This is a genomic window from Methylomonas sp. MgM2 (genome assembly GCF_054172045.1).
The window spans coordinates 1-57,671 of sequence record NZ_JBSYXO010000016.1 but is presented as its reverse complement, the minus strand read 5'-3'; the positions used below and the strand labels follow the sequence as shown (position 1 = coordinate 57,671).

The 57,671-nt window shown below is 51.7% G+C and carries 48 protein-coding genes (1 of these 48 running past the window's edge); 16 read left to right on the top strand and 32 right to left on the bottom strand.

Going from position 1 to position 57,671, the window contains the following annotated elements; all coding sequences use genetic code 11:
* The 7 genes from ACW73I_RS13200 to rpoE form a co-directional block, all read right to left on the bottom strand.
* Positions 1-373, bottom strand: partial view of a hypothetical protein gene (locus ACW73I_RS13200; RefSeq protein WP_458029851.1) — the 5' end (the start) only. 707 nt of this gene lie to the left of the window's left edge; 373 of the gene's 1,080 nt are visible here — the first part of the coding sequence; it begins with the start codon at positions 371-373; its stop codon lies beyond the left edge, outside the window.
* On the bottom strand, positions 366-1,619 hold the full coding sequence (locus ACW73I_RS13195; RefSeq protein WP_458029850.1) for a hypothetical protein: 1,254 nt from the start codon (positions 1,617-1,619) through the stop codon (positions 366-368). Before ACW73I_RS13195 ends, ACW73I_RS13200 begins: the two co-directional genes overlap by 8 nt.
* Positions 1,620-1,654: 35 nt before the next feature.
* Entirely contained in the window at positions 1,655-2,560 is a 906-nt protein-coding gene (gene cysK, locus ACW73I_RS13190; RefSeq protein ID WP_458029849.1) for a cysteine synthase A, read from the bottom strand.
* A gap of 15 nt (positions 2,561-2,575) precedes the next feature.
* Positions 2,576-3,973, bottom strand: coding sequence for a DegQ family serine endoprotease (locus ACW73I_RS13185; RefSeq protein ID WP_458029848.1), 1,398 nt, complete (start codon positions 3,971-3,973; stop codon positions 2,576-2,578).
* Positions 3,974-4,015: 42 nt separating this feature from the next.
* Positions 4,016-4,864, bottom strand: a complete 849-nt coding sequence (locus ACW73I_RS13180; protein ID WP_458029894.1) for a MucB/RseB C-terminal domain-containing protein — start codon at positions 4,862-4,864, stop codon at positions 4,016-4,018.
* A 110-nt stretch (positions 4,865-4,974) separates the two neighbouring features.
* Complete coding sequence (locus ACW73I_RS13175) at positions 4,975-5,478, bottom strand: sigma-E factor negative regulatory protein (RefSeq protein WP_458029847.1); 504 nt, start codon at positions 5,476-5,478, stop codon at positions 4,975-4,977.
* Between the two features lie 9 nt (positions 5,479-5,487).
* Positions 5,488-6,078, bottom strand: coding sequence for an RNA polymerase sigma factor RpoE (gene rpoE, locus ACW73I_RS13170; RefSeq protein ID WP_458029846.1), 591 nt, complete (start codon positions 6,076-6,078; stop codon positions 5,488-5,490).
* 134 nt (positions 6,079-6,212) lie between these two features.
* Between rpoE and nadB the strand changes: the two genes are divergently transcribed.
* The 3 genes from nadB (at position 6,213) to gpmI (ending at position 10,566) form a co-directional block, all read left to right on the top strand.
* On the top strand, positions 6,213-7,838 hold the full coding sequence (gene nadB, locus ACW73I_RS13165; protein WP_458029845.1) for an L-aspartate oxidase: 1,626 nt from the start codon (positions 6,213-6,215) through the stop codon (positions 7,836-7,838).
* A gap of 65 nt (positions 7,839-7,903) precedes the next feature.
* On the top strand, positions 7,904-8,644 hold the full coding sequence (ppgK, locus tag ACW73I_RS13160; protein ID WP_458029844.1) for a polyphosphate--glucose phosphotransferase: 741 nt from the start codon (positions 7,904-7,906) through the stop codon (positions 8,642-8,644).
* Positions 8,645-8,922: 278 nt separating this feature from the next.
* Positions 8,923-10,566 carry a 2,3-bisphosphoglycerate-independent phosphoglycerate mutase gene (gene gpmI / locus ACW73I_RS13155; protein ID WP_458029843.1) on the top strand — a complete coding sequence of 548 codons (1,644 nt, stop codon included), beginning with the start codon at positions 8,923-8,925 and terminating at the stop codon, positions 10,564-10,566.
* A 67-nt stretch (positions 10,567-10,633) separates the two neighbouring features.
* On the opposite strand, the gene ACW73I_RS13150 is transcribed toward gpmI, so the two are convergent.
* The 4 genes from ACW73I_RS13150 to ACW73I_RS13135 are packed head-to-tail and all read right to left on the bottom strand — an operon-like array spanning position 10,634 to position 14,328.
* The gene (locus tag ACW73I_RS13150; RefSeq protein WP_458029842.1) at positions 10,634-11,440 is read right to left on the bottom strand and encodes an ABC transporter permease; all 807 of its coding nucleotides are present in this window, start codon (positions 11,438-11,440) and stop codon (positions 10,634-10,636) included.
* Complete coding sequence (locus ACW73I_RS13145) at positions 11,437-12,192, bottom strand: ABC transporter ATP-binding protein (protein WP_458029841.1); 756 nt, start codon at positions 12,190-12,192, stop codon at positions 11,437-11,439. Before ACW73I_RS13145 ends, ACW73I_RS13150 begins: the two co-directional genes overlap by 4 nt.
* Complete coding sequence (locus ACW73I_RS13140; protein ID WP_458029840.1) at positions 12,189-13,154, bottom strand: PQQ-dependent catabolism-associated beta-propeller protein; 966 nt, start codon at positions 13,152-13,154, stop codon at positions 12,189-12,191. The genes ACW73I_RS13145 and ACW73I_RS13140 overlap by 4 nt, the downstream gene beginning before the upstream one ends.
* Positions 13,155-13,164: 10 nt before the next feature.
* Entirely contained in the window at positions 13,165-14,328 is a 1,164-nt protein-coding gene (locus tag ACW73I_RS13135; protein WP_458029839.1) for an ABC transporter substrate-binding protein, read from the bottom strand.
* Between the two features lie 143 nt (positions 14,329-14,471).
* Here ACW73I_RS13135 and ACW73I_RS13130 point away from each other — a divergent pair, with 143 nt between their 5' ends.
* The 8 genes from ACW73I_RS13130 to ACW73I_RS13095 all read left to right on the top strand — a co-directional run bounded on the left by ACW73I_RS13130 (position 14,472) and on the right by ACW73I_RS13095 (position 25,811).
* Positions 14,472-14,867 (top strand): PilZ domain-containing protein, encoded by a 396-nt coding sequence (locus tag ACW73I_RS13130; protein WP_458029838.1) that lies wholly within the window; start codon positions 14,472-14,474, stop codon positions 14,865-14,867.
* Positions 14,868-14,883: 16 nt separating this feature from the next.
* Complete coding sequence (locus ACW73I_RS13125; RefSeq protein ID WP_458029837.1) at positions 14,884-15,705, top strand: MOSC domain-containing protein; 822 nt, start codon at positions 14,884-14,886, stop codon at positions 15,703-15,705.
* Between the two features lie 310 nt (positions 15,706-16,015).
* Positions 16,016-16,420 carry an OmpA family protein gene (locus ACW73I_RS13120; RefSeq protein ID WP_458029836.1) on the top strand — a complete coding sequence of 135 codons (405 nt, stop codon included), beginning with the start codon at positions 16,016-16,018 and terminating at the stop codon, positions 16,418-16,420.
* A 265-nt stretch (positions 16,421-16,685) separates the two neighbouring features.
* A complete protein-coding gene (gene bcsA / locus ACW73I_RS13115; protein WP_458029835.1) occupies positions 16,686-18,872 on the top strand; it encodes a UDP-forming cellulose synthase catalytic subunit in 2,187 nt (728 codons plus the stop codon).
* A 2-nt stretch (positions 18,873-18,874) separates the two neighbouring features.
* Positions 18,875-21,091, top strand: a complete 2,217-nt coding sequence (locus ACW73I_RS13110) for a cellulose biosynthesis cyclic di-GMP-binding regulatory protein BcsB (RefSeq protein ID WP_458029834.1) — start codon at positions 18,875-18,877, stop codon at positions 21,089-21,091.
* 9 nt (positions 21,092-21,100) lie between these two features.
* Positions 21,101-22,117 carry a glycosyl hydrolase family 8 gene (locus tag ACW73I_RS13105; RefSeq protein WP_458029833.1) on the top strand — a complete coding sequence of 339 codons (1,017 nt, stop codon included), beginning with the start codon at positions 21,101-21,103 and terminating at the stop codon, positions 22,115-22,117.
* Between the two features lie 8 nt (positions 22,118-22,125).
* Entirely contained in the window at positions 22,126-24,606 is a 2,481-nt protein-coding gene (locus ACW73I_RS13100; protein WP_458029832.1) for a cellulose synthase subunit BcsC-related outer membrane protein, read from the top strand.
* 326 nt (positions 24,607-24,932) lie between these two features.
* Entirely contained in the window at positions 24,933-25,811 is an 879-nt protein-coding gene (locus ACW73I_RS13095; RefSeq protein WP_458029831.1) for an OmpA family protein, read from the top strand.
* A 148-nt stretch (positions 25,812-25,959) separates the two neighbouring features.
* Here ACW73I_RS13095 and ACW73I_RS13090 read toward each other — a convergent pair whose 3' ends face one another.
* The 6 genes from ACW73I_RS13090 to ACW73I_RS13065 form a co-directional block, all read right to left on the bottom strand.
* Complete coding sequence (locus tag ACW73I_RS13090) at positions 25,960-27,336, bottom strand: hypothetical protein (RefSeq protein ID WP_458029830.1); 1,377 nt, start codon at positions 27,334-27,336, stop codon at positions 25,960-25,962.
* A 91-nt stretch (positions 27,337-27,427) separates the two neighbouring features.
* Positions 27,428-28,450 (bottom strand): ribonuclease T2 family protein, encoded by a 1,023-nt coding sequence (locus ACW73I_RS13085; protein WP_458029829.1) that lies wholly within the window; start codon positions 28,448-28,450, stop codon positions 27,428-27,430.
* 46 nt (positions 28,451-28,496) lie between these two features.
* Positions 28,497-31,034 (bottom strand): DUF2339 domain-containing protein, encoded by a 2,538-nt coding sequence (locus ACW73I_RS13080; protein WP_458029828.1) that lies wholly within the window; start codon positions 31,032-31,034, stop codon positions 28,497-28,499.
* A 176-nt stretch (positions 31,035-31,210) separates the two neighbouring features.
* A complete protein-coding gene (locus ACW73I_RS13075; RefSeq protein WP_458029827.1) occupies positions 31,211-32,338 on the bottom strand; it encodes a sodium ion-translocating decarboxylase subunit beta in 1,128 nt (375 codons plus the stop codon).
* A gap of 60 nt (positions 32,339-32,398) precedes the next feature.
* The gene (oadA, locus tag ACW73I_RS13070) at positions 32,399-34,198 is read right to left on the bottom strand and encodes a sodium-extruding oxaloacetate decarboxylase subunit alpha (protein ID WP_458029826.1); all 1,800 of its coding nucleotides are present in this window, start codon (positions 34,196-34,198) and stop codon (positions 32,399-32,401) included.
* 91 nt (positions 34,199-34,289) lie between these two features.
* Positions 34,290-34,529 carry an OadG family protein gene (locus tag ACW73I_RS13065; protein WP_458029825.1) on the bottom strand — a complete coding sequence of 80 codons (240 nt, stop codon included), beginning with the start codon at positions 34,527-34,529 and terminating at the stop codon, positions 34,290-34,292.
* An 846-nt stretch (positions 34,530-35,375) separates the two neighbouring features.
* Between ACW73I_RS13065 and ACW73I_RS13060 the strand changes: the two genes are divergently transcribed.
* The 4 genes from ACW73I_RS13060 to ACW73I_RS13045 all read left to right on the top strand — a co-directional run bounded on the left by ACW73I_RS13060 (position 35,376) and on the right by ACW73I_RS13045 (position 39,520).
* Complete coding sequence (locus ACW73I_RS13060) at positions 35,376-36,188, top strand: formate/nitrite transporter family protein (RefSeq protein ID WP_458029824.1); 813 nt, start codon at positions 35,376-35,378, stop codon at positions 36,186-36,188.
* Positions 36,189-36,252: 64 nt separating this feature from the next.
* Positions 36,253-36,696 (top strand): cyanase, encoded by a 444-nt coding sequence (gene cynS / locus ACW73I_RS13055; protein WP_458029823.1) that lies wholly within the window; start codon positions 36,253-36,255, stop codon positions 36,694-36,696.
* A gap of 40 nt (positions 36,697-36,736) precedes the next feature.
* A complete protein-coding gene (locus tag ACW73I_RS13050) occupies positions 36,737-38,470 on the top strand; it encodes a protein kinase domain-containing protein (RefSeq protein ID WP_458029822.1) in 1,734 nt (577 codons plus the stop codon).
* A 138-nt stretch (positions 38,471-38,608) separates the two neighbouring features.
* Positions 38,609-39,520: a carbohydrate kinase family protein gene (locus ACW73I_RS13045; protein WP_458029821.1), complete on the top strand. Its 912-nt coding sequence runs from the start codon at positions 38,609-38,611 to the stop codon at positions 39,518-39,520.
* Between the two features lie 204 nt (positions 39,521-39,724).
* Here ACW73I_RS13045 and ACW73I_RS13040 read toward each other — a convergent pair whose 3' ends face one another.
* Both ACW73I_RS13040 and ACW73I_RS13035 read right to left on the bottom strand, forming a co-directional pair.
* On the bottom strand, positions 39,725-42,898 hold the full coding sequence (locus ACW73I_RS13040; RefSeq protein WP_458029820.1) for a PAS domain S-box protein: 3,174 nt from the start codon (positions 42,896-42,898) through the stop codon (positions 39,725-39,727).
* A gap of 306 nt (positions 42,899-43,204) precedes the next feature.
* The gene (locus tag ACW73I_RS13035) at positions 43,205-44,098 is read right to left on the bottom strand and encodes a LysR family transcriptional regulator (protein ID WP_458029819.1); all 894 of its coding nucleotides are present in this window, start codon (positions 44,096-44,098) and stop codon (positions 43,205-43,207) included.
* 156 nt (positions 44,099-44,254) lie between these two features.
* On the opposite strand from ACW73I_RS13035, the gene ACW73I_RS13030 reads away from it, so the two are divergent.
* Positions 44,255-44,833 (top strand): beta-class carbonic anhydrase, encoded by a 579-nt coding sequence (locus tag ACW73I_RS13030; protein WP_458029818.1) that lies wholly within the window; start codon positions 44,255-44,257, stop codon positions 44,831-44,833.
* 252 nt (positions 44,834-45,085) lie between these two features.
* Here ACW73I_RS13030 and ACW73I_RS13025 read toward each other — a convergent pair whose 3' ends face one another.
* From ACW73I_RS13025 to tolA, 13 genes are all read right to left on the bottom strand, one after another.
* Positions 45,086-47,374, bottom strand: coding sequence for a diguanylate cyclase domain-containing protein (locus ACW73I_RS13025; RefSeq protein WP_458029817.1), 2,289 nt, complete (start codon positions 47,372-47,374; stop codon positions 45,086-45,088).
* A 259-nt stretch (positions 47,375-47,633) separates the two neighbouring features.
* A complete protein-coding gene (locus ACW73I_RS13020) occupies positions 47,634-48,476 on the bottom strand; it encodes an HlyC/CorC family transporter (RefSeq protein ID WP_458029816.1) in 843 nt (280 codons plus the stop codon).
* A complete protein-coding gene (gene ybeY / locus ACW73I_RS13015; RefSeq protein ID WP_458029815.1) occupies positions 48,473-48,934 on the bottom strand; it encodes an rRNA maturation RNase YbeY in 462 nt (153 codons plus the stop codon). The genes ACW73I_RS13020 and ybeY overlap by 4 nt, the downstream gene beginning before the upstream one ends.
* Before the next feature lie 3 nt (positions 48,935-48,937).
* On the bottom strand, positions 48,938-49,927 hold the full coding sequence (locus tag ACW73I_RS13010; RefSeq protein WP_458029814.1) for a PhoH family protein: 990 nt from the start codon (positions 49,925-49,927) through the stop codon (positions 48,938-48,940).
* A complete protein-coding gene (miaB, locus tag ACW73I_RS13005; protein ID WP_458029813.1) occupies positions 49,924-51,285 on the bottom strand; it encodes a tRNA (N6-isopentenyl adenosine(37)-C2)-methylthiotransferase MiaB in 1,362 nt (453 codons plus the stop codon). The genes ACW73I_RS13010 and miaB overlap by 4 nt, the downstream gene beginning before the upstream one ends.
* 102 nt (positions 51,286-51,387) lie before the next feature.
* Positions 51,388-52,116, bottom strand: a complete 729-nt coding sequence (locus ACW73I_RS13000) for an oxygen-binding di-iron domain-containing protein (RefSeq protein ID WP_458029812.1) — start codon at positions 52,114-52,116, stop codon at positions 51,388-51,390.
* 41 nt (positions 52,117-52,157) lie between these two features.
* Positions 52,158-52,772, bottom strand: a complete 615-nt coding sequence (locus ACW73I_RS12995; RefSeq protein ID WP_458029811.1) for a chemotaxis protein — start codon at positions 52,770-52,772, stop codon at positions 52,158-52,160.
* Positions 52,773-52,861: 89 nt separating this feature from the next.
* Positions 52,862-53,572: a 7-cyano-7-deazaguanine synthase QueC gene (queC, locus tag ACW73I_RS12990; protein ID WP_458029810.1), complete on the bottom strand. Its 711-nt coding sequence runs from the start codon at positions 53,570-53,572 to the stop codon at positions 52,862-52,864.
* Positions 53,556-54,209, bottom strand: a complete 654-nt coding sequence (gene queE / locus ACW73I_RS12985) for a 7-carboxy-7-deazaguanine synthase QueE (protein WP_458029809.1) — start codon at positions 54,207-54,209, stop codon at positions 53,556-53,558. The genes queC and queE overlap by 17 nt, the downstream gene beginning before the upstream one ends.
* Complete coding sequence (gene ybgF, locus ACW73I_RS12980; protein ID WP_458029808.1) at positions 54,209-55,093, bottom strand: tol-pal system protein YbgF; 885 nt, start codon at positions 55,091-55,093, stop codon at positions 54,209-54,211. The genes queE and ybgF overlap by 1 nt, the downstream gene beginning before the upstream one ends.
* The gene (gene pal, locus ACW73I_RS12975) at positions 55,090-55,665 is read right to left on the bottom strand and encodes a peptidoglycan-associated lipoprotein Pal (protein WP_458029807.1); all 576 of its coding nucleotides are present in this window, start codon (positions 55,663-55,665) and stop codon (positions 55,090-55,092) included. The genes ybgF and pal overlap by 4 nt, the downstream gene beginning before the upstream one ends.
* Positions 55,666-55,863: 198 nt before the next feature.
* Positions 55,864-57,147 carry a Tol-Pal system beta propeller repeat protein TolB gene (gene tolB / locus ACW73I_RS12970; RefSeq protein ID WP_458029806.1) on the bottom strand — a complete coding sequence of 428 codons (1,284 nt, stop codon included), beginning with the start codon at positions 57,145-57,147 and terminating at the stop codon, positions 55,864-55,866.
* Between the two features lie 5 nt (positions 57,148-57,152).
* Positions 57,153-57,671, bottom strand: a 519-nt coding sequence (gene tolA, locus ACW73I_RS12965) for a cell envelope integrity protein TolA (RefSeq protein ID WP_458029805.1), incomplete at its 5' end; no start/stop codon positions are given.

Sequence of the window (57,671 nt, the reverse complement as noted above, 5' to 3'; positions counted from 1 at the left end):
CGATGACGCCTAAGTAAAGATTCCGGATATGCTGATTGATACCTTCAATTAACTCCGCATTCCTGCGAACGTATTCCAGCGTCGCTTGAAAACGTAAATCTAACGCTATCTCTATCGCGCAAAAGTCATCGAATAACTTAACCTGACTACGGTAAGGCCAAGACTCAATTTTTAGCGGATGAACCTTATGATAAAAACGTTTGGTAAATTTGTCCGGACGCAGAAATAAACGTTTTACCGGACCGAGTTTGAATTCGACCAACTGTCTATCGACATCGAAACCGGCAACCCAATTCTCCGGCGACAGATCGTTGGCGGCGAAAAGGTCTTCGCCGGCGAGCCATGCATCAAGTTCGTTGTTGGGTTCAGCCATGACTCACAGCGGAATTTGCCATCGCTTTAGCCTTAAGCTCGGCAATTTTATCCGACATTTTTTCTGCGACGAGCGGATAAAGGTTAGGAGCGAATTCAACTGTTCTCGCATCCACTTTTCGTAAAAACCCCCTACTCAAGAGCAATCCAACCACAAACATCCGCGACCAGTCGGAATAACGCCTGGCTTTTTCCAGCTCCGACTTTTCGATGATCATTTCCAGTTCGTCGTTCTCATTTATACGAAATTCCGTAAATTGCCTAAGACACTCAAACACCAATTCCTCTTCCTGTTTTGTCAAAGGTCCCGGCGCTGTAAATTCCAGTCGATAAGACAGCAATATGGTAAAAAAATCCACCATGGCTGCACAAGCAAAGGCAAACCAGGAAAATCCTTGCCACATTGAAAACGACGGTTTTACCTCTTCGACAAATTGTTTGTAGGTCATTAACATCGGCGCATCCGGTAACATCAAGCCTGCACTGCTGGATAATTGATTTACCAGGAGCTGCATATCTTGATAATGCTTTAACATCTGATAGTAAGCCGTTTCCGGATCTAAGGCCACATCCAAATCAGCGAGGCTGGTTTGCAACAATCGAATTTTTTTATCCAATTCCAAAAAAACTTGCTCTTGCGCTTGATAGGCCTGTTTTTTTTCTTGGTAGATCTGATTGTAATGGCGCCAAAACGGCCCTTCGCCAACTTGATTTCTGTAACCGGGAGCGATTTGCTCATGTGTGCCGAAATACGCTTGTGACACGTCGCGCGAAGCTTTTTCGAGCGCTTGCTGATGCTCTTTCATCAACCGGTTCTTGTGCAAAAGCACCGTATCGATGTACGCCTTGATATCCTGTCTAATTTCTTGAATCCGATTGATATGCAAGGTTTCTCGCTCGGATATTTCATAAAATTTGAAATACGAGAATGTCACGGAGGCCGAAACGGCAATAAAAAGTGAAATGACCACCGAGAAATAACGGAACCGGTTTGCGGTCCAATGGATACTCGCCATTTCCAACGAACAGATCACGATGATAGACTGAATCGCAACGGTAATAATCAACGCAATCCAAGGCGTAATAAAGTGTGAAAGGCCGTAATAAGTAGTAAACCCCGATGACACACTTAGCATCAACACGATGGGAATCGTCCAGATTCGCAGCATGCTGACGAATAGGGTCTGGATACGATTGATAAGGTAGCCCATCCCGGTGGAGCGGGTCTTAAGTCTCGAATCGTTCATTATCAGGAAAAACCTAAAGTCTATGGACCCGAGAGTTAGCTCATGCTCAAGTAACGTTCACCGGTATCGTGAATAATCGTCACGACGGTTTTACCGCCACCAAGACGTTCAGCCACGCGTAATGCCGCGCAAACGCTTGCGCCTGACGATATTCCGGCCATAATGCCTTCCTCTTGAATTAGGCGCATACGCACGGCGAAAGCCTCCTCTGATGAGACTTGTTCAATGCCGTCAATCAGATCCACATCCAGGTTTTTGGGTATGAAGCCGGCTCCTATGCCTTGAATTTTATGCGGACTATGGCGCCCACCCGAAATTACCGGCGATTCGGCCGGTTCAACCGCAATCGCCCTAAATTGAGGATTCCGATTTTTAATGACATCCGCCACCCCGGAGATGGTACCGCCGGTACCAACTCCACAAACAAACACATCGACCTGTCCGTCGGTCCCCGACCAAATTTCTTGGGCGGTGGTTTGTCGGTGGATATCCGGATTAGCCGGATTTTCAAATTGTTGCGGCATAAAAGCCCCTGTTTCGGCGACGATTTCTTCAGCCTTACTAATCGCTCCTTTCATGCCGTCCGGTCCGGGCGTCAGTACGAGCTCGGCACCATAAAGGGCCAGTAGCTGCCTTCGCTCTACCGACATGGTTTCGGGCATCACCAACACGCAACGATAACCACGAGCGGCCGCTATCATCGCCAGCGCTATTCCGGTATTGCCCGAGGTGGGTTCGACGATGGTTCCGCCGGATTTCAAAGTCCCTGCCTTTTCGGCGGCCTGAATCATCGCTTGTCCGATCCTGTCCTTCACCGAACCGCCCGGGTTTCTTGATTCAAGTTTCACCAAAACCGCCGCCGATTGCGAGGGAACCATACGTTGCAGTTTGACTAACGGGGTATTACCTATCAATTGAATAATGTTATTTACGTTAGCCATAGATAGAACACCCTCTTATTTGTCGAGTTTGAATGCTACGAACACCGGACTACCGTTACGCTGGATCAACATAGCTATAGACCGACCCACCGGTAATTTTGCGACAATTTTATTAAATTCCGCAACATTACGGATAGGAGTATTTTGTACGCGCAAAATCACATCCCCCGGCTGAATTCCGGCATCCAAACCCACTCCCTTGCTAACTTTTTGCACCAACACGCCGTTCTTTTCCACTTGTAGTTGTTGCCGTTCCTCTTCTGACAGGTCGGCTACAACCAGACCCACTCGGTTTACGCTAGTTTCCGGCGAGGAATTCGAACTTAGCTGCGCTACTTTATTCGCGGGTAACAAGCCGACCTTGACGCTCAAATCTTCTTCGTCACCTTGTCGAATGACTTTGACCTTGGCTTCCGTGCCGACTTCAGTCATGCCAACAATCGGCGGCAGTTCGCCGGAAGTTTCAATCGTATGACCCTCAAATTCGACGATGATATCGCCAATTTGAATACCGGCTTTTTCCGCCGGTCCGCCCGGAATTACTTTTGCGACCAACGCGCCGTGAGGCCTGTCCATGCCAAACGATTCAGCAAGCTGGCGTGTCACATCCTGAATTTGCACGCCTAGCCATCCACGAGACACCTTTCCTTTGGTTTTAATTTGCTCGGCCACGTTCATCGCAACATCGATAGGAATCGCGAACGACAAACCCATGTATCCGCCGGAACGGCTATAAATTTGCGAGTTGATACCGACTACTTCTCCCCGCATATTAAACAACGGACCTCCGGAATTTCCCGGATTAATCGCAACGTCGGTCTGTATGAACGGCACATAATTACCGTCGGGTAGACTGCGCCCCTTGGCGCTAACGATGCCCTGAGTCACGGATTGTTCGAATCCGAAAGGTGTTCCAATTGCCAAAACCCACTCTCCAACTTGCAGTTGGTCCGGCGAACCGATTTGGACCACAGGTAAATCCGACGCATCGACCTTTAGCAAAGCCACGTCGGTACTTTCATCGGAGCCGATCAATCGTGCTTCCAGCTCGCGTCGATCTTTCAATTTAACGATGATTTCCGAAGCATTGTTCACCACATGATGATTGGTCAATATGTAACCATCCTTTGAAAGGATAAAACCAGACCCTAAAGAATTTGTTTCTTTCGGCACAAAGCCACGGCCGGGCCCCTGGAAGAAATGGCGGAAAAACTCTTCCAACTCCGGCGGTATGTCTTGCGGCATTTGTTGATCCGAATCTATCTGCATATCGGGCGCTTTTTGCGTCGTACTGACGTTAACAACGGCATCTCCATTGTTCTTCACCATCGCCGTAAAATCGGGCAATTGCGCATAAGCTACTGAATTAAAGATGATGAATAGACATGCGCCACTCAAAAGCTTATTAAACATACATACTCCGTTTATATGTTGCATTCTGAAAGAAAGAAACAATTAATTACTGCGTAAAGAAACACCGTTAGCGACGAGCTCGACGGTCTGCAGGGGGACTTCGCCTAAAACAGTCACTTGCCAATCACCTATGACACGACTAAACGAGTTGACCGGCCCCAGCGTACGGATACCTTCAACGTCTTGCTCGGCCTTTTCTTCAAAATAAATTGAAATATTGGAAAATCCGTCACTGATAAGCAAATGATCGACACTTCTTTTCGATTGCTGCATCGTATTGCGTATAAAAAATACTTTCTCAAACCCCGCCGGCATTTGGTGCAACAGAAAAGGAGTGTCGTCAAACGCGTCGACTCGTGAAAAATATTGTTGACTTGCTTGATCGGTTTGCGCAGATGAAGTTTTCACCTGCGGGTTGGAATCAATCGAATCAATGTCAAATTCGGTAAACAAAACTTGCTCTAGCACATTACCTTCCGCGCCGTATACTTCCACTTTCAATGGAAGCAACGACTCGACATCGACCCAAATCTTTCTGGCATAACGTAGATCATCTTTAGGTAAGACTGCAATAATTTGTGTCGGCCGCATCGCAACCATTTCCTGCCCCGCAACCACCAGCAAATATTGATCATCAACTCGTTCCGGTGCTTTCGGCAAGTTCAGTATAAAGGATCGATCAATCGGATGCCGACTTTCAACCTTTTTTTGCGTTTCCTTATATAAGCATTTAACTTCGTTAGACTTTCGTACCAATTCGCGCAACGGAGAGTTTAATGACGTTAAACGTTCCGTCTCGACTCCGCCGTCAACCGCATGCCGGTATTTCATGGTATCAATCTGTCCGTTTTTCATGAATACTACGGTACCATGATAATTTTGAGCCCTCATGGCATCGCGGACTTTCTCAAGCCATTGTTGTCCGGTTAAAAATTGCTGCTCGTCGGCAAATACACTGGATGTAAAGACTAAAAAAAAATATAAAAATCGCATTAAGAAGATTATTTATGTTGATAACTAGCAACATGCGCATAAGATTGGACACCAACATTGTTGCTGACGTACCAAACGTTATCATGCGCCTGTAAATATTCTTTGAACCGGGCATTCATTTGTTCGGCCTCTACCGAACCTTGAGCGACAGTATTCGCGTTGTGGTAGGAGCCGGGAAATTTTTGAAATTGGCTGGCCGATAGCCAAACGACTGCCAATAATACCGACGCTGCGACTGCCAATCCCGCTTTTTTCAAATCGCCTGCCTGTTTTTTCCGTGGCAAAAAATAAATCGGCTCTTTGTCTAATTGTTGATGAATTTTTTCAACGAAATCCAGACTAGCAACCGAGCACTGTTCGCTTTTTAATGCGTGACTAATCAGCGAATAACGCTGTAACTTCGCTTGCAATTCCGTATCTTGCCGTACTGCCTTCAGTAACGAGAAAGCCTGGGCTCTGTCGAGTTGATCATCGAGCAGTAAAGAGAGTTTTTCTTTGTGTTGTTCTTGCATGACGTACCTTTAACCAAGCAGTGGGTTTAATTTTTCATCGATAGCCTCGCGGGCTCTGAAAATACGAGAGCGGACGGTTCCGATCGGACAATCCATTGCCTCGGCAATCTCTTCATAACTCATGCCTTCGAATTCCCTTAACGTAATTGCAATCCGCATTTCCTCGGGTAATCTTTCTATAGCCGATTTGATCACATGGATAATTTGATCATTCATCAGTTGATGCTCCGGCGTTTCAATATCTTTCAACTGTGGCGCATTCTCGACTTGTTCGGCATCTTGCATATCAACCTCCCGATCCGAATGCCGTCTTGAACGCGACAACAAATAATTCTTTGCGGTATTGATCGCTATTCGATATAACCAAGTGTAAAAAGCACTGTCGCCTCGAAAATCGCCTAAGGCTTTATAAGCCTTGATAAAAGTGTCTTGCGCCACATCTTGGGCTTCACTGGGGTCTTTCACGTAACGGTTCACCAGATGCACAATTTTATGCTGATACTTTATGACCAACAGATCAAACGCCGACTTGTCACCAAGTTGCACGCGCATGACCAAATCTTGATCTAAATCTTCTGAGTGCCTTGTTATTTCTTTCACTGAGTTACTTCTATGCTGGGATGGACAGAATTAAACCGCATTAGTTCTAGCAACACAAAAAAAATTACCACCGAATAAAAAAGCGTTATGATTTTCAAGACACTGTAACAAAACCTTCATTCCACCATACAACCTTGACTAGGCAACCCAATCTCCAATATGACATTCTGATCGCCGGTAGCGGCGGTGCAGGCCTCAGTTTGGCCCTGCATTTGTCCGACATCTATCGCGTTGCAGTCCTCTCTAAATTCGCTTTGACCGAATGCAGCACCTATTACGCCCAAGGTGGAATTTCCGCTGTTTACGACGATCAGCACGATTCGATCGAATCCCACATCCAGGATACCTTAATAGCGGGCGCCGGACTGTGCGACCCTGAAATCGTACGTTTAACCGTTTCTAAGGGAAGAGACAGTATCGAATGGTTGCGTATCCAAGGCGTCCATTTTACCGAAGTTGCCGGCGACAATGGCACTAAACAACTACACTTAAATCGTGAAGGCGGCCATTCCCACAGGCGGATAGTACACACCGACGACGCGACCGGCAAAGCCGTGTCGATGTCGCTAATCGAACGCGCCCAATCGCATCCGAATATCAGCCTGTTGGAATACCACAATATGGTGGAATTGATCACGACGGAAAAGCTAGGGCTATCTCCGCAACGCGTATGCGGCGCCTATGTGCTCGACATCAACGCAGGCGAAATTAAAACGCTTGCGGCAAAAGTCGTGGTACTGGCCACTGGCGGCGCCAACAAGGTCTATTTATATTCGACTAACCCGCATATTTCCAGCGGCGACGGTATTGCCTTAGCCTGGCGTGCGGGCTGCCGGGTCGCCAATATGGAATTTATGCAATTCCACCCAACTTGTTTGTACCACCCTGCCGCTCGATCATTTTTAATCAGCGAAGCGGTGCGCGGCGAAGGCGGCAAGCTGATTTTACCTAATGGCGAACGTTTCATGCGGCACTACGACGAACGAATGGAATTGGCGCCTCGGGATATCGTTGCTCGTGCCATCGATAGCGAAATAAAAAAACACGGCGTCGACTGCGTCTATTTGGACATAAGCCATAAGTCGAGAGAGTTCATTCAAAAACACTTCCCGACTATCTACATGCAATGTCTGGATCTGGATATCGACATCAGTCGACAACCCATCCCGGTCGTTCCGGCCGCGCATTACACTTGCGGCGGCGTCATGACCGACAAAAACGCCAGAACCGACATTCCCGGCCTGTATGCCATAGGCGAAGCAGCCTGCACCGGATTGCACGGCGCCAACCGCATGGCCAGCAACTCCTTGCTTGAATGTCTGGTTTTCGCCGAGCAAGCCAATCTGGATATTCGGCATCGGTTCGACAGCATCCCCAAGCCTCCGGCGTTACCGGCTTGGGATGAATCACAAGTCAGCGACTCGGACGAAGAAGTGGTCATATCGCACAACTGGGATGAATTGCGCCGCTTCATGTGGGACTATGTCGGTATCGTCAGAACCAATAAACGCCTCGAACGCGCCATGAACCGCTTGATCTTATTGAAAGATGAAATCAGTGAATACTATGGTCGATTTCGTGTAACCAGCGACTTATTGGAGTTGCGCAACTTGGTCATCGTTGCGGAACTGATCATCCGCTGCGCCCAGCGACGCAAAGAGAGCCGAGGTCTGCACTATACCAAGGATTATCCCAATTTGGACGACAGCCGGGCGCCGCAAAACACAATATTGATTCCGGAAAAAGCCGTTAAAAAATAATCGGGCAAAAATCGCCAAGCTGGCTACAATGCAGTCATTTAATTCAGTTCAGTTCCGGACGATCAATGCAGATTCTTGGCGTAGATATCGGTGGCTCGGGCATCAAGGGTGCCATAGTCGATACTTCAAGCGGCGAATTAGTCAGCGAACGTCACCGCATCGAGACACCTCAACCAGCCACCCCGGAAGCTGTTGCGTCGGTCTTGTCGCGATTAACGCATCATTTTAACTGGACCGGCCAGATCGGTTGCGGATTTCCGGCGGCGATTCAACACGGTATCGTTCGAACGGCGTCCAATATCGCACCTTCATTCATCGGCACCGACATAAACCAGCTATTTTCAGATACAAGCAGATGCCCTTGCTTCAATTTGAATGACGCAGATGCGGCAGGCATGGCGGAAATCGAATTCGGCGCAGGCAAAAATCAAACCGGCGTGGTACTTATGGTGACGATAGGAACCGGCTTGGGTACCGCGCTTTTCACCGACGGCAAATTGATTCCGAATACGGAGTTAGGTCATATCTATCTGGAAAACGGCAAGGAAGCGGAGCTTTACGCCTCCGACGCCGTTCGTAAAGCCGAAGATTTAAACTGGAAACGTTGGGGCAAGCGTTTCAGTTACTATCTCAGCAGTATGGAAAAATTATTCTGGCCCGATTTGATCATCCTCGGCGGCGGCGCGAGCAAAAAATTTGAAAAATTCAAAGACCAGCTTACCGTGGAAGCCCCGGTGACACCGGCGACGTTCTTAAATCAGGCCGGTATTGTGGGTGCCGCCATGTATGCAAAATCCAAAGCCTAGCGAACTTTCGCATTCCCTTTGAACCGGTGCGCAGTGCGATCCGACTCGGACCGGCTCTACCGACGCCGAGCTTTATCCTTCCCCCGCCAAATGATCAATATTTCGCGGAATATTTAACGGATTTAACCCCGATTCAATCGTAACAATGTCTATAGGCTTTCCAAACCGCCCACCAGCTTATTTTCCTGCTCCCTAGCCTAAACTGTTAAAATAGCGGTTATCGCCGCCGTTGCGGCACCTTTTCCCTGCTTCCGATTTTCCACCTATTCGAAAACAACATGAAATTAGAAAAATCTTCCCGTTTTTCGGCTTGCCCAGGTCCTGTCGTCACTATCGTGCTTGACGGCGTGGGTATTTCTCCACGCGAGGACGGCGATGCCGTCAAAACCGCACGCACCCCGATTCTGGATAAACTGATGGCCAATTTTCCTATGACCACGTTGCGTGCGCACGGCAAAGCGGTCGGCATGCCCAGCGACGACGACATGGGCAATAGCGAAGTCGGCCACAACGCCATAGGCGCGGGACGCGTATTCGCCCAGGGCGCCAAACTGGTCGCGGAATCCATTAGCAGCGGCCACCTGTGGGAAGGCCATGCCTGGCAAGAAATCGTGGCAAGCGCCAAACAAGGCGGCACCTTACATTTTATCGGCCTATTTTCCGACGGCAACGTCCACTCCCACATCGACCATCTGAAGGCGATGCTGGAACGAGCCAAGCAAGAAGGCGTCGGCAAGGTCAGAATTCATATCTTGCTGGACGGACGCGACGTCGGCGAAACTTCGGCGCTGGATTACGTCGATCCGTTCGAAGCCTATTTGACCGAATTGCGCGGTGCCGAATTCGACGTAGCGATTGCATCCGGCGGCGGCCGCATGACCATTACGATGGACCGTTACGAAGCGCATTGGGCCATGGTGCAACGCGGTTGGGATATCCATGTGCGCGGCGAAGGCCGTCAGTTTGCCAACGCCCACGAGGCTATCGAAACCTATCGCAACGAGCTGAACGTGATCGACCAGGATTTACCCGGCTTCGTGGTTGCCGAAGACGGCCGGCCTTTGGGGCCGATAGTCGACGGCGACGCGGTGGTGTTCTTCAATTTCCGCGGCGACCGCGCGATCGAAATATCCCGCGCCTTCACCGAGGAAAACTTCACCGCCTTCGCGCGCGGCCCGCTACCGAAAGTAACCTATGCAGGCATGATGCAATACGACGGCGACACCAAGCTGCCGCCGCGCTTTCTGGTTGAACCGCCGGCCATCGACAGAACCATGGGCGAATACCTGGCCAAGAACGGCGTTCCGCAATACGCCATCAGCGAAACCCAAAAGTACGGCCACGTCACCTATTTTTGGAACGGCAACCGCACCGGCAAATTCGACGAAGGCCAGGAAACCTACGTCGAAATTCCGAGCGACGTCGTACCGTTCGAACAACGCCCGTGGATGAAATGCGCCGAAATCACCGATGCTTTGATTGACGCGATTCGTAGCGGCAAATACCGCTATCTGAGGGTCAACTATGCCAACGGCGACATGGTAGGCCATACCGGCAATTTCGAAGCCGCCGTCACCGCGATGCAAGGCCTGGATCTACAATTAGGGCGTTTGATCCCGGTCATTTTGGCGGCAAAGGGCGTTGCAATCATCACGGCCGACCATGGCAACGCCGACGAAATGTACGAATTGGATAAAAAAGGGGAAGTCAAACGCGATGCCGAAGGCCGCACCAAAGCCAAGACTTCGCACACGCTGAACCCGGTTCCATTCGTGTTGATTTCCGGCGAAGCGGAGCCCGCTTATCGATTACGCCGGGATCCGGAAACAGCGGGACTGTCCAATATCGCCGCAACGGTACTCAATCTACTCGGGTTTGAGGCGCCTAAGGATTACGACCCCAGCCTAATCGAAGCAAACTAAAAAGGCCGCACGTTCTCGCTGCCGCATGTCACACGTTGCGGCAGCGACGATCATCTAAACGCATAGCCTAGGGTCCACCGCCCTTTCTTACCATCATCCCCCTGGACGGGTTATAACCCAATATCGCCGCGCTCATGAATACCAAAAACGATGCGACGGTAAATATCAACGCTTCTTGATTGAATTGCTCGTATAGCGCGAAACGAATCAACTCGACGGCTTGCGAAAACGGGTTGTATTGCGCCAACAGGTACAAGATTTCGCTGGACTCCTTGATCTTCCATAAGGGATACAATGCCGTGGACATGAAGAATAGCGGGAAGATCACGAAATTCATCACGCCGGCGAAGTTTTCCAGTTGCCGTATCAGCGACGACAACAGCAAACCCAAGGCTCCGAGCATCATACCCACCAGCACCAAAGCCGGCATGATCCAAAGATATCCGTATGGCGGTGCCTGAATATCGTACAACCAGGCTATCCCCAAAAACGCGTACGACTGCAACACGCCGACGGCGGTACCGGCAATCAACTTGCTGCACAACAAAAACCAGCGTGGAAGCGGACAAACCATCAACATGCGCATGCTGCCCATTTCCCGGTCATAGACCATGGACAGCGAACTTTGCATGCCGTTGAACAGCTGTATCATCCCAATAAGGCCGGGCGTGATGTAGACCTCGTAAAGTATATAGGTTTCATACGGTGGGCTAATCGCAATACCCAAGGCGGCGCGGAAGCCGGCAGCAAACACGAACAGCCAGACCAAAGGCCGCACCAAAGCGGATATAAAACGTTCGCGCTGATGCAAAAAACGCAACAATTCGCGGCCGACGATACCCATCATCGCCCGCCAATAATGTAACAATCTCATGGATTTGAACCTTTTTGCCCTTGAGGGTCTTGGGTGAGTTTATTGAACACTTCGGCGGCGTCCTTGGCATTGTTGCTTTGTAGAACATCCTCCAGCTTGCCGTTGGCCTTGATTTGACCTTTGTGCAGGACCACCAGACTGTCGTCGGCGGCAACTTCGTCGATCAGATGCGTGGCCCACAATACCGCCAAACGCTGTTCCTTGACCAAGGCATGCACATGCGTGACGATGGCCTGACGGCTGGGCATATCCAAACCGACGGTGGGCTCGTCCAGCAACAACAGGCTGGGCTTGTGCAACAGGGCGCGAGCGATTTCGACCCGGCGTCTATGTCCGCCATTCAGTTGGCGGACTTTTTCGCCGCGGCGCTCATACATATTCAAGCGCTCCAATTCTTCTTGTATGCGTTGATTGGCAATTTTCCTGCCTATGCCGTGCAGAGCGGCGTGGTAGCGCAGATTCTGCGCGACCGACAAATCCAAATCCAGCGTCGGCTGCTGAAACACCACACCCAGCTTGGCCAAGGCTTTCCGGCTTTGTTTCTTGACATCGAAACCGCACAAAGCGATGCGCCCCTGCCTGCTGTCGTACAAACGCGTGATCAACGAAAATAGCGTACTCTTTCCGGCACCGTTCGGCCCCAGCAAAATCATGCATTCGCCGGGCTCCACGGTGAAGCTGACATTATCCAGCGCTTTTTTACGGCCGTAGGCAAAACTCAAATCCTTAATGTCGAGAGCGTGCTCCATCATGGTTTAACCGCTACTCCCCAAGGATAACGCCCGACCGCGATCGACTTGGTCACTTTCTGCTCGTCCAAATCGATGATCGAAACATCGTTGCTGATGCCGTTGGTCGTGTACAAACGCTTTTGATCCGGCGAGAAAGCCAGGTTCCATACCCGTTGGCCGACCAATAAATATTTTTCGACCTCATAGTTTTGGGCATTGATCACCGCTACCCGATTGGCCGGCCCCATCGCCACATAGGCATAGCGTCTATCTTTATCGATGACGACGCCGACCGGTTGAATCATTTCCTCGTTCAGGCCCTGAACCTGCAATTTGATGGTCTGTACTATCTCCTGGCTGGCCGTATCCAGTACGACGACCGTACCGGCCATTTCCGAAGTCGCCCAAAGTTGCCGGCTGTCGGCAGTAAAGCCGGCGGCTCGCGGCCGCGGGTCCACCAAGGTATTTTTAACGATCTTGCCGGTTTTGGTATCGATCCAATGCAGCATGTTGGTGGTTTCCGACGCGCTGACCGCCCACTTGTTGTCCGGGCTCACCGCGATACCTTCCGGTTCCACGCCCACCTTGACGGTATTTATGGCTTTCTTCGCCGCGATGTCGATCACGGTGACTTCATTATCGTCTTCGTTGGACACGTACATCAGCCTACCGTCCGGGCTGATCGCGAAAGTTTCGGGATCTTCGCCGGACGGCAGTCTCCCCACTTCCGACAAAGACGCGCTATCGATGATTTTTATGGTGTCATCGTCGCTAGTCGCGACGTAAAGCAGTTTGCCGTCCTGGCTGACGGCGATGCCGCGCGGCCGTTGGCCGACTGCTGCGGTTTTGACTAATTTGCCTTCGATCGGATCGACCACAGCGACCGCATTGTCTTTCTCTAAGGTGACGAATACGGTTTCGGCCCGAGCGAAGCCGGCGCAAACTATTGCAGCCGCCATCGCGCTAATTTTAAATATCTGCATGACTATTCCTTCATTTACATAGAGATTCGGGTTGATCGTAACCCAGGGTATCGAGTTCGGAGGTCGGATGTAAAAAACCTTCGATCGGCGCCACCGCCACCATGGAACGCGCCGCGGCTAACAATACCGGCTGACGCAATTGCCCGTTCCAACTGCGAAACGACAAAGGTTTGCCTTTATAGGCTTGTAAGGTGAACGCATCCGACAGCATGTATTCTTTGATGGCCTGCACCTGGTTGGATTTCGTTCGTACACTGGCTTCGCCTATGGCTCGCACGGCGAGATAAGCCGCATAGTCTTCCTCTTCCATCCAGCGGCCCGCCTGCTCTTTGAAGCGATTTTGCAATTGCACGGCACCCCATTGTTCGTGGGTGCGATGCCAAGCCGTCGCGATCAGGCCTTGGGTACCGATCACCGGGCGGGGCAGCCAAGTCCGATAAGCCAAATATTCCCCGAACAACCCTTGCTCGTCCGCCACGACTAACACATCGTAATCCTCGCCTTGCGTAAAAACCGGCACTTCCGATTGCGCGGTGCGTCTGGCGTCGTAGGTTTGGTCCCAAACCTTTTCCGCGACCAATTTCATATTGTAACGTTTGGCCGCACGTTTGATCGCCGCCGCGTAAAGCCTGTCCTCCGTAGCCGGACCTACCACCAAAAACCATTCACGCCAGCGCTTTTTCAGCATGTATTGCGCCAGCGCATCGGCTCGCATGGCACGGCTGGGCAACAGATGCAAGACTTGATGCCGGCATTGCCCGCCACGCAATGCGTCATCGCTGGTGGATGCATCAAATAATAATTTATTTTGCGCCGAGGTTAAGTCGGCCAACTGAGTGACTTGGTCCGCACGCACGTTCAGCACTACTAGCCCGATATCGTCTCCTAAATCATTAAACGCTTGGACCAGGTCGCCGTCGATCGGCACGACAATCTTTTTTAATTCGTACTGCTGACCGGTAAACCGGCCGGTCGTATTGTTGTCGCTTATAGCCAGTTCGGCACCAAGTTGGCCTTTGTTTTGGATGAGTTCGTCCAAATTGGATAAAGCCGCCGGTACCGCCCGTTCTTGGGATAAATAGGCAATTTTGACCAGCTGATTCCCGGCGGCACCGGCCTGTATCGTTAAACCGGCCAGGAGCGGCAGCAACAAGTATTGAATTTTTTTAATCATTTTTTTTGGACAAAATTCTTGAACTCGGTAATTTTAACGGATAAATCTTGTAACAGGGACCTCGAATAATAGGAATACCCGCTATTGAATTTTGAGGACTATCCGTTAATACTTAGCGCTCTATTAGATTCGGTTCAATCCAGATGACTGACGAAAATGACTCAACAGACGATCTTGACGAACTGGATCTCGATATAGATCTTGATAATCTGTTTCTGAACAAACGGATCTCGGTACGCTATCGCCGTAACGATATCAACGCGATGGTAAAAACGCGTCATTTCATATTTCCAAAGCTATTTCAGGTTAATCTTATCGATATCAGTAGTAAAGGCGCCGCGATACACAGCAGCAAGAAATTGAAAATAAAAAGCCGCGTCACGTTCTTGCTGGAGTTTAAAGACAACACACGCTTTTCCATTAATGCCACTGTGGTTCATACCCGCGTGGCCCCCCGTTATGGTTTAAGGTTCGACCAATATCAACACGAACTGGCCGAACACTTATTACAGACTCAAACCGACTTGGAGTTCGGCTGATTCATTAAGCACCTTTATGCCCGCACTTAGCCAAATCTATCTCTATCCGATCAAATCCGTGTCCGGAATTCAAGTTCAGCGTTGGCCGGTTAATAAAAACGGCCTCGTGTATGACCGCAAATGGATGCTGATCGATAAGGAGCATCGATTTTTGAGCCAACGCCGCCTACCGAAAATGGCATTAATCAAAACCCGTATAGAGCAGGATCAATTGATTGTCGCCGCACCCGGCATGCCTGACTTGAATTTAGATATCAAACCCGTCGGCAATGCCGATATCGAAGTCGAAATCTGGCGCGATCACTGTTTAGCGAAAACGATTTCCGAACAGGCGGATATCTGGTTCAGCACGTTTTTACAAACCGAATGTAAGCTGGTTTTTCACCCGGACGAAACACAACGCCAAGTCGATCAACGTTACGCCAAACCGTCCGATCAAACGGCATTTTCGGACGGTTTCCCGTTTTTGATCGTTTCGCAAAGTTCTTTAGCCGCTCTCAATCAGGCCCTGCCCCATCCGGTCGGTATTGACCGTTTCCGTCCGAATCTCGTCGTCGATGACTGCGAAGCCTATGCGGAAGACAGTTGGCGGCGCATCCTGATAAAAAACATCGAATTCAGACTGCCTAAACCCTGCTCCCGTTGCGCGATCCCCGGTATTGACCCGGAAACTGCAATCAGCGCCAAAGAACCGCTTGCTACGTTAAACCGGCTGCGCAGATGGGAAAATCAAATCTATTTCGGCCAAAATGCGTTGCACGGCCATGGCGGTGAATTGGCAGTAGGCGATGCGGTGGAAATCTTGGAATTCGGCCCCAGGCAACCGCCCATTGCCTGAGTTCATCGTTCGATAGAACCGCAATACCCTTGATCCCTGATCCGGCTCCCCGATGAGCAAAGTCCATAGTGAGGCATTGAAACAACAGTAGCGACCTGACGGCAAGTTAATGCCATTATGTGATATTAAAACGAAAGTATTTCCTTTTAGTTGCAATGTGTTATAGTTCACAAAAAATCCATATCAAGCGGCAGCGGGGGATAAAATGTTGTTTTTACACAGTAAGTGGCGCAAATATTGTTCCGTTATATTCGTGTTATTCGGCATGCTCGCCCTATCAGGATGTGCTACTCCCGGTAAAATTGGCGAAATGTCGAAGTTTGATATCGCTCTGGCCTCTCCGGATGACATCGCCGAAGCACTAAAAAAAGACGGCCGAGTCGCGATCAGCGGCGGCATTCTTTTCGACACCGATAGTGCCGCGATCGCGCCGAATGCTTCGGGTCTGGTCGGACGCATCGCCGATATGATGAATCGAAATCCGGAGATTAAGGTTGCAGTGGTGGGGCACACCGATAGCACGGGCGATTACAAATACAATATCCAACTCTCCGAACGACGCGCTAAAGCGATGGTAAATGCGCTGACCCGGGAAGGCATATCGGCTAACCGGCTGGCTGCGGTAGGTGTCGGTCCCTTGATCCCCGCCGCGACAAACGACACCGCCGAAGGTCGAGCGCAAAATCGGCGTGTAGAGCTCGTTCTAATACACTAAACCTATATTGAAAAGTCCCGGGCACGGCGCGGGGCTTAAATTTTGAGCCGCCCGAATGGCTGCCTATCGGCATGAGCCCAGGGCGATCGACTTTTCCAAAGATTCAGTTACCCGCAACCCCCATCTTCGCGCTCCCGTGAAAACTTTCCGTATAAAAAAAGAAACTTCGTCCCCAAGAATGCGCTCCGGCGTAATTCGAATTCTTCAAGATTAATTCGCTGCTAGGAAACCATACAACCATCGCAAATCAACCCGCGCCATCCCGATGAGAAACACGTGTAAAAACGTCGTCCGTCCGACGACATTGTATCTGTTCGTCTTATTCGTGTTAATCGGATGTGTCTGGTTTCTGGCCGGTCTTCGCGTGGATTCGGATACGCAGTTTTACATTTCGGCTTTCTTATTTTTGTCACTGTTAAGCATCAGACGCTGCCAGGACCCTGGATTCTGGCGGGTTTTGTTTTTGGTATTGAGCGGTTTTATCGTGCTCCGTTACTTTTTATGGCGAACCGTTTATACGCTTAGTTATCAGGACTTCTTCAGCTTTCTGGGCAGTATGACTCTGTACGTGGCGGAACTCTACGGCGGCTTGATGTTTTTCCTGACCGCCTTCGTTAACGTTCGGCCTTTAAAGCGGGAATTTATTCCCTTGCCGAGCGACGTTACCCTTTGGCCCAGTGTCGATGTGCTTGTCCCCAGCTACAACGAGCCAGTCGACTTGGTTAAGATTACGTTGGCCGCCGCGACCAATATCGATTACCCGAAAACCAAACTCAAAATTTGTCTGCTCGACGACGGCGCCACCGAACAAAAGCTCAATTCTGCCGATGCGCTGATTCGCGACGCGGCGAAGCGACGCCAAACCGAGTTCAAGGCCGTTTGCGCGGAGCTGGGCGTACGTTATCTGAATCGCCCGGACAATGCGCATGCCAAGGCCGGCAATATCAATGCGGCCTTGCAACACGTACACAACCCGCTGATTTTAGTGTTGGACGCCGACCATGCACCCGCCACCGACATACTGCAAAAAACAGTGGGCGCTTTCATCAGCGACGAAAAGGTGTTTTTGGTGCAAACCCCGCATTTTTTCATCAACCCAGACCCCGTTGAAAAAAATCTGCAGCTGTTTCATCGCATTCCATCGGAAAATTTAATGTTTTACGGCGCGATTCAACTAGGGCTCGATTTCTGGCAATCTTCGTTTTTCTGCGGTTCCGCCGCGGTGTTGAGGCGGAAGGCTATCGACCAAACAGGCGGCTTTAGAGGCGACACCATTACCGAAGATTCCGAAACGGCACTCCTTTTACATAACAAGGGTTGGAAGTCGCACTATGTGATGCATCCTTTGATTTCCGGTTTACAACCGGAAACCTTCAGCAGTTTCATGATACAGCGGGTCCGCTGGGCTCAGGGAATGGTGCAAAATTTTATTTTTCATAATCCTTTGCTGCTGCCGAATTTAAAGATTTGGCAAAAAATCAGCTACTTGTCCAACATGCTGTTCTGGTTTTTTCCCTTTGCCCGTCTGGTTTTCTTGCTGTCGCCGGGACTCTATTTGTTCTTCGACTTGAAAATATATAACGCCAACACGCTGGAATTTTTCAGTTACACCGTGCCTTATCTGTTGGCCTTGATCCTGACCAACCATTATTTGTTCAGTAAGGTACGTTGGGTGTTTCTGTCTGAAATCTATGAAATATTGCAGTCTCTATTCTCGATCAGAGCGATATGGGCGGTATTGAAAAACCCCTCGCATCCTGAATTTTCAGTCACCCCGAAAATGGAACGGCTGGAGCGCGACTTCATTTCTCCGCTTGCCGCGCCTTTTTACTGGACGATGATGCTGACCCTGCTGCAGGTGGTGTTCGGGATCTGGCGTTTCGTCGAATTCCCCGAGCAGCAACCGCTGGTTTCCATCACCCTGTTCTGGGCATTGTTTAACTTGTTATTGCTGCTGTCGGTCCTGGGCGCGCTGTATGAACAAAGGCAGCGGCGATCGAATCCGAGATTTCCTGTTTCGATTCCCGCATATTTGCTCGTCACCGGCAGCGATGGCACGGATTCCAAAACGCCGGTCACGATCAGCGACTTATCGATCAGCGGAAGCAGACTGGTCGCCGATACCTTGCTGCCGACGATCGACGCCGATAAAGCATATTATTTGCTTACCACCGCCGATCAAGCCGCACGATATAAAATCAAAATAGCCAACCATTTTCAGACCGATCAGAGCCATATTTATGGCATCGAATTCGTCTACTCCGACATAGAGGAGTACCGTTCGCTAGTCAAGTTCATATACGGCGATAGCCAGCGCTGGCTCGAAATCCAAGCCGGGATCGGCAAGGATCCTGGACTACTTAAAACCATCAAATTCATGATCACTATCGGCCTGTCGCATGGTTTCAACCATATTCGATTCGCCTTTCAACCATCCAAACTCATTAACTGACCATGCACAATAGCGCCTTTGTTTTAGTCGTTTCTTTTGCTTTACTGCTCACGGTCGTGCTAACGGCGGCGGCCGAAACAACGACCCACTCCATCGATCAATACATGTCGAACGACGAAGCGATCATGTTGCGCCACGCCGACGGAGAATACAGCATCAGCATTCCCGTCTCGGATAGGGTAAAGCCGAATTCGGCGACGTTGAACTTGGCACTGAGCAATTCCAATGTGTTGAATGGTAAGCGCTCTCAACTCGCGATTTATGTTAACGATTACATCGTCGGCCAAATCCGCCTCGACCCGATCAACAACAACACCTTGGCCAAGATCCAAATCGATCCGGAATATTTGAAACGCGGTTATAACAAGATTTCTTTCAAAGCGGCCCAGCATTACACCGATTCGGAATGCGAAGATTGGAGCGCACCCGAATTGTGGACCCAAATCGATGCGGTAAAATCGACTTTCACATTAGATTTCGAACCCGCGGCAATCACCGAAAAGCTGTCTTCGATCGATGCGTTGATTAACGATAGGCTGGGTCGATATCCGCTGACTATCCTTCGCGGAGACGCACTCGTATCCGATCGCTACTTGTATTGGGGCGCCATCATCAGCCAAGCGGTAAAATTGCGTTTGAAATACGTGCCGCTGCAACTCGACGAAACGAGTGTAACCCCAAGCGGCGACAATGCCGAACACTTTGCGATACCCGAGTCGGCGTTAAAAAACGATGCCGTCCTCGTCGGCACCAAATCCCAAATCGCTGACCTAGTGCCTCTAATGGTCGCCGATGCCATCGAAGGCCCCTATCTCGGCATTTTCAGGCAAGATCACGACGAAACTCGTTTCATCTTGGTCGTGTCCGGCAATAACGAAGAACAAGTCAGCGTGGCGGCGCAAGCCTTGGCCTTATTGAACGCGCCTTTTCCCGATCGGCAGCAAACGGTATTGAATACACCCTCGATCCCCACCGACCCCACATTGCTGGCCCCACGCAGCATCGTCCCGGGACAAAGCTACCGTTTCGCGCAACTGGATTACCGCAACACCCTGGCAAAGTCTCGCGAGGCCGCGCTGGAACTGAATCTCCCCGCCAACTTTTACAGCACCGAAGACAGCATGGTGACGCTGAACCTTAATCTCGCCTATGGCGCGGCAATGCGCGGCGACTCGGTCATCAATATCGAGCTGAACGATACCTTCGTCCATGCGATAATTCTGAAGGAACCGGACGGCGCTCATTATCGGAATTACCGGATAGGCATACCCTTAAGAAGCTTTCGGGCCGGTTTGAATACGCTGACATTCAACGCTGAACTGACACCATTGGAATCTGGCGAGTGCACTTACATTCAGCGCAAGAACTTGGTCGCCACCCTATATGAGGATTCGACCATCAGCTTTCCGGACGCGGGGAGGGTCGCAGAGTTACCGGATCTCAAACTATTCACCAGTACCGGCTTTCCGTTGGCCCAAAACGCTTCGGCCAAAGGAACCGTATTCAAACTCCTCGACACTTCATCCGACAGCATAGCCGCCGCCTGGCAATTAATCGCTACGATCGCCGATCAGCAGCGCATTCCCTTGTTCGATATCAACATCACCCAAGGGGACGTTCCCGCCACCGATAATCTGGCTATAATCGGCAAAACCGGCGGCGCCGAGCGAATGCGGGAAATCCTCGACTACGCCCCGGTTAAGTTGGGCAAGATCAACCAATTTCCTTATGCGTTCAAACAGCGCCAAAGCGTCTCGGAACCCGCTGTTTGGCAAAGGCTGAGGGATGCGATATTCGACAATCCATCGACAACGCGGACCGTCGAGATCGACGAAGCCGATATCGCGCTAGCCCAAACAGCCGGGATAGGCGACGAATTTTTGTTGATGTCCTATCCCAATCCGACCGGAAATGGCGTAGTGCTGGCTTTATTGAGCGACGATGCCAATCATTTGAGTCGCGGGGTCAGCCAGTTGACCTCGCCTTCGCTATGGAGCCAAGTGCAAGGCAACGTGTTTGTGTGGCAAGACCAGCAACGTTTTCACTGGCAACGGCACGGAGAAACCATTACTCTGGGCGAGGACAATTTACGACTGACCATGGTCATGCATTTTTCCAATCATCCGTGGCAATGGTTGATGATCGTGTTCCTTTTGTTAATTGTTACCGCTTGGGTCGTCCACAAGCTGCTCAACCAATACCAACGCAGCAAACATTAGCGTGTGCGCATGATGTCGATTCGGCAAATATTGATCTTTATCGGCTTTGTATTGATAGCGGCCGGCTGTGAACCGCACAACCGGATTGACCATCAAGACTGGCAAACATACAAAACCCGCTTCGTTGCGTCGGAAGGTCGGCTTATCGATACCGGCAACGGCGGCATCTCGCATTCGGAGGGCCAAGGCTACGGCATGTTGCTGGCGGTCGCGCACGACGACCGCGACACTTTCCAAAATATCTGGCAGTGGACCCGCGCGAATTTGCAGATTAGAAACGACAAACTGTTCATCTGGCGCAAACGCCCGAACGTGGCCTTGAAGGATGAAGATCCGAATGACGCCAGCGACGGCGATATGTTGATTGCCTGGGCATTGTTACAAGCGAGCCGGAAATGGCAACGTCCCGATTACCAAACCGAGGCATTAGCCATCCTGGCCGATATTAAAGCCAAGTTGATAGTGCCTTGGCACGGCTTGGTCGTCATATTGCCAGGGGAACAAGGCTTTGCCAAACCGGATGCGACCATTATCAATTTGTCCTATTGGATATATCCGGCCTTGCAGGCTTTCGATACCGCCGACCCCGACCCTATCTGGCGGGAACTGACGAACAGCGGCATGACTTTACTGCAGAAAGCCCGGTTCGGCCGCTGGCAATTGCCGCCGGATTGGCTACGGCTCTCGGAGCGCGACGATATGGAACCCGCCAAAGACCAGCGCTTCGGCTACGACGCCGTTAGAATCCCGTTATATTTGATGTTGGCGCACGCGGAACCACAAACCCTATCGACATTCGCCGATTATTGGGGCTTTTATCAAGCTTATACGCCGGCATGGATCGGCCTAAACGAAAACTGCTTGGACAGCTACGGCGCCAGCCCGGGCATGGTCGCGATCAAGCACCTGGCGCTGTCGCGCGCCGGACGCGAGCAAGCGATCGCGCCGCCTGCCCTAAGCGACGATCAGGACTATTACTCGTCCACTTTGCTATTGCTTAGCCGGCTAGCCGCTCGGGCCGACTAACGCCGCCGATGAACAAGTTGCGTTTTTTTGCCTATCTGACTCTCGCGTTTCCGGCGCTCTGCCGCGGCGAAGTGACCGAGATCGTACAAACGCCGAACGGACATGCAGCGCCGCCGGATATTCAAAGCCAAACAACCGACGGCCCGGACGAACGCATACTCTGGTCCCTACTACACGCCGGAAAAATCGATGCGCTCAGACAGCAAATTGGCAATCTGAAGGCGCGCTTTCCCGCCTGGCAAGTTCCGCAGGATTTACAAAACGCCTTAAGCCTATCGGACAAGAAAACCCAGGCGAGCAAGCAAAGCGCGCGCGCGTACCGAACGGCAAAAACCGGTTGCGCCCGCATAGACCGGCAGTGGCAAAACGCCGAAGTTCAATTAGCGCGAGGCCACATTCAAGCCGCGGTCAATCGTTACGCCGATATCATCGGGCAATGCAAAAACCCCAAACTGATAAGAACCACGCTGGAAAAAGCCGCCAAACTACCCGATCGTACCGCTTACTTCCATCTGACCGCATTGGCCTCCGGCAGACTAGCGGAAGTCGAATTACAAGGCTTGAACTATCAGTGGTTGAAAAACGCATTTCTAAACCGGACGGACAAGAATCTCCCGGAGCCGGAATTGCTGACGGCAGTCGAACAATATAAGGACGCGGATATAGCCGTCGTAATCGCCTGGCGTTTTTTCGACCGCCAGGCATACCGCCAAGCCTACGCCGGGTTCGACAAGGCCGGACAATGGCGGGCAGACCATTCCGATGCCAGACTCGGCAAAATGCTCAGCCTGGAAAAGCTGGGCAAAGTCGATGCCGCGCTGGCCTTGTATCCAAGCGGTTCGGCCGACGCCGGGCTGAATCAGATGGCCGGCCGCCTCTATAAACTCAAGGCCTGGCAATATCTGAACGCTTCGAACCTGCCTCGGGCCGAACAAAGCTTGACTGAAGCGCGCGCAGTCTTAGGCCCTTCCGATCCCGAAATCCTGGAAATCGAAGCCTGGATTGCCGACCGCGCCGGTGATTACGCCAAAGCCGCCGTCTTGTTCGATACTCTATATCGACAATCGCCCGGTAACGAGTTCGCGCGCGCCTATGTTCGCAATCAAGAGCATATCAATCGTGACGCTTTGGAATATCAGGCCGAACGAGCCGGCGGCCCCTTATTGGACGCATATCGGCAAATGGAAGGCCGTGATCTGTATCAGCGCAAGCAGTTTTTGGCCGGATATGCGCTGACGCCGGCACAATTTCCGAACCTGGTCAATATCGACGCGCCCTCAGCCGATTTAGGGGTCTACGCCCGCCATAAGTCCGGCGAACCGGGCCTAGGCCGGCTCGACATATTGAAAATGCCGACCAGCGGCGGCGAATTGACCGTTAACGGCGTGCACCATTTTCGCTTGAGCGTAAGCCGGGTCGAGCTAAATTCCGGCAGTCACGATGCCTGTTCCAAACCGGTCGGCGCGCTGTTTCCTTTGCCAAATCAAAATGCTATCGCTACATGCGATCGGCTTTTTGAGAATACGTTCACACTGACCGACAGCTTGAACGGCGGATTGGAAACCGATTTTTTATATCGCATGGACGGCTGGTTCAGCCCTTACGTCAGGCTGGGGCATACCCCGACCGGCGGAGTCATCGATCCGGCGATAACATTCGACGTCGGTTTCGTCCAGCAAACGGAATCCGGCCATTGGTCTCTGAACGTTTATTCCGAACCGGTCCGGCAATCGATGCTGTCCTATACCGGCATTCGCGATCCGTATCTATATCCGGTGCGGGACCTTATTGGCCCGACGCTGGACGCATTGGGCTTCGGCGACGTCCTGAACAGCCTGGAATGGGGGCGAGTATTGCGCTCAGGGATCAGGGCGTCCGGTTATCATCGTTTCAACCGGTGGTGGGGGTTTTTCGGTTCCGCCGAGGTCGCCATGCTGAACGGAAAAAACGTCGCCGACAACACCGCTTTCGCCGTTTCCGTCAATCCCGGCTTCAATATTCCGATCAAGGGTTTCGACTATTTTAGCGTCGGGCCGGCAATCGCCTATCAGCATTTCGAAAAAAACCTCAGCCATTTCACCTTGGGCCAAGGCGGTTATTTCAGCCCGGAGCATTACATAAACGCCGGTCCCAGCCTCGAATTTCTTACCGACGAAGGCAGGGCGGCCGTATTAAAAGGACATGTCAGCGCGGGCGTACAGCTGACGAAACAATCCGACTCGCCTTGGTTTCCGTTGCTCAATCCGGGCCTTGGAAGCTATCAGGACGACAAAGGCCTTCAAATCACCAATGCGCTGGATATCGAATTGAAAGGCGTCTGGCTGATGGCGCCTCACTTTCAACTGGGCGCGGGTGCCGCAGTGCGGCATACCGCCAATTACCAAGACTATACCGGCGGTCTGTTCCTGCGCGTGTTTTTCCAAGGCCGCAAAGCATCCTTCAGCAGCGATATTCCCAATGCGATGTTCAACGACATACAGTTCTACTGAATACCGATTCAATCGCTTAGGATATCGTCCAAAATAACTTCCCGATATGACAATAGTCACTGGGAACGTGCCGAGTGAGAATGCCGGCAGCAAGGACGCTGCCGTCAAGCCTCCATGGAAGGGTTCACGGCGTTCCTCATTCGGTATGCCCCAGGGTTCGCACCGACAAAACGGGAAGTTGTTTTTGGCCAAATCCTTACAACGAACGAATACCCTGCCCCTGCCGCATTCCGAATTAAGCCCGGGTTAAGCGAGCCGGGCTAAAAATTCACGGTACACTGAAAAGAAACTTTTTTAATATTTACTGTTAGCACAAGGGCTGTTAGATGAATCAAAAATTATTAGCAATCGGTATCGGCTTTATGATGATCGGGGGCTGCACAACCAACCCTTACACCGGCGAAACCAGCGTGAGCAACATGGGCAAAGGCGCCGGAATTGGCGCAGCCGTAGGCGCCGGCGCCGGCACTTTATTCGGCGGCAATGACTGGAAAAACGCCGGATTGGGCGCTTTAGCCGGTGCGGCCGTCGGTGCGGGCATCGGTTACTACATGGACAAGCAAGAACAAGAAATGCAGCAATCCTTGCAAGGTACCGGTATCCAAGTGCAACGCACGGCCGAAAACACCTTGACGCTCAACATGCCGAGCACGAGCAATGTCACTTTCGCCTTTGCTCGATCCGACTTGAGTTACGAAGCGCAAAATGCCCTCAATTCGATCGCGCAAGTACTCAACAATTATCCGGACTCGACCATCATGGTCACCGGCCACACGGACGATGTGGGTTCCGATGCCGACAATCAACGTTTATCGGAAGCTCGCGCCACTAGCGTTGCCGATTACTTAAGCCGGCGCGGCGTTAATCCCATGCGGATATCCAGGCAAGGCATGGGAGAAAGCCAACCAAAGGTTCCGAATACTAGCGATGCCAACCGCGCGATCAACCGCCGTGTCGAAATTGCGATCATCGCAAACCGGAATGCCGGCGCCAACCAGGCACCGCAGGGCGGATATCAGCAACCGCAGGGACAGCAACAGTATCCACAGCAGCAACAATACCCGCAACAACAGTATCCACAACAGCAGCAGTACCCGCAACAGCAATACCCACAGCAGTATCCGCAACAGCAGCAGTACCCACAGCAACAGCAGCCTTATCAACAGCCGAGCTACCCGCAGCAAACTTATCCATACTATCGTTGATAGGGCTTGAGGTCCGGCCGGCCGGGAAGGCGGACAACCGCCTTCCTATTTTTGCCATCGCAATGTCAAATTCGGCGCAATATACAAAAACCGCTAGCTTCTTAAATCGGCGCCGCGGTCGAAACTGATTTTGCCATCGTTACCGACGCTACTTGGTGAATCTACCGGCATTTCCTACCCGCTTACTCACCCTATACAAACTCCAGCCCAAGACCAGTACCATCAGTGAAATGACAAACACTAGGAACGCATTGCTGTTCAATAGCTTAATCATATCGAAGGTATCTTTGATTTCCGCATTCGCCTTTTCGGAACCCAAACCGGCGTTTGTAGCTTGATAACCCCTACGCAGTAACTCGTGAATCGGCGCCGTGTCGTACTGCGGCAATTCCGCTTTTTCGGCGCCGTAAAGCAAGCGGTAGGTTTGACGCGGTTCCGCCAAAAAAAGCAGTTGATAACCCGGCCCCAGCCCCGCCACGCCGTCTATTTTGAGCGGCGGGTTGTCATTGTCTTGTATCGCAACCCGATACTGCTGGCGGCGCTGCTCCGGAAAATAAAGCTGGGTTTGTTCACGCTTGATATCCCTGAAATTCAGGGCCTCTATGTTTCCCTCGGCTATGGTCGACATTTGAGTTTCCAAGCCTTGCTGCGCCGGGATTTGCACAAGGGCATGCCGGTTGAAATTGGGCGTTGCGACTTTCAGCTCGAACCCCTTCAACGGTAAAAGCCGCGCGTCGATATCGATCAAACTAAGTTTCTGCCGATCATCGCGGCTGACTTTGAAATCCGCCAACGGATAATCAAACCGTTGTTCGTTTTCCGCTACGGTTTCCGTTTCTTCGTGCCAAAGTTCGATGCGCTCGATATGCAGCGGCCGGTTATGCAGGTCCAGTTTCTCTTCGCGCTGCATTTCCTGCCGGCCATCCAGGGAGCGCGTCAACTCGACTAAGGCGGATTGTTGCGTGTCGATAGCCTTGGCGACGCTGATTTTGAAATATTTATAATTGTTCCCCGGGAGTTCGATGTCGCGATTTCCGACAGTCATAAAGCGCGAATAATCGTAGATCATGGCCTTATCGACTAGCGGCTGCCAATTTCGCCCGTCCTCGGAGCCAAAGACTTGCAACTCATACTCAAAATCGCGCAGCGGCGTTATTACCGTCATGCCGTCGACATTGGCGACTTCATCCGGCTCGAGTTCCAATGTTACGACGATGCCGTCTTCGCCCTGCTTTTCCAGCCAGGGCTTTGAGCTACGGACCGGCAAGCGCTTGGTTACGGTTTTAGTCCCGGCGATTTTTTGCAGCCAATACGGAATCTCGGTATTCGTTTCATCAATCAAGCGTACATCGCGAAAATCCTCAGCCGTGGCGGCGTAAACCGCCGAATCCAGCGGTACGGCCATCAGTGCCGATTGCGCCTGAGTTTGAAACTCGATTTCCCGGCTAAAACGAAAAGCCGCCGGCTCCTCGGCCTGAACCTCGCTGAATAATAAAATTCCGAAGCCGATTACTTTGCCTATCATGCGAACTCCTGGTCGGGATTATCGTGATTAAGCTATGTCGATACCGCATAGATTAAGTCTTAAAGTTTGCCACAAATGGAACGAATTCGAGTCAGTTCGAAAACCCTATCGGATCCACGGTGAAGCGGCCTCCGCAATTGGATTTATACTGCCCTTCGGCTTGCCGCATCAAGTCGCCCAACGGAGCATTCGGGTTGATCGATTGCGGCAAGCTGATGTACACATCGACCAAATTACCGCCTTGACAGATCAGCTCAATACTGTTGTGCGCATCGGCGCCGTGCACGCAATCGAACTTGCTGATGAAATCGGACTCGTTAACCGTATTGCCGACATTGCGCGAGATAAAATAGGCGATGCCCGATTCGTTGAACTGCCTGACCAATTCAACAGCGGTATCGTAATACTCATCGAGGGACCAGTTGGTTTGACAGGTGCCGTGTTTGTACCATTCGTGCCGCTGCAAGCAAGAACCGGCCGAAACGCTAGGCATCACCTGCGCCAAGCCGGTTTTGGTTTCGCTCGACAACGATAGTTCGGGATAATCGCAAAAATCGTTGCGCTTGCCCTTGACCTCCCCGCAGAAACCGTAGCCGATTCCGCACGCCGCTTTGTTGGGCCATAATCCGTGTAGGGTAAAATTCCGTGCCTGATAAGACTTCCCGTCGTCTATCTTGCATTCGGGCTTGTTGCGATGGGTTTCGCAAAATGCCGGTTGCCAGCTAAGCGCCAGTACGTAACTGTCCTGCTGGCCGGCCGTACTGCAGCTGCCGCCGGTGTTTCCGCCGTTTGTGGGACCGCTTCCGGCATCGCCACCGATATGGACATCGACGACGCCGCAAGACTTGGCTACCCAACGCTCGGCGGGCTGGGCTTGGTCGATACGCACCCGATACCAATCAGGGTTATCGGCCTTGTTGGCTTCGAAAATGGAATAGCTGCGATCGACGACCAGCCTGGCACCGTCCGGGTTGGTGCGCTTGTTCTTGGAAACGTAGGCCTCGCAAGGCTGGCTGGCGACGATGGTGCCGGTAGCCGGCGCCGCGTCGCATATCGCAGCCGCGGCCATCAGGACGATGGAGAAGAAAAGCTGACAATGGACTTTATGCTGCATGACAATCACCCTTTCATTAAGAATACAAGACTTAAGTACGACGCGATTAGCCGTGGCTCTCGCGTTCGTCACGGACGAAGCTTTGCTGATAGCGCATGTAGAAAAACGCGCCACCCAATATCAATATACCCAGCACCAAGAACGCCAGGATACGGTAAATCTGCTCCAAACGGGCCAAATCGATAAAAAACACTTTCCACGCCACCACGGCAAACAGACTCAAACCGGCTAGACGTAACACACGCATGCTTCGTTTGATACCTTGAAAAATCAACGTCAATGCAAAAACCGACCACAATATCGAAACGCCGCCGGCGCGTAAGCCCGGTACATACTGATACAACAAAGAGTTGATTTCCAAACTTAGGAAGGCAAACAATAAAATCAACGCCGTTCCGCCTAAACACCGGCGCATCGAAGCGCCCACCCGTGTTAAACGTTGATGGGCAAATACAAAAAAGCAAATGACGGCCGCAAAATCCAACAGACGCATCAGAGCCAACTCAATCGTATAAGCCCCGCCGTATCGTAAAGTCGGCAAACTATCGCCATAAGCAATCTTTTGCAGACTTAAATCCCAGGCCGGCAAATCGAACAACAATAATTTAAACACCATCCCAGCCGCAAAAAGCCACATGACTTCGAGCACCCAGGCGGCGGACGTCGCCATATAACGCAATAACAGCAGAGTACACATGACCAACCAAACCAGCGTCAGCATAGGCATTTGCAGCGGCGGGTATAAAAAGCCGAAACTGCGGTACAGCTCCAATTGCAGCACGACGAACAACAGAGCGGCGGTAATCACCATAACGGCTTGCAGCAAGGCATCGTCTTTTACCCACAACGGCACATCGTTGCCCGGCTCGCAAGCCAACCGCGCGGCGGGCGCGGGCTTCTCGACCAAGGAATAAGCCAAGGCCAGCGACGCAATCGGGATGCCGAAGCTGACCACACGTTCCATCAAGCCGATTAAAAAGCCGATAACGTTCTCCGTGCCGGCTGATCCGGAACCGTATTGATCGGGTAAATCGATGAAACAAAATCTGGCAAGTACAATCAGGTACAGCAGATAAGCCGTTTGCCGTAAAAACGCGCTGCGCAGCTTAACCCCCATCCACAACATCGCCAACGCTTGCAAGGACCAGCTGACGGTGATCCAACGATTCGACAACAGCAGCGGCAGCGTCATCGTGACGAAAAAGGCCGCCAGTGCGATAAAGCTCAGCATGAGTTCCCTATCGTCCACACGCTTGGCCAAGCAATAATAAACATGGGCGATATAAAACGCCGCCAAGCCCAAGGTTACGGCCGCCACCCAGATTGTGCCGTATTCCGGGACGATCAAATGCCGGGCGGTCACGAAGAAAATCGCGGCGTTTATCATCAAGGCCAGCAAATCCAATAGCGTCGATTTGACGCGGCGAACCAAGCAAAACAAAAACACCATGGTCGAATACAGCACGAAAAAAGCGACCAGAAACGGCATCACCTCCCAAAAATGGCGAGGTTCGTACTTATCCAACGCGGCGAAAAACAGAGCGTAATTGAAGAAAAAACTCAAGAAATTCAACAAATGCCATTGCTTATAGGCATTGATCGCCAGTATGCCCATGCCCAGCAACAACATATACGAATACAAGCCGAAGTAATTGACTTGGCCGGTCGACAGCAGAATCGGCGTGCAATAGCCGCCGATAATCGCGAACAAGGCGACCAGCACTGAATCGAGTTTTACCGACAAAGTCGCCGCACTCGCGGTCACCAATATCATCAGTGAGAAAGCCGGGTACGTCGCCAGCAAATGGTAAAAGCTGAACGCGGCGAACACACTGAAATACAGCACGCTGATGCCGCCGCCCAACAGGCCTTGGCTGAATAAATGATAGCGGCCATGCACCAAGCGTACGCCGCCTACGATCATGCCTACCCCGGCCAGCACCGTCAGCGCCACTCGCGCCTTTTCTCCTATCAAGCCGTTATCGATGGAGTATTTCAGAAAAAATCCGATACCGGTCACCAAAATCAGCACGCCGATTCTGAGCAGCCAATTGCTGGCCACCGCATATTCCACCGACATGCCTTCCGGCCTGCGTCCCTCGCCGACCACGATCCAATTCCATATCTCCTTTAGGATTTGTTTGGCCGCCACTTCAAAACGGCTCGGTTCCGTGCGCGCCGATTCGGCGAGAGCCCAAGCGTCGGCGACATCCGTTTCGGCTACGCTCTGCTCGGCTTCAACGCCAGGATGCCGAACGGCTGGTTTCGCCGTGAACTCTGTCCGCGCCGTATCCGCCGGTTCGCTTTCTTGCCTTCGGACCGGGGCCATGGTTTCTTGCAGATTCGATTGAGATTGGGACTGTACCGATGCGTCCGGCGCCACAGCCGGCGCAGCACCTAACGTTCGGCCAAACTCGCGTAGCCATTCCCGTTGCTCTATCAAAGTCTGTTCGACCTTACTGATCGCTTGAGCCATCTCGTCGCTTTGCCGCTTTTGCCGGCGCAGTATCACGGCCAATAAAATGATCACGGCAAGCGGAACCGCAACCAAAATGAATACGGCAAACCCAATAAAATTGTCCAAGGCATTGCTCCCGGTCCAGGCCATCAAGAGAGACGGAGTCGGAAAAACTATAGTCGGTGGAGAATCAGATTACCAATTTCCGACGCACAACCGCAAGCAAGCGAACTAAGGTGCCCGATGACAAACAAAAAAGCCGGCAGTGAGCCGGCTCTTGCTACGATTAATTTTTAAGATGCTTAATGAACTAAGCTTAACAGCACCCCGGCCGCCACTGCCGACCCGATTACCCCGGCTACGTTCGGCCCCATGGCGTGCATCAGCAAAAAATTATACGGATTACTTTCTTGTCCGACTTTGTTCGCAACCCTAGCCGCCATCGGTACCGCGGAAACTCCGGCCGCGCCGATCAGCGGATTAATCGGCGTACTACTGAAACGGTTCATCACTTTGGCCATTAACACGCCACTGGCAGTGCCGATAGAAAATGCGATGGCGCCCAAGCCCAAAATACCCAAGGTTTCCAATTTTAAAAATGCGTCGGCACTCAGTTTAGAGCCCACGGATAAACCCAGGAATATCGTCACGATGTTAATCAGTTCGTTCTGGGCGGTCTTGCTGAGCCTTTCGACCACGCCGGATGCGTTCATTATATTTCCCAAACAAAACATACCAACCAAGGGAGCCGCGGAAGGCAGCAAAAACGCGGTTAACGTAACCAGCATCATCGGAAACACGATTTTTTCTTTTTGCGTCACCGTACGAAGTTGTTGCATCTCTATTTTTCGTTCCTCGACCGAAGTCAAAGCCCGCATGATCGGCGGTTGAATCAAGGGCACCAGAGCCATGTAGGAATACGCCGCAACCGCAATGGCTCCCAATAACTCCGGTGCCAACTTCGACGCAACATAAATCGCGGTGGGGCCGTCTGCGCCGCCGATAATCGCGATCGCCGCCGCCTGTTTTAGATCGAACTCCATACCCGGTACCGCGTTTAAAGCCAAGGCGCCGAATAAGGTACCGAAAATGCCGAACTGCGCCGCCGCCCCCAATAACAAGGTTTTCGGATTGGCCAGCATGGGACCGAAATCGGTCATCGCGCCGACGCCCATAAAAATCAGCAACGGGAAAACGCCCGATTTGATGCCGCCGTACATGTAATGCAGAATGCCGCCCTCCTCGGTCATGCCGGCAACCGGAATATTACTCAAGATCGCGCCGAACCCGATCGGCAATAACAACAACGGTTCGAAGCCCTTCTTGATGGCTAGAAACAGCAGCAAAAACCCGACCGCCATCATAGTGACTTGCGGGCCGGAAATGTTATAAAAACCGGTGCTTTCCCACAACAGAATTAAGTTTTCCATGAATTATCGTTTTTAATTACAGACTGAACGGCGAACGCCAAGTCCCGCCGCATGCATTTATTAAAGCGTGACCAACACGTCGCCCACCGCCACACTGTCGCCCTGCTTGACATTGACCGCGCTGACGATACCACCTACTTTGGCGCGAATCTCGGTTTCCATTTTCATCGCTTCCAACACCATGACCACGTCGCCCTCATCGATATGAGCGCCGATGTTGACATTCACTTTCAATACCACGCCGGCCAGCGGTGAAACAACGACGCCGTGTCCGCTGACAATGGGCGGAGTGACGACTAAATCCGGCTGAGCCGGCTTGGCAGGCACGCTGGTGACCGATAGGTTGGCGCCACCCGGTCCGACTACCACATTGTAATTTCGGCCGTCGACATTGACGCTGTAACTCTCGGTCGGCGCTTCGGCGGTTTTAGTTTGACTTTCGGCTGCCGCGTTTGCCGCTTGCGGATTAGGCGCAGGCTCAAAAGCTTCCGGATTGCCGCGATTTTGCAGGAACTTCCAGCCGACTTGCGCGAACATTCCGTCAATCAAAGCATCCTCTTCGACGCATTCCGCCAACTTGACGCCTTCGTCTGCGGCTTTGCGTTTAACTTCCGCAACCAGTTTATCCATTTCCGGTTCCAACAAATCCGCGGGGCGGCAGCTTATCGGCGTCGCGCCGTCCAACACGCGGGCCTGTAACTCCTTGTTAACCGGCGCGGGCGATGCGCCGTACTCGCCTTTCAACACGCCGGCGGTTTCCTTGCTGACCGTTTTGTAACGCTCGCCGGACAAGACGTTCAACACAGCTTGCGTCCCGACGATTTGCGAAGTGGGCGTGACCAATGGGATAAAACCCAAATCCTCGCGCACGCGCGGAATTTCCTGCAATACTTCATCGAATTTGTCGGCTGCGCCTTGCTCTTTCAGTTGGCTTTCCATATTGGTCAGCATGCCGCCGGGTACTTGCGAAACCAGAATGCGGCCGTCCACGCCCTTGAGGCTGCCTTCGAATTGGGCGTATTTTTTACGCACTTCGCGGAAATAAGCCGCGATTTTTTCCAGCTTGTTCAGATCCAACCCGGTATCGTTCGGTTGACCTTTTAAACTGGCGACTATGGTTTCGGTGGGGCTGTGTCCGTAGGTCATGCTCATCGACGAAATCGCGGTATCGCAATTGTCCAGCCCGGCTTCAATCGCCTTGATATAGGTTCCCACGCTTAAACCGGTGGTCGCGTGGCATTGCATATGAATCGGAATCGACACGGCTTTTTTCAACTTGCTGATCAATTCGTAAGCATCGTAAGGCGTCAGTAAACCGGCCATGTCTTTGATGCAAATCGAATGCGCCCCCATGTCTTCGATGACGCGGCCTTGTTCCACCCATTTGGCTATGGTATGCACCGGACTGGTGGTATATGAAATCGTGCCTTGTGCGTGCGCGTCGGTGTTCAGCACTGCCTTCACTGCGCGCTCGATATTGCGCATATCGTTCATCGCATCGAAGATACGGAACACGTCGATGCCGTTTACCACACAGCGCTCGACGAATTTATCGACCACATCGTCGGCATAATGCCGATAGCCCAATATATTTTGGCCGCGGAACAGCATTTGCTGACGGGTGTTGGGCATGGCCTTTTTCAACAAACGCAAACGCTCCCAAGGATCTTCCCCCAAATAACGAATGCAGGCGTCAAAGGTGGCTCCGCCCCACGACTCCACGGACCAATAGCCTATTTGATCGATCTGCTCGCAAATCGGCAGCATATCTTCGATACGGAACCGGGTTGCCAACAATGACTGATGAGCGTCGCGCAACACGACTTCTGTAATGCCTAAAGGTTTTGTTACCTTTGCCACTCTTGTTTCTCCTTTTGATGCCTTTTGGGTCGGGCGGCTAATACACCTTGCGGGACGAGCCTATCTGCCTGGAATTGATCCAGACATCCTATTAACGTTTCTGCTGATATTTCTTGCGATATTGATGAACGGCCGCGCTGATTGCGGCGATAGTACCGAGATCGTCACCGTGATGCGTGCCCGGATGCCGGCCGCCCGGCAGCTCCGGAAAAAGACGCAACACGATCGACGACATCATCTTGACGGCGACTATCAACATCGCCAAAAAAGCGAAGACCATCCCCATGCCGATCAGCATTAACTCGATTCCGGACGACACCAGTTCGTTCATAAAGATTCAACCAAAAAATTACACAATTACGCCGCATTATCTCCAAAACGGCCATATTAAACAATCGCGGCCACGGTATTTGTAAAACATTAGTGTTCAATACGGATCGTGGCCGCTTCCAGCATTACCAGTCTTGACGTTAGAGTTTTCATACTGGAAAAAACCGTCCGACCGAACGGCTCCGGCCCGGCCGGAACGCGCGCCGAGCAATTGCATCGATCGTGTTTTGCCGAATGAATTCGGCCGGCGACGACATTGGTTTATGCTTTGCTCTTTCAGATCGCCAACTGAAAATCCAGGCATCATGCGAATATTTCCGGATTTCAACTCAACCCCTTGATTTATCAACGCATCGAGACGCTAGTTTTTCAAGCAAGTTTCGTACGAATGTACGGCCTAATCGTCCGGATTTCGGCACAACGCCTGATCGGCACTTGCAAGCTGCCAAGGATCGCTTCCATACGACACCGTTTTTAGCCGGCATGAATTCATTTTGGTGCAACCATTAATCATTTCGGTGCAAAAAAGTGGCTTCGGAGTCGCGATATAGGCGCTGAATCGCTTTAAACGCCGTGAAAACAATCAGTGGCACGCTAGGTGCTTGGCTGATGCCGGTGCAACGGCGCACCGCCCTCCACCTTTCAACAACGGCGTTGAACGACCGCTTCTACCGAAGCGGCGAAATTTACTCGTCTGTTGTTCCCGCGTCGTCTTTTCCGGTCTGCAATAAACGAGTAATAACGCTCGTGTGAAAGGAACCGATAGCCTGCGCTAACAGGCTTACGCGATCGGATTAACGTGCTTGCACATTAATCCAGTGTTTTCCAACGTTATAAAAGGTGAGTTATGTCCTATCTGATTCCTTCAGAATTTGTCACAAAGATGGTCGATGCCGGCGAGTCCAAAATCTACATGTCGACCCGAGACACCGTCATCAGAGCCTATATGGCCGGTGCGATTTTAGCGCTTGCCGCCGTGTTTGCGGTCAGCGTCACCGTGCAGACGGGCTCGCCTATCTTCGGAGCCATCTTGTTTCCGGTCGGCTTTTCGATGCTTTATTTACTGGGATTCGATTTATTGACCGGCGTATTCGTGTTAACGCCGTTGGCGTTGATAGACAAACGCCCCGGAGTAACCGTAAGCGGCGTCCTGAGAAATTGGGGCTTGGTGTTTGTCGGCAATTTCTTGGGCGCGCTCACGGTCGCCGTGATGATGGCCATCGTGTTCACTTACGGGTTCTCGGTGGAACCCAACGACGTCGGCAAGAAAATCGCCGGCATCGGCGAGGCGCGAACCTTGGGTTATGCAAAATACGGCGCGGCCGGCATGTTGACGCTGTTTATCCGGGGCGTGCTTTGTAACTGGATGGTTTCTACCGGCGTGGTGGGCGCCATGATTTCCACCACGGTTAGCGGCAAGGTCATCGCCATGTGGATGCCTATCATGCTGTTCTTCGGCATGGCTTTCGAGCATTCCGTCGTCAATATGTTCTTGTTTCCGTCCGGTTTGATCATGGGCGGCAAGTTTTCGATCATGGATTACTTCATCTGGAACGAATTGCCGACCGTAGCCGGCAATCTGGTCGGCGGCTTGGCATTTACCGGATTGACCCTTTATTCCACCCATATCAGAACCGCGCCCAAGCGCTCGTTGGTTTAATTCCCGCGCCTCGGACCACACGGGGGCGGGGCGCTAACCGTTTACTTGAATTAAGGAGTTCCGTATGACACGCAACGAAGTGACCGAATTGATCATCGCTCAAAAACACCGCAAGCAACTGACCTGGCCGCAATTGGCCGATGCCATAGGCCAAAGCAAGGAATGGACCTGCGCCGCCTTGCTGGGGCAGATGACGTTGAACGCCGAACAAGCCGGCAAAATCGCCGAACTTCTGGAATTGCCGGAGGACGCCAAAGCCCTGCTTCAAGTCGTGCCTTACAAAGGCACGTTAAACGGCACGGCGCCGGCCGATCCCCTGCTTTACCGCTTCTACGAAATCGTCAGCGTCTACGGCCCGGCCTTGAAAGCCTTGATTCACGAGGAATTCGGCGACGGCATCATGAGCGCCATCGATTTCAGCATGGATTTGCAGCGAGAGCCCGATCCTAAAGGAGACCGCGTCAAAATCGTCATGAGCGGCAAATTTTTGCCCTATAAAAGTTACTGACGCCGGCATCTCCGAAAGGCGATTTTCGGCCATATAGCTAATGTCCAGTCAACTACGGATCTCCTTAGGACAGTTTTCCGACAAGGGCCGTAAAGCTGTCAATCAGGATTTTTACGCTGCCTATAGTCCGAAGGAGCCGCTACTGAGCGCCAAAGGCATCGCCATTGCGCTGGCGGACGGCATCAGCACTAGCGAAGTCAGCCAGATCGCCAGCGAAGCCAGTGTCACCGGCTTCATGGCTGACTATTTCTGCACGCCGGAGACTTGGTCGGTGAAGAAGTCGGCGCAACGCGTGTTGTTAGCCACCAACTCGTGGTTGTACGCCCATACCCGGCAAAGCCAATACCGTTATAACGCGGACAAAGGCTACATTTGCACCTTTAGCGCGCTGATCATCAAGTCTACGACGGCTTACGTCTTCCATATCGGCGACAGCCGCGTTTACCGTTTGCAGGACAATAGCCTGGAACAGTTGACCGAAGACCATAGGCTGTGGCTCAACCAAGAAACGAGTTATTTGAGCCGGGCTTTAGGCATCAACCAACAGTTGGAAATCGATTTCCAAACATTAGCCGTCGAAACGGGCGATATATTTATTTTGGCGACCGATGGCATTCATGAATTCGTCGGTAACGACGCAATGGTCGATATGATCGCTGAACAGCGGGACGACCTGAACGCTGCGGCCAAGGCCATAGCGCATCATGCTTACGCCAAGGGCAGCGACGACAACCTGACCGTGCAAATCGCCAGAATCGACGAATTACCGGAACCTAAAGCCGATGCGCTTCAGCGCCTGCAAACGGACTTACCCTTTCCGCCGATACTTGAGCCCCGGATGGATTTCGATGGCTACACCATCATCAGGCAATTGCATGCCAGCAGCCGCAGCCATGTTTACCTGGCGGCGAATACCGAAACCAACGCCGCCGTCGTCATTAAAACGCCCTCAATCGACTTGCGCGGCGACGCCGCCTATCTGGAACGCTTTCTGATGGAAGATTGGATAGCCCGCCGCATCGACAGCGCCTATGTATTGAAGCCCGGCAAGCCGACCCGTCGGCGAAATTACCTTTACGTGGTTACCGAATTTATCGAAGGCCGGACCTTAAAGCAATGGATGCTGGATAATCCCAGGCCCGACATCGAGAGCGTACGGCGCATAGTCGAACAGATCGCCAAAGGCTTGCGCGCTTTTCACCGTCTGGAAATGCTGCATCAAGATCTTAGGCCCGACAATATCATGATAGACAACACGGGTAGCGTGAAAATCATCGACTTCGGCTCTGCGCGGGTGGCCGGACTGATGGAACTGAGTTCGCCATTCGATCGCAGCCAAATCCTCGGTACCGCGCCGTATACGGCGCCCGAGTATTTTCTGGGCGAAGCTGGAAGCACGCGCTCGGACCAATTTTCGTTGGCCGTGATTGCGTATCAAATGCTGTCGGGCGAACTCCCCTACGGTACCGAAGTTGCCAAAACCCGAAGCCGGGCAGCCCAATTAAAATTGCATTACCGTTCCGTGTTGCACGATGACAGAGAAATCCCGGCTTGGATAGACGAGGTGTTGAGAAAAGCCGTCCACCCGAATCCCTACCGGCGTTACGACGATTTATCCGAATTCGTATACGAGTTGCGCCATCCCGGCACCGAGTTTCTGAATAAAAACCGGCCGCCGCTGATCGAGCGCAATCCCGTGCTGTTTTGGAAAGGCCTGTCGCTGATCTTGGGACTGACCATTATCGCCTTGCTGCTCAAGTTGGAATCACGATGATTCAGCTTACTCGCATCCGGATTTCGGTCTTTTGCCGCCGCGCATTAATAGCCCAAAATTCCGCGCTTCGCAGCGGAAAGCCCGCCTAAGCTATCGAGATAGTATGCGAGACACTACAATAACGGCGATTTATCTTTTATGGGAATTACCGCCGTGTCCGACAGTAAGAATTTCGACGTAATCAGCATAGGCCACGCCAGTTACGACCTGGTCTTCTCGGTGCCGCATCATCCTGCCGAAGACGAAAAGCTATTTGCCGATAGCCTACTAAGCTGCGGCGGCGGCCCAGCCGCGAACGCCGCCGTGATTGCGGCTCGATTGGGATTCAAATCCGCCTTCGCCGGTTATTTGGGAAACGACGTTTACGGCGACAGCCATCTCCGAGAGTTCGAACGGGAAAATGTCGACACCCAAAATCTAATACGCGGCGATTCGCCCACCCCCTTGTCGGCAATCCTGGTCAAACCCGACGGCAAACGCGCGTTACTGAATTACAAGGGGGATACCAAGGCCTTGCCCGGCGATGGCGTCGACTTTACCGGTCTCAGCAGCAAAACCTTGTTGTTCGACGGTCACGAGCCCCATATTTCGTTGACCGCATTAAGCGATATCGGCTTCGAATACAGCGTACTCGATGCCGGTTCCTTGCACGATGGCACCCGGACCTTGATGGATAAAGTCGATTATTTGGTGTGTTCGGAAAAATTCGCGCTGCAATACGCCGGCGCCGAACACACCGCACTGACGCGTTTGTCCGCATTAGCACCGGCGGTGGTGATCACCTTGGGCGAGCGCGGCTTGATCTGGCAAATAGGCCAAGAGCGCGGCAGCATGCCGGCGCCGCCTATCGCCGCAATCGACACCACCGGTGCCGGCGACGCATTCCACGGCGCCTTCGCCGCCGGCCTCGCGGCAGGCTTAGACTGGCACGAATTGCTGCGCTACGCCAGCGCCGCCGGCGCCCTATGCTGCGCGCGCATGGGCGCTCGCCCCGGTTTGCCGAATATGAAGCAGCTTAACGAACTGCTGACGACTTGGCATTCAAACTGACATCACCAATAACGTTAGTTCGGGGGGCTGACCTTAAGCCGGTCAGATATGGAACAGAGCGATTGTCGCAAGACTCATTAAGGCTGGTCATGCCTCTGAATTGGAGTGGTTGCAGGCTGGGTTGAATGATAATGAAACCCAGCTTAGAGGCTGATAAGCTTTCTAATTCAGAGAGCCGTTTGAATGTAAAGATGCTCGGATATTTCAAGGCATTTGCTGGATTTCGCGCTGCTCTACCCAGCCTACGGTCCTGGTTGTCGGATAGTTGGCTAGCAACTTCCGAAATTTTTCCATATCGATTGGCTTGACCAAGTGTTCATCGAACCCTGAGGCACCGGACTTTTTCCGGTCATCCGGCTGCCCATAGCCCGTCAGGGCAATCAGCATGGTCCGCTCCAGTTCGTGGTGCTGTCGCAACGCCTGCGCCACCGCATAGCCGTCCATCCCAGGCAGCCCGATATCCATCAGGATGATATCCGGCCGTTCGGTTCGTGCTATTTCCAGTGCAGAGATACCGTCGAACGCAGTCAGCACCTGATGCCCCTCGCTTTCAAGCAGCAAGGCCAGGCTTTCATTGACATCGCGATTGTCATCCACGACCAATATGCGGCGTTGATTGACGCTAGACGCTGCAGGTGCGTCGGTGATAGCGCATATAGAGGGCGATAAGATCAGCCGCGGCAGCTGAATCACGAATTCGCTGCCTTGTCCACGGCCTGCGCTAAAGACTTGCACATTGCCGCCATGCTTCGCCACCAGGTTATGGACGAGAGACAAACCGATACCCAATCCGCCTTGGGCACGGTCAAGGTTGCGCTCTGCCTGGTAGAACAAGTCGAACAAGCGCGATAAATCCGCCGGATCGATGCCACTGCCGTTGTCGGAGACATGAATGCCCACTTCGCGGTCGGAGACTTCGACCGACAGTTCGATATGCCCTCCCTCCTCCGTATACTTGGCAGCATTGTTAATGAGGTTTGAGACGACTTGGGTCAACCGGATCCGGTCGCCTTCGACCCACACGGGTTCTGGCGGAAGCACCAAAGAGAAAGTATGCCGCCGGGTATCGATCAGCGGCTGGCTGGTTTCCACGGCCGGCAGAAGGAAATCCCGTATTTCCAGCGGTTCTTTTTTAAGTTCGACCAAGCCGCGACTGATTCGGGACACATCCAGCAAGTCATCCACCAGCCGAGTTAAATGTTTGACCTGGCGGTTGATCATGTCGGTGCACCGGGCTATCTGGGCCGGTTTCAAATCCGTGAATTTCAGTGTCTCCACGGCATTGCTGATGGGCGCCAAGGGATTGCGCAGTTCGTGGGCGAGCATCGCCAGAAATTCGTCCTTGCGGCGGGTTGTTTCCTGCAGTTGCAGCGCGTGTTCGGCCAAATGTGCTTCGTGTTGCTTGCGGTCGGTAATGTCGGTTGCCACCCCCAGCAGTTTGTCGCAATGACCTTCCTCGATCAGCGGGATCTTGACGGTGCTGTACCAGTGTATAGAGCCATCGGCATGGGTGACTTTTTCCTCTATAGAACGTTTGGGCTGGCGGTTGTCGATGACATCGAGGTCGTCTTGATGGAACCGGGCCACCTCATCAGCGTTGGAATTGAAGTGCTCATCGGTCAAGCCGATCAGGTTTTCAGGGCTAGTGCCGTAGCACCGGGCCAAGGCCTCGTTGCCTAAGATAAATCGTCCCTCCTGGTCCTTGACAAAAATCATGCTGGGCGCCGCATCGATGACTTGTCGCAGGAAAATCCGCTCGTGTTGCAGCGCGTCCTGAACGTTTTTGATCAGTGTGATGTCTTCAGTCGTGCCGAAACCGCCCAGCAATGTGCCGTCTTCGTTGAATTCCAACTCGGCCTGTTCGCGCACCCACTTGATTTTGCCGTCTGCAATAATCCGATGCGAAATATCGTAAGGCTTGCCGTTCAGCGCCTCTCTCCACGCTGTATCGACCCTGTCCCGGTCGTCTGGGTGGACAATAGTGAGAAACGACTGATAAGTCTGCGGCGTGCCTTTGGGGACACCAAAAATGCGGTAATTTTCGTCGGACCATTCCAGCGTATTGCTGCGCACATTCAGTCGCCAACTGCCGATGTGAGCAACCGCCTGGGCATGGTTCAGGTCCATCTGACTTTCTCGCAATGCTTGTTCAGCCTGTTTACGCTCGGTGATATCGGTTATGAACCCGTAATAGAATTCGGGTTTGCCTTCAACGTCTGTCTTGAGGTGGGCCAGTACCTCGACCGGAACGCGTGTGCCGTTCTTTCTGATGTATTCTTTTTCGTAACGGATCGGTTGGCCGCTGTGCAGAAGCTCCGACAGTTTTTTGCGTTCGACCTCAAGCCATTCCGGCGGCGTAAGCACCGTCGCCCAATTGATACCTTGTAGCTCTGCGGCAGAGTAGCCGGTTAACATCTCAAAAGCGGCGTTCACCAGCCCTAGCCGCCCATCCGGATAGCCGACAGCCACGGGTTGTTCGGAAGTCCGTATCAAATCGGCCAAGAAGGCGTTTTCCCTTTGGCTTTCCATCAGCAGCCTTTCGTTGTGCTTTCGTTCGGTGATATCTTCACCCGAGATGATAATGCCGCTGATGGCTCCCTTCTCATCAAGCCATGGCATCACCGCCCAGCGCACCCATTTGTGAGTACCATCTGCCTGAATCCACAGGTCCTCATCATTTTTAAGCATGGCTCCGCTCAGACACTGCTGGTGGACCTGCTTCCATCTTTCCGGCAAGTCCTGGTGTACCTCATAATGATTGCGACCGTTCAGACTGGCATAACCTTGGCCATATGCATTGATCCACTGCTCACTGGTTTCCAGATAGTTCATATCCCGGTCGAACATGGCGATGGCGATAGGTGCCTGGGAAATGAATGCTTTCAACTGGGCTTGGGATTTTTTTAAATACTGCGAGTTTTCCTCTAAAACACTATTGGTATCAATCGATTTTTTTAATTCTTCAGCTAATTGCTTACGATAGCGATGCATTGCCTCAATAGCAATGGACACGACCAGCCCGTCCATGAGAAACACCAGGTTTCCCCCTAAGGCCCGTTGCAACACGTCCATTGAAATCGAGTAATAGGGCGGAGTAAAAAAGTAAGTGCCTAAAAATGCTCCCATGAGGGTGGCCAGCAATCCCGGCTTATCCCCCCCAACGATAGCCGCCAAGGTGACGGCAGGAAAGAATAAGACGTACTGCAAACCTGCATCCACAGGCGCAATTAAAAAGCGCACCACTAAAGCCAATACCACCAAAACAACGGATAGCAGCAGATGGTGAATACCGCCCCGGCGCTTCGGGATGAGGAAAGGCAGGTGGGCATCAAGCCACTGTTTCAATCGATGACCGGCTATCGCTAAGGTTTTTATCATGAACAATTATATCTCTGAATATTGGCCGACGAACGCTACGAGTTGTCTAATTGGCTGGGATTGTATGGCAGCCATTGCGCTGCTCACAACGAAATAATGCACGGCGACGAAATCATTTACGCTTTCATTGAATCCCCGATGATCAGTGGTGGGCTGCTTACTGCCGGTGACCTGTCATTCAGAGGGTGGCTTGTGGCTTTATTTGAATGTCGCAAAGTAGCCGAACCCAACCATTCAAACCTAAAACCACCCGTTGGCGGTTCTTTGATTGAAATGCGCGCATTTGAAAAGATTAACGCCCGTCGACTAGGCTTCGTCCGCCGCAAAATAGGCCAATAGGAAATCGATGAAACTGCTCAACTTGGCGGGGTAAAACCTGCGCTGTAAATAAGTGGCATAGATCGAAATGGCCGGACGCCTAAAATCGCGCAATATTTCCACCAACTCGCCGCTATGTAGATAAGGTGCCACCGACAAGCGCGGCGCTTGGACGATACCCATGCCCAAGGCCGCGGCCTGGCACAGGGCCCTGCCGTTGTTGGATGCCAGCACCCAATCGGATTTGATGCGTTTGACTTCGCCGCCGACGTTAAACAACCAATAGTCGCCGTGCGGCGTATCCACATAATGCAGGCATTGATGCCGAAGCAAGTCGTCGATAGTCCGGGGCGTGCCTTTCTCGGCTAAATAACTCGGAGCCGCATACGTACAAAGCTCGGTTTCGGCGATCTTGCGCGCCACCACGCCGGGATCGAGTTTATCGGTCACCAGCAAGGAAATGTCGAAACTGCCGTCGCGCAGATTGGGCGGTTTATTGTCCAGCGACATCAACACTCTGATTTTTGGATATTGCCGCATGTATTGTTCGATGGCAGGCACCATATAGATGCCGCCGAAATCGATAGGCGCGCTTATCTTGATCTGCCCGGCCACTTGCCCGCCAAGCTGCGCGGTGCTTTCTTCCAATTGGGCCAAATTTTCCAGCAGTTGTTTGCTGCGATTGTAAAACGCTTCGCCCGCACTGGTTAGATTCAGGCTGCGAGTGGTGCGGTTCATCAATACGACACCCAAAGAAGCTTCCAGTTGTGTCATGTATTTGCTGATCATCATGGTCGACAACTTCATCTCCTTGGCCACCGCCGAAAACGTACCCAATTCGACGATGCGACAGAACACTTGCATGTTGTTGAATTTATCCATGGCCAAACAATATAAACTTAAAGTTTATATTTTATAAACCATATCGCCGCTTTAAACCACAAAAATCGCTGTATAGAATATGCCCCGGAGATAGTAATAATATCGTCCGGCCTCATAAAATGAGCCGGGCGTTTTTTTCCCACACCAGAGGTTATTATGAGCAAAATATTAAATGAAGTATTGCTGGCCAATCGGGAATACGCGGCCAATTTCGATAAAGGCGACCTAGTCATGCCGCCCGCACGTCAGTTTGCCATTTTGACCTGCATGGATGCCCGTTTGGATCCGGCCAAGTATGCAGGCTTATCAGAAGGCGATGCCCACGTAATCCGTAATGCCGGGGGCCGCGCCAGCGACGATGCGATACGTTCGCTGGTTATCTCCTATAAATTGTTAGGCACCAAAGAATGGTTTGTCATTCACCATACCGATTGCGGCATGGAAACCTTCACCAACGAAATTATGAGCGATTTGCTGTCCAGCAGCCTGAAAACCGCCAGCATAGACGCATCCGGCTGGCACGACAGCGGCGACGGCCCCGGTTCAACCGACGGCAAATACATCAATTGGTTAACGATTAAAAACCAGGCACAAAGCGTGCTGGAAGACGTCAAACGCATCAAGTCCCATCCTTTGGTGCCAAGCGAAATTCCTGTTTACGGTTATATTTACGACTGTAAAACCGGCAGTTTAATCGAAGTTCCGGAAGCCTCTGAAGCGGGCAGAGCCGGCTAAACTTGCCATTTGTAGATATCGGCCGGGTTTAAGCGTAATGTGCTTAAACCCGGCCCGAAAACCTCGCGCTCGGGTCCGGCCGTCGCTCATACCTACAAGCCGTTCTCGGTTCCTTCCGCAGTCTTAAGACGAAGCGGCTCGCTCAAAACAATCTGCTATTAAACCAAAACACAATCCATATATTCGGGCTGCCGAAAATCACCGGCTGATCGCAGAATGGCCGCGCTTGTCCGGGCAGCTTAGAATCCAGCGCTATTGGAAGCGGTGGATAGTGTTGCGTCCATTTTTTTTGGCTTGATACATCGCGACGTCGGCTTGTTTCAAAATTTTCTCGCCGTTGGTTTCCGCATCCCTAAATAGGTTGATCCCAATGCTCACGCTTAAATCATAGGAGAAATAGTTAGAAACCGTCTGCTCGCGATTGATTTCCAGATGATAATGCTGCGATAACGTTTCCTTAATCTTACGCGCTATTTGCTCCGCCTTTACGCCGGCCTTTTCCTTCTCCGCATCCAAATCGACCAGCAACACGACAAATTCGTCACCGCCAAAACGCGCTATCGTATCTTCTTCACGTACGAGACTTTTCAAGCTATTGGCCACCTTGACCAATAGCTGATCTCCTACATCATGACCAAACAGGTCATTGAGCGCCTTAAAGCGATCCAAATCCAATAACAATAAGGCACCATATCGGTGCTTGCGTTTGCAACTCGCAATCGCGTGCTCCAATCGATCGACCAGTAATCGCCTGTTCGCTAATTGAGTCAGGGGATCGTAAAAAGCCATCTGCCGTATAGTTTGCTCCGTCTGCTTGCGCTCGGAAATATCCTGCTTTACCGCTATAAAATGACTAATCCGATTGAAACTGTTGTATACCGGCGTAATGCTCATGTACTCACAATAGGTTTCACCTGATTTACGCCGGTTAACGATTTCACCTCGCCAAGTTTGACCTTTCAATATCGTTTCCCACAAGTGCTGGTAAAAAAGCGCATCCTGCTCACCGGATTTACAAAGTTCCGCCGGGTTTCGGCCTATACATTCCTGTTCGCTATAACCCGTCAGCTCGCAAAACGCCGGGTTGAGCCACTGAATATTGGCGTTGAGATCAGTAATGATGATGGCATCTGCGCAGGCCTTTAACGCGGCATCATGCAAACGCAATTCCATTTCGACCTTCTTTCTTGCGGTAATGTCTCGATTAGATGCGCGTAGGCCTTGGTAACGGTTGCTATCGTCGTAAACAGGCCGGCAAAGATGATGTATCCAATGAACTGCGCCTTGACGATCGGTAATCCTAAATTCCAGTTCGCCGGCTTTGACGGTCCTAACATGATCTTGCCAATGCCGGAGAAAATCTTTCTTATCGGCTTCGTGCACCAGAATCTCAAGCAAATCGGGACGCCGTTTAAATTCTTTGGCGGTAAAGCCTGTAACGTTCTGACAAGAAGGCGACATGTAAATCAATTCGCCGTCCTTACCCAACCAATACTCCCAGTCGCTGGTGTAATCCGCTACCAGGTGATACATCATACTGGAACGGCGCCAACGCCGATTGGCTCTGAATAACTGAACCGAAAGCAAAAAAACGAGTAACAGAAAAAACGTTCCTGCCCAAATCGGATAGCGATAACGAAAATAGACGTCTCGAAACTGTATGTTCTTGAGTTCGTGCGGATAAATATTTAGCCGCAACATTACGGCCTCCACTTTACTGTAGTCGCCGGGCGGGCCGAAACCATATATTTTCGCTGTCCGCGCGACCGGTTCTTGGCTATCCAAACTCAATAAAGCCAAGGCTACGGCCTTAACGGTTTCCGGAGAAGTCTCGGGCATGGCGCTGAAAGGCCACTCGGGATAAAGTTCGGTCGATGACTTTTGCGGAAAATCGCCATCAGGCTGCTGATGAACAATTCTAAGCGCCCCGCTCTTTACTTTGCCTTCCGCTACGAGCGCTTCAATGACGCCGGTACGCACAAACCCGGCATCGGCTTTTCCCTGCAAGACGGCTTCAACCACATTATCGTGAGGCATCCCGGTGTATAGATAAATGGCCGGTTTCACGCCATGTTTATACAATTCCCACTGTTGCATGATAAAGCCGCCGAACGATCGCTTATCCGTCGCAGCGACTGTCTTGCCGGATAAATCCTCCAGTTCATTCGGCCCTTCGTTCTCGGCGCCGGCAAAAATCACGCCACCGAACCGATTGACCGGCCGCCCGTCGATCGATCTCATCAATGTCGCGATCGCCGAAATACCGGTGCTCTGCCGCAGTAGTACGTAATGTTCAGGGTTGGTAAACACAAAATCCACTTGTTTTGCCGTTGCGGCGGCATCCATATCCGGATAGAAAAGCGGGATGATATTAAACTGGGTGTCCGGAATTTTTGCACTGAGAAAGTCTTCCAAACCTTGCCATTGGCGCCGGGTTTGTTCTAGTGAACGAAAAGACAAAACGCCGATACGCACCGACTTATCCGCAAAAGCTAATACCGATGTCGTCAAAAGACTGATTAAGAGCAGAGTGCGTATCATGATTGAAACGATCTTATACCAAAGATATATTTGTCATCTAGCTTATTCTAGATGAGTTAAGGATAGGCACCGATACCTATTTAACCGCCTATATCGAGGTTAGAAGAAGTTAGAACGTAATCAGCCGCACGGCAAAAAACCAACCGTGGCAAACATGCGTCGTCACGGAGCCGAAGTTGGCGTTTTACCGGATTCAACGATGATACAAAGAAGAACTGGGATTGATTTCGACAACCGGCAACCGTCAGTACCCAAGCCATTAAAGCAGCTTTAAGCGCAACAAGTGAACCCGGCGATTATCCGCGCGTAATACTTCGAAGACAAAAGCGTCGAATTCGACTTTTTCGCCCTTTTTCGGAAAATGTTCCAGACGCTGCAAGATTAAACCTCCCACGGTATCGCAATCAGTATCTTCCAGCTCCGTCGAAAAATATTCATTGAATTCGGAAATCGGAGTCAAGGCATTGACAATAAACTCGCGCTCGCTGCGCTGAGAGATGTATTCCTTGGTTTCATCTTCGTCGTGCTCGTCCTCGATTTTTCCGACAATTTGTTCTAACACATCCTCGATGGTGACTAAGCCGGCCGCATTACCGTACTCATCAACCACGATAGCCATATGATTGCGTTCGGTACGAAATTCTTTCAACAATACGTTCAAACGCTTGCTTTCCGGCACAACACTGGCGGGGCGCATGACGTCCTCGACCTTGACGGTTTTGTCGCGCAAGGCATAGGGGAGTAAGTCTTTGGCCAGCAATATACCGACGACGCGGCTGCGATCTTCTTCAATAACGGGAAAACGCGAATGGGCGAATTCGATGACTAATGGAAAGATGGTTTCCAGCTCGGCTTCCCTGGGCACTACCACCATTTGAGAACGCGGGATCATGATGTCTCTGGCGCGCAGTTCGGATACCTGCATCACGCCCTCCATCATCCTTAACGAGTCGGCATCCAATAAGTGTTTTTCTTCCGACTCTCTGAGAATTTCCAGTAAGTCTTCCTGATCTTGTGGCTCCCCAGTCAGAAAATAGCTGATACGTTCCAGCAAGCTCCTCTGATGGGGCTGACTACTCGGGGGGTTACCTTCGCTACTCATTGCGCACTCTCTTCCTGATAGGGATTGGCTATATTTAACATATTCAATAGTTTGATTTCCAGTGCTTCCATTTCTTCGGCCTCGGCTTCTTCAATATGGTCGTAACCGAGCAAATGCAACACCCCGTGTATCGTGATGTGCGCCCAGTGATGTTCCGGCAACTTGTGCTGTTCTATGGCTTCCCGGCCTATCAGCGGCACGCATATGACCAAGTCGCCTAATAAGTCGGTTTCGAAACCTTCGGGCGCTTCAAATGGAAAACTTAAGATATTGGTGGGGCCTTGCTTGCGCCGGTATTGTCGGTTAAGTGCGGCACTTTCGGCATTATCGACCAAACGTATGACGATTTCGCTATCCTGAGTCGGATCACTCAATACCGTATCGACCCATTTTTGAAATTGCTGCTCGCTTGGATAATCGCCGGCCGCGGTCGCGATTTGAATATCCAGATTATTCATAGTCTACAAAGAGTGTTCCTGCTCATAACGGTCATAGGCGGCAACGATGCGTTGCACCAAGGGGTGCCTGACCACGTCGCGCACGCCGAAAAAGGTAAAGCTAATACCTTCCACATCCTTCAAAACCTTAAGCACGTGCTTCAAACCGGACATTCTTTCGTTGGGCAAATCGATTTGGGTAATGTCGCCGGTGATCACTGCGGTCGAACCGAAACCGACTCGAGTCAAAAACATCTTGATTTGTTCGGTCGTGGTATTTTGCGCCTCGTCGAGAATAATGAACGAGTCGTTCAATGTTCTGCCCCGCATAAATGCCAGCGGCGCGACTTCAATGACATTCTTTTCTAGATATTTTTCGACGCGGTCGTAGCCGAGCATGTCATACAAGGCATCGTATAAAGGCCTTAAGTAAGGATCGACCTTTTGCGCCATGTCACCCGGCAAAAAGCCCAGCTTCTCGCCGGCCTCCACCGCAGGCCTAACCAACACAATGCGGCGTATGCGTTCGGTCTGCAGAGCCTCCACCGCACAGGCGACGGCCAAATAGGTCTTCCCCGTTCCGGCCGGGCCCACACCGAAATTGATGTCGTGCGTCAGGATTTTACGCAGATAATCTTGCTGGTTCTGCCCTCTACCCTTAATCACGCCCCGTTTGGTTTTGATGGCAACGCCTTCCGGCCTAAGCGCGTCCGTGGCTGTCGGTTGCCCCAACAACTGATCGACGCTAGCATCTTGTAGGCTCAGATGCACTTGCTCCGGCGTAATCTCCTCTTTTTCAGCCATCTCGAATAATTTTTGCATGACCGCGCTGGCCGCCTTAACCGCTACATCAACCCCGGTGATCTTAAAATGATTGCTACGGTTGGCGATATCGACATTCAGTCTTTGCTCGATCTGCCGTAAGTGCACATCGAGCTGCCCGCAAAGATTGGATAAACGTTGATTGTCGACCGGTAATAAGGTAATTTCCTGGGAAACTTGAACGGCTGTCAAGATGCTGCCTTTTGCAAAATTTTATCGACGGCGGAGTCAAGCAAACGACCTCGCAACGAGTTCGGTAAAGCCTCCGTGATCAGTACATCGACGAACCGGCCAACTAATCGCGGATGTCCGGCGAAATTGACTGCCCGGTTATTTTCGGTCCGGCCCGTCAAATGTAACGGGTTTTTCTTGGATTTACCCTCAACCAATACAGCTTGGACGCTGCCCACCATGGACTCGGAAATCGCCGCAGCCATTTCGCCCAAGCGCTTTTGCAAACGCTGCAGACGTTGCTCCTTGACCGCTATGCTGACTTCATCCGGAAAATCCGCTGCCGGCGTGCCCGGCCTGGGACTAAAAATAAAGCTAAAGGAAAAATCGAAACCCACTTCCTCTATCAAGGCCATGGTATCTTCGAAATCCTGGTCGGTTTCGCCCGGAAAACCAATAATAAAATCGGATGACAAACTGATGCCGGGACGCACCGCTTTGATCTTACGCATGATTTCCAGGTAGTCCTCGCGCCGATGGCCGCGCTTCATCTCAGCCAGAATCCGGTTGCTGCCGCTTTGTACCGGCAGATGCAAATGATTGACCAATTGCGGAATCTCGGCAAAGGCCTCGATGATGTCGTCGGTAAATTCCAACGGGTGCGAGGTGGTAAACCGGATCCTATCGATGCCGTCAACGGCCGCGACATAATGCAGCAACAGTGCGAAGCCGGCGATATCGCCATCTTCCATTTCACCGCGATAAGCGTTGACGTTCTGTCCCAGCAAATTAATTTCCCGCACGCCTTGGGCCGCCAAGGTTTCAATTTCGGCAATGACATCGCTTAACGGCCGGCTGACTTCCTCTCCGCGGGTATAAGGCACCACGCAATAGGTGCAATATTTACTGCAGCCTTCCATCACGGAAACAAAGGCTTTAGGGCCTTCGGCGCGGGGTTCCGGTAGGTTGTCGAATTTTTCGATTTCCGGGAAAGATATATCCACTACATGTTTGCCGCCGCTGCGGGCTTTATTCAACAGTTCCGGCAGACGGTGCAAGGTTTGCGGCCCGAAGACTATATCGACATACGGCGCGCGTTTTTGAATGGCATCGCCCTCTTGGCTGGCGACACAACCGCCGACACCTATGATCACATCGGGACGTTTGTCTTTGATTTTTTTCCAGCGTCCGACCGCGGAAAACACCTTCTCCTGGGCTTTTTCACGAATTGAACAGGTGTTCAACAATAACACGTCGGCCTGATCCGGGTTGTCGGTGATTTCCAAACCATGCGAAGCCATCAGCACATCCCGCATTTTGTCGGAATCGTACTCATTCATCTGACAGCCGTTCGTCTGTATGTAAAGTTTTTGCGCCATGCTTTTGTAGATTACTCCAACCGATCTCTAACAAAAAACCCCTGTTCTAAAACCGGGGCTTAATTGTTGAATTATACCTATTATTTTTGCCAACTGCTTGTTTTATACGGCAATCCCGACCTGTAAGGCTTCAAACCAATCGATAAAACGCTTGACGTCGTTAGCTTTAAACATGCGTCCGTGCTGGGGCGCTAAGATATCGATCTCCAAACTCCTAACCCGTTCTATCCAGGCGCGTTTGGCTTGATTGGACGGCATCCAGCGTTGATGAAAAAAACGCATACGCTCGATGTGAGCATCGAAATTGTCAACGAATGCCGGCGCATCGGGTATGTCCAGCGCGGCTCCGACATCGCCGGAAAACAATATTTTCGCCTGCGGATCGTATAAATGAAAATTAGCGGAAGCATGCAAATAATGGGCGGGAATGATTTGCAACTCGACGCCGCCCAAGTTGATGACCCCGCCGTTATCTTGAATTGCCACGTATTCGATATTGTCACAACCAAAATGGCGTAAAAAACCTTCCCATAATCCGGCTGCGTGCAAGCGGGCATGCGGCAAAGCTTGATCCCACAAGCCCAACGACGAAATAATATCCGGGTCCTGATGCGAAGCGAACAAATCGGTTATTTCGTCGACCGGCGCATGATGCAGCACGGCCGCCAGCATCGGCGCAAACAACTCGATTCCGCCCGGATCGATCAATAGGCAACGATTCGAGGTACGAACGATATATTGATTGGTATCGATCAGTTTTTCGGGTTTATTGGGATCGCGGCCATACATGATCCATTGGTATTCCCCTTCATAAACTTTTGTCATTTTCATGGACGACATTACCTCATCGCTATTGTTCGACCGGACATAAATCAGTGTTCCGTATTGATTACGCTCAACGCACTACGGCATTTATGCACTTTGTCGTGAATGATTTGCGCGGCGTGGTCCACGCTTTCCGCAACCGCTTGCAAGCTTTGCAAATATTCTCCCGCCTGCGAAGCTTCTATGCGTGAATTTGCGGCGATTACCCGTGCCGCTCTAGCCGGGTGCATTACATCGGCCAGTTGATCTAACAATTCGCTTACATGTCTGCTGAATTGGCGACCGCAATCGGCTCTTCTTTGTCTCGCTTGATCCAATGACAATTTTAACGAATCCGCGTGAGCCGCATATTGGGACAATTCCGCCACTTTTTCAAAGCGTCGGCAAGCATCGGACATGCGGTGTTTTTTTACGGTTAACCGATATAATTTCAATGCATATTCGTTAATATTGTTGACTAGTTCGATGGTTTCCTTGGCTAACTCGTTAATGAAATCGGTGATCGGCTGAAAACCTTTGGCTTTTTCGCCGGCCCTGAATGCGATCGCTTTTGCGTTGGCGGCGGCCAACGATATTTCTTTGGCGACGTCCATAACAGCACTTAATTCCGCCGCGATCGACGCTACCGCAACAAACTGAGATTTGGGCTGGTTTATCTGCATATTGAGACGCTCTCGATTAACGCAGGAGTATTCATAGAGCTTATCGGCATCATCGACGAACCTTCAATATAAATTAACCGGAACTGAATTTATTGATAACGCGTCGGGTCGGGCACGCCTAAAGTTGAAAATCCGGCTTTACGCAGGCGGCACGCATCGCAACTACCGCACGCTCTGCCTTTGGCATCAGCCGCGTAGCAAGACACCGTGCCGGCGTAATCGACGCCAAGCCTCAAGCCCAGTTCGATAATTTGAGCCTTGCTCAAAGTAATCAACGGCGTATGAATTTTGATGGTTTGGCCTTCGACGCCGGCTTTCGTCGCCAGATTAGCCATCTCTTGAAAGGCCTTAATAAACTCGGGGCGGCAGTCCGGATAACCCGAATAATCCACCGCGTTCACGCCGACAAATACGTCGTGGACGCTCAAGACTTCCGCCCATCCTAAGGCAAAAGACAGAAAAATGGTATTGCGGGCAGGCACATAGGTAACCGGAATGCCGCTTTGCGGCGCTTTCGGCACGTCTATGTGCTCGTCGGTCAAGGCGGAGCCACCAATACTATCCAGGCCCAAACGGACGACCTTATGTTCGATCACCCGGAAATCCTGCGCGATTTTCTTGGCGGCTTCCAATTCGGCATTATGGCGCTGACCATAATCAAAACTCAAAGCATAGCAACCGTAGCCCTGCTTTTTCGCATAGGCCAATATCGTGATGGAATCCAATCCGCCCGATAGCAAGATGATGGCATTTTTACCCACGCCATCTTTCGAGGCCGTTAAGTCATTTTCCTCTTGCATCGTCCCAAAGATATTTGTGTAGTTGAATCTGAAAGCGAACCTGTAAGCGGTCCGCCAGAAGTTTATCGGCCAACACGGTTGGAGACATCAGACCGGTTACCGGTGAAAACAGCACCTGGCACCGTTCCGCTAATTTGTAATCGATTAATTTCTGTTTGGACCATTGATAATCGGCTTCGTCGGCAATGACGAATTTCACTTGATCCTGCGGATTCAAGTATTCGACGTTGCCATACAGATTGCGCCGCATTTCCCCCGAACTGGGGGTTTTTAGGTCCATGACCTTGACAACGCGCGGATCCAGTCCCGAAACATCCATGGCGCCGCTGGTTTCCAATGACACTTGATAGCCGGCATCCAGCAACTTAACCATTAACGAATTACAACCCGGCTGGGCCAATGGTTCGCCGCCGGTTACGGTCACGTAACAGGTATCGTAGCATTGGACTTTTTCGATAATCTGATCCAGCGTTAGCTTTTCGCCGCCGCTAAAGGCGTACGCGGTATCGCAATATCCGCAACGCAACGGGCAACCGGTCAGACGGATAAACACGGTCGGCAGCCCGACCGTGTTGCTTTCGCCCTGCAAGGAATAAAAAATTTCGCTGACGCGTAGCGACAAGTCTGCCCGAGCCATTATTGCGGCATATTCGCTAATTTTTTTGCTGCTAAGTGCGCAGCGGTGGTTCCGGGATAACTCGTTGTAATGCGGGTAAAATAATCACGAGCTTTCGCCGGGTTCTGCTGTTCGTACTCGATATAACCCAGCTTTAGCAGGGCATCCGGCACTTTCGAACTATCGGGATATTGACTGATTACCTTATTAAAAGCATCCCTTGCCTTGTCGAACTCTCGGTTGATTTTATACGCTTCGCCCAACCAATACTGAGCGTTGTCGCCATACTGGCCGGTTGGATTATCGGCATACAGCGCTTCAAACATCTTAATTGCCTGCGCGTTATGCCCGTTCCGCAAGGTTTCATATGCTTGTTGGTAACGCTCCTGCTCGCTGAGCTTAGCCGCTGCCGGTTCAACCGGCTCAGCCGCATCATTCTCAACCACTGCCGGCTCCTGCGCCGCACTCTTGTCATTTGGGTTCGTCACGGATGAAGCCGCGGCAGCATCAGACGACGACGCCGTTTGTACCGCCGCTTGACTCGCATCGGCACCGGCCTGTGCAGTCTCGGTAGCGGCTTGAGGCGCCGCTTGGGCACCGGAAGTTAACAACTGGATTCGCTCATCCAAATCCGAATACATATTGTCTTGCTTACGTTCCAAATCGGAGATCGCATGCGCTTGCTCCTCAACCAGTCCTCTTAATTGCTGCACTTCCGACTGCAATTGTTCCAACCGTCCTAACAAATCGTATATAGCGCTATTAGACGGCGCATCAACCTGTGCGGAAGGAGCGCCGTAGGTCATATTGCCTTGATAGTCCGAGTTAGTGGCCGGCGGCAATGCCCCGGCGTTTGTACAACCACCTATGCTGACGCATAACGTCAAAAGTGCAGTTTTTTTCATTGATAACCTACTTCTACCCGGCGATTCATTTGCCACGCGGATTCGTCATGCCCCGAAACCGCCGGCTTTTCCTCGCCATAACTAACAATCTCCAATTGCGCGCTAGACACGCCTTGCGCACGCATCATGCTTTCGACCGATTTAGCACGCTGCTCGCCCAAGGCGATATTGTACTCGCTGGAACCGCGTTCGTCGGCATGACCGGCCAAAATCACGTGTTGGTTCGGATGCGACGCCAAATATTTGGCGTGGGCGGCCACGACGGGAACGAACTCCGGTTTTACTTGGCTGCTATCCAATTCGAAATAAATCGTTTGTTTAGACAATGGATTATTCGGATCGCTAAACTCGGGACCTAAATTCGAGCCGGACCCGTAGCTTGATCCGGTATTGTAGCCGTCACCGGAGCCAAATTGACTGCCAGCCATTGAACCGTCATTATAACCGCTGGTAGATGCATCGGTAGCGCTTTGACTACTATCCGCAAGACTCCCCTCTTCTTCGGTCGAGCTACAACCGGCAAGCAAAATCGCGCTCATAGCCAGGGCCATATAAGTTTTGTTTAATTTCATACAACGTCTCCAAAATATACAAAGTTCAAACGAAAAAAATTTAATAAATATTCAGCGCATCACGTCTCAATAAAATTAGTGAATAGAGAGGGATTATCCCCGCTATTCGTATCGCTGTATTTTATATTTTGCCGTCTCACCGGGTACCAAGCCCGGCACAATTACTCGCCGAATAGTTACAAAATTTATAGCGTTATCCTAAGGAGCCCAAGCAGGTTCTCTTACGCTGCCGCTTTCGAAATCCAGTTTTTGCTGCATCGCACCGTCGGTAGACACCACCGACAGCACGGATCGGCCGCCTTTATTCGCCGAAAACAGGATCATACTGCTATTCGGCGCAAAACTGGGTGAATCGTCTAAATTACCGTCGGTTAAGACCGTTACCGTGCGCGAAGCCATGTCCATCACAGCAATCCTATAGCGGCCTCCGTTACCGCTAACCATGGCTAAACTTCGACCATCGGCGGAAAAACGCCCTCTAGCATTGTAATCGCCCTGGAAAGTCAGGCGAGTAGCTCGACCGCCGCCGCTGGGAATCATGTACAGCTGCGGTTTACCGCCTTGATCGGATGTATAGATGATAGAACTACCGTCTGGCGACCAAGTCGGCTCGGTATCGATCGACAAACCCGACGTCAATCGGTTAAGCCTTCGGGTCGCTAAGTTCAAGACGTAAATATCCGGGCTACCGTCTTTTGACAGGGTCATCGCCAATTGACTTCCATCCGGTGAAAATGCCGGAGCGCCGTTAATGCCCGGATAGGCCGCGACACTTTCGCGCTGGCCGGTAGCCAAGGTCTGCACATAAATCGCCGAACGTTTGGTATGAAATGAAACGTATGCGATCTTTGATCCATCGGGCGACCAAGCCGGGGCCATAATAGGCTCGGGCGACTCGGCGATAGTCCTTGGGTTGTAGCCATCGGCATCGGCCACTTGCAGCATATATTGCTTACCGCGACCTCTCTGGAGGCTGGTTACATACGCAATTCGCGTGTTGAATACACCTTTGCGCCCGGTCAGCTTTTCGTAAATCAAGTCACTAATGTGGTGGGCGGCACGACGCAATTCGTTGCCGCCCACCGTCAAACGGTAACCCATCAATAGTTGACCGTTATGCACATTGAACAAATGGAACTGAATGTTAAAACTTCCACCGTTGCCCATTACCTGGCCGATCACCAAATAATCCTGACCCAAAGCTTGCCAGTTACGAAAATCCACTTGCTCCGGATCGCTAGGCTGAGAAAGCATATCTTCTTCATTCAGTGTTTTAAAGAAACCACTGCCGGACAAGTCGGAACTAATCACATCGGACAGTTTGACATTACCGACCGAACCTTGCTGCGCAAACGGCACAACCGAGATGGGTATCGCAGATTGCGCGCCTTTAGTAATTTCGATTGTTAATCCTGCGGCATGGGCAGTGCCGAGCAGAACAGGCATCAATGTGATGAAGAAAACCTTTAACAACGTGATCATTCCGATTATTCCGGTTTAAATATGAACTCAAATACTCTAAATTGCTGATTGAACAGTGCCCTGTCTTGCGGCACCGGTAACGGCGATGCTTTCAGCACAGCATTGACCGCCGACCGATCAAAGACATCATCGCCGCTACTGCTAATAACCAGTACTGGCTTCATTACTTCCCCGCTGGGCAATAATTTTACCTGAATTGTACATTTTAAGCCTTGTACGGCGTTGATCGGCCTCGTCCAAGCGCCTTCCACTTTTCGCATAATGGCTTGTTGAGCGGCTAGACTCGCTTGCTTATCGGCTTCCGCTTTAGCCGCCGCCTGTCTCTCCTGCTCGGCTTTAGCTGCGGCGGCTGCCGCTTCAGCCTCGGCTTTGGCCTTAGCTTCGGCTTCCGCCTTGGCCTTGGCTGCCGCTTCGGCTTTCTGCTTGGCTTCGGCATCCGCCTTGGCTTTGGCCGCCGCTTCGGCTTTTTGCTTGGCTTCGGCGTCCGCCTTGGCCTTGGCCGCCGCTTCGGCTTTTTGCTTGGC

Bases quoted from the DNA above. Each gene is read 5' to 3' on its own strand.
- ACW73I_RS13195 (WP_458029850.1), bottom strand. From the start codon at position 1,619: ATGAACGATTCGAGACTTAAGACCCGCTCCACCGGGATGGGCTACCTT.
- cysK (WP_458029849.1), bottom strand. From the start codon at position 2,560: ATGGCTAACGTAAATAACATTATTCAATTGATAGGTAATACCCCGTTA.
- ACW73I_RS13185 (WP_458029848.1), bottom strand. From the start codon at position 3,973: ATGTTTAATAAGCTTTTGAGTGGCGCATGTCTATTCATCATCTTTAAT.
- ACW73I_RS13180 (WP_458029894.1), bottom strand. From the start codon at position 4,864: ATGAGGGCTCAAAATTATCATGGTACCGTAGTATTCATGAAAAACGGA.
- ACW73I_RS13175 (WP_458029847.1), bottom strand. From the start codon at position 5,478: ATGCAAGAACAACACAAAGAAAAACTCTCTTTACTGCTCGATGATCAA.
- ppgK (WP_458029844.1), top strand. From the start codon at position 7,904: ATGCAGATTCTTGGCGTAGATATCGGTGGCTCGGGCATCAAGGGTGCC.
- gpmI (WP_458029843.1), top strand. From the start codon at position 8,923: ATGAAATTAGAAAAATCTTCCCGTTTTTCGGCTTGCCCAGGTCCTGTC.
- ACW73I_RS13150 (WP_458029842.1), bottom strand. From the start codon at position 11,440: ATGAGATTGTTACATTATTGGCGGGCGATGATGGGTATCGTCGGCCGC.
- ACW73I_RS13145 (WP_458029841.1), bottom strand. From the start codon at position 12,192: ATGATGGAGCACGCTCTCGACATTAAGGATTTGAGTTTTGCCTACGGC.
- ACW73I_RS13140 (WP_458029840.1), bottom strand. From the start codon at position 13,154: ATGCAGATATTTAAAATTAGCGCGATGGCGGCTGCAATAGTTTGCGCC.
- ACW73I_RS13135 (WP_458029839.1), bottom strand. From the start codon at position 14,328: ATGATTAAAAAAATTCAATACTTGTTGCTGCCGCTCCTGGCCGGTTTA.
- ACW73I_RS13130 (WP_458029838.1), top strand. From the start codon at position 14,472: ATGACTGACGAAAATGACTCAACAGACGATCTTGACGAACTGGATCTC.
- ACW73I_RS13125 (WP_458029837.1), top strand. From the start codon at position 14,884: ATGCCCGCACTTAGCCAAATCTATCTCTATCCGATCAAATCCGTGTCC.
- ACW73I_RS13120 (WP_458029836.1), top strand. From the start codon at position 16,016: ATGTCGAAGTTTGATATCGCTCTGGCCTCTCCGGATGACATCGCCGAA.
- bcsA (WP_458029835.1), top strand. From the start codon at position 16,686: ATGAGAAACACGTGTAAAAACGTCGTCCGTCCGACGACATTGTATCTG.
- ACW73I_RS13110 (WP_458029834.1), top strand. From the start codon at position 18,875: ATGCACAATAGCGCCTTTGTTTTAGTCGTTTCTTTTGCTTTACTGCTC.
- ACW73I_RS13105 (WP_458029833.1), top strand. From the start codon at position 21,101: ATGATGTCGATTCGGCAAATATTGATCTTTATCGGCTTTGTATTGATA.
- ACW73I_RS13100 (WP_458029832.1), top strand. From the start codon at position 22,126: ATGAACAAGTTGCGTTTTTTTGCCTATCTGACTCTCGCGTTTCCGGCG.
- ACW73I_RS13095 (WP_458029831.1), top strand. From the start codon at position 24,933: ATGAATCAAAAATTATTAGCAATCGGTATCGGCTTTATGATGATCGGG.
- ACW73I_RS13090 (WP_458029830.1), bottom strand. From the start codon at position 27,336: ATGATAGGCAAAGTAATCGGCTTCGGAATTTTATTATTCAGCGAGGTT.
- ACW73I_RS13085 (WP_458029829.1), bottom strand. From the start codon at position 28,450: ATGCAGCATAAAGTCCATTGTCAGCTTTTCTTCTCCATCGTCCTGATG.
- ACW73I_RS13075 (WP_458029827.1), bottom strand. From the start codon at position 32,338: ATGGAAAACTTAATTCTGTTGTGGGAAAGCACCGGTTTTTATAACATT.
- ACW73I_RS13065 (WP_458029825.1), bottom strand. From the start codon at position 34,529: ATGAACGAACTGGTGTCGTCCGGAATCGAGTTAATGCTGATCGGCATG.
- ACW73I_RS13060 (WP_458029824.1), top strand. From the start codon at position 35,376: ATGTCCTATCTGATTCCTTCAGAATTTGTCACAAAGATGGTCGATGCC.
- cynS (WP_458029823.1), top strand. From the start codon at position 36,253: ATGACACGCAACGAAGTGACCGAATTGATCATCGCTCAAAAACACCGC.
- ACW73I_RS13050 (WP_458029822.1), top strand. From the start codon at position 36,737: ATGTCCAGTCAACTACGGATCTCCTTAGGACAGTTTTCCGACAAGGGC.
- ACW73I_RS13045 (WP_458029821.1), top strand. From the start codon at position 38,609: ATGGGAATTACCGCCGTGTCCGACAGTAAGAATTTCGACGTAATCAGC.
- ACW73I_RS13040 (WP_458029820.1), bottom strand. From the start codon at position 42,898: ATGATAAAAACCTTAGCGATAGCCGGTCATCGATTGAAACAGTGGCTT.
- ACW73I_RS13035 (WP_458029819.1), bottom strand. From the start codon at position 44,098: ATGGATAAATTCAACAACATGCAAGTGTTCTGTCGCATCGTCGAATTG.
- ACW73I_RS13030 (WP_458029818.1), top strand. From the start codon at position 44,255: ATGAGCAAAATATTAAATGAAGTATTGCTGGCCAATCGGGAATACGCG.
- ACW73I_RS13025 (WP_458029817.1), bottom strand. From the start codon at position 47,374: ATGATACGCACTCTGCTCTTAATCAGTCTTTTGACGACATCGGTATTA.
- ACW73I_RS13020 (WP_458029816.1), bottom strand. From the start codon at position 48,476: ATGAGTAGCGAAGGTAACCCCCCGAGTAGTCAGCCCCATCAGAGGAGC.
- ybeY (WP_458029815.1), bottom strand. From the start codon at position 48,934: ATGAATAATCTGGATATTCAAATCGCGACCGCGGCCGGCGATTATCCA.
- miaB (WP_458029813.1), bottom strand. From the start codon at position 51,285: ATGGCGCAAAAACTTTACATACAGACGAACGGCTGTCAGATGAATGAG.
- ACW73I_RS13000 (WP_458029812.1), bottom strand. From the start codon at position 52,116: ATGAAAATGACAAAAGTTTATGAAGGGGAATACCAATGGATCATGTAT.
- ACW73I_RS12995 (WP_458029811.1), bottom strand. From the start codon at position 52,772: ATGCAGATAAACCAGCCCAAATCTCAGTTTGTTGCGGTAGCGTCGATC.
- queC (WP_458029810.1), bottom strand. From the start codon at position 53,572: ATGCAAGAGGAAAATGACTTAACGGCCTCGAAAGATGGCGTGGGTAAA.
- queE (WP_458029809.1), bottom strand. From the start codon at position 54,209: ATGGCTCGGGCAGACTTGTCGCTACGCGTCAGCGAAATTTTTTATTCC.
- ybgF (WP_458029808.1), bottom strand. From the start codon at position 55,093: ATGAAAAAAACTGCACTTTTGACGTTATGCGTCAGCATAGGTGGTTGT.
- pal (WP_458029807.1), bottom strand. From the start codon at position 55,665: ATGAAATTAAACAAAACTTATATGGCCCTGGCTATGAGCGCGATTTTG.
- tolB (WP_458029806.1), bottom strand. From the start codon at position 57,147: ATGATCACGTTGTTAAAGGTTTTCTTCATCACATTGATGCCTGTTCTG.